The organism is Mesorhizobium sp. WSM4815, assembly GCF_055811575.1.
The window spans coordinates 57043-113798 of record NZ_JBVVQS010000097.1 but is presented as its reverse complement, the minus strand read 5'-3'; the positions used below and the strand labels follow the sequence as shown (position 1 = coordinate 113798).

The window sequence follows — 56756 nt, the reverse complement described above, 5'->3', positions numbered from 1 at the left end:
TGGCGAAGTCGAAGCGGGCGGCCCCCTTGTTGACATCGCCGATGTCGAACCACGCAATCATGTCGGCGATCGACATGACCTCGTCGTCGCCGTGGCTCCAGCCGAGCCGCGCCAGGTAGTTGAGCAGTGCCTCGGGCAGATAGCCCATGGCGCGATAGGCTTCGACCCCGAGGGCGCCGTGCCGCTTCGACAGCTTGGCGCCGTCGGCGCCATGGATCAGCGGGATATGCGCCATTGACGGCACCTCCCAGCCCAAGGCTCGATAGATCACCATCTGGCGGGCGGCATTGGTCAGATGGTCGTCGCCGCGGATGATGTGGGTGATGCCCATGTCGTGGTCGTCGACGACGACGGCATGCATATAGGTCGGGTTGCCGTCCGAGCGCAGGATGATGAAATCGTCGAGGTCCTTGTTGGGGAAGCGGACTTCGCCCTGCACGCGGTCATGCACCACCGTCTCGCCTTCGGCCGGCGCCTTGATGCGGATCGCGCCCCTGGCGCCAACCGGTGCCTCTGACGGGTCGCGGTCGCGCCAGCGGCCGTCATAGCGGGGAGGCAAGCCCTTGGCCCGCGCACTCTCGCGCATCGCCTCCAGCTCGGCCGGCGTCGCATAGCAGTAATAGGCTTTGCCGAGGTGCACCAGCTCCTCGGCAACTGCGCGGTGGCGCGGCGCACGCTCGAACTGGGATACCGGTTCGCCGTCCCAGTTGAGGCCGAGCCAGGAGAGCCCATCGAGGATGGCAGCGGTTGCCGCATCGGTCGAACGCTCGCGATCGGTGTCCTCGATGCGCAGCAGCATCTTGCCGCCAGTGTGTTTCGCATACAGCCAGTTGAACAGCGCCGTGCGCGCCCCGCCAATATGCAGGAATCCGGTGGGCGAAGGGGCAAAACGGGTGACGACCTTGTCGGACATGGAACTCTCGGGGCAAGCGCAGAAAACGGATGTGGCTGCGCGGACTTTCGCGCGTTGCGCGTTCATGTAGCATAGGAGGTCAAGGGCGCAAGGGGCGAACCCTATGGCTGGACCAGGCCGCGGCGTGGACGAGAGCGAGGGCGCGAACGCAAGCGTCAGCGAACGATCGCTGTTCGCCGACGTTCCTCACGCTGAGCCGCTACCCGTTTGGGTGCCGGCGTTGCCGCCGGGCATCCAGCCTCTTTCGCCGGACCGCTCGGTGCCGATACCGGCTCCAGCACCCGGCCCTGTCATTCGTTTTCGCCGACTGCTCAGCCATCTTTCACCATCCGGTGTCCGCAACAGCGTGGCCTCCGCAGCCGGCCTGGAACTCGACCGCGGCGTCGCCTTCCTGCTGGTGCCGGTTTTTCTGGCATGCGGGGTGATCGTCTATTTTTCGCTTGCCGTCGAACCGGACTTTGCCCAGCCCATCGCCGTCGTGGTCCTCACGGCATTGTGTGCGGCCGTCACGCGCTCACGCCGCAAAACGCATCTGTGCTTCATGGCAGCGTTGCTGTGCGCGCTTGGTGTGCTCGCCGCCAAGGTTGAAACCTGGCGCGCCGGAACGAAGATGCTCGGTTCGGAAATCCAGACCCGGCTGACCGGCCGTGTCGTCAGGCTCGACCAGATGGCGAACGGCCGGATTAGGCTGACCATCGACGTGATGTCGACCGCCCGGCCGACACTGCGTTATGCACCCGAACGTGTCAGGGTGTCGGCACGCAAGATTCCCGCTGAGATGACCGCAGGCTCGGTGGCAACCGGCTATGTGAGGCTTTTGCCTCCGACTGGCCCGGTCAGACCGGACAGCTTTGACTTTTCCTTCGACAGCTATTTCGCCGGTATCGGTGCCAGTGGCTTTTTCCTCGGCAGTCCAAAGATCGTCGTCTCCGAAGATGCACCGTTAACCGCACGCCTTTCTTCGTCGATCGAGAAGGCGCGCGAAACCATCGCCGACCATATCAGGGACAGCATCGGTGGTGCCGAGGGGGAGATTGCCGCTGCGCTGATCGTCGGCGTGCGTGCCGGCATCCCCGAAGAGATAAACGAATCGATGCGGCGCACCGGCATCTACCACATCATCTCCATTTCCGGCCTGCACATGGCGCTTGTCGCCGGCACCGTCATGGGATTGCTGCGCGGCGCCTTTGCGCTGTTTCCCGACTTTTCGTCGCGCCGGCCGGTCAAGAAATATGCGGCTGCTGCCGCACTCGTCTCCATCGCTGCCTATCTGATCTTTTCCGGTATCGTGGTCGCGGCTGAACGCAGCTTCATCATGCTGGCGGTAATGCTTGTCGCCGTGCTGTTCGACCGGGCGGCACTCACCATGCGCAACCTGGCGATTTCGGCCATCGCCGTCATCGTCGTGTCGCCGCATGAGGTGGTCGGCGCAAGCTTCCAGATGTCCTTCGCCGCGACTGCGGCTCTCGTGGGCGCCTATGCCGGTTGGTCCGACTACCGTGCCGACAAGGCCAAGGCGCCGCGACAGCGACGGTCACCGGTCGCTTTCGTCACGCGCAAACTCGTCGCTGGGGCAGGCACCATCGCAATGACCTCCATCATTGCCGGCAGCGCCACCGCGCTCTTCGCCATCTGGCACTTTCAGCGCGTCTCGCCGCTCAGCCTGTTCGCCAATCTGGCCGTCATGCCGATCGTCACGATCGTCATGTTCCTGGCCGTCCTGAGCGCCTTGGCAATGCCTTTCGGCCTCGACGGCCCTTTCCTCTACATGATGGGCAAGGGCCTGACGGCGATGATCGCAATTTCGGGATGGATTTCGGAGCGTTCGCCGGTCGATGCAGTCGGCCTGATCTCGTTGCAATCGGTCCTGCTGGTGACGGTCGCCCTGGTCATCGCCACGATGGCGACGACATGGCTGCGGCTTGCGGCACTTCCCTTTGCGCTCGCCGGCCTGCTGACGATTTCCGAGACGCGCACCCCCGACGTGCTGATTTCGGAGGATGCGCATCTGGTGGCGCTGCCGATCGGCGGCGGCGAACTTGCCGTCAACCGGGTGCGTTCGAACGAATTCACCACCGACAACTGGAAACATGCGCTGGTTTCAACGACGATCGTCGAGCCGGAGACATTCGAAAAAGGAGATGTGCAGTTCGACATCGCCGACCCGGCCGACCTGCCGCCGGGAGCGCCTTTCACCTGCACTGCCGGCCTGTGCCTGGCCCGGCATCCGTCCGGCGCGCTCATCGCGCTCGCCGACAACCGCAAAACCGCGCGGCCGGCCTGTGCCTTTGCGGATTTGATCGTCATCGACGATGCCACAGCCTATTACAAACCCTGCCGCAATCCGCTGGTTCTCGTCGTCACCAAACGGCAGCTCGCCCGCATGGGCAGTGCCGCCGTCTTCTTCGATCCGCTATCGGCGACGACGCGCGCAGAAATCCGTTTTGCCGTCAGACAGCCATACAGGCCCTGGCATGAGCAGCGGCGATTTTCGCGCGAGGCGAGGGGCCTGCCGCCTTACCGAAAAGCCGAGAAACCCAAGAAGCCTGCCGCTCAGTAACGCCGGATCAGTCCGACGAGCTTACCCTGCACCTTGACCCGGTCCGGCCCGAAGATGCGCGTCTCGTAGGCCGGATTGGCGGCTTCCAGTGCGATCGAGGCACCTTTGCGGCGGAATCGTTTCAGCGTCGCTTCCTCCTCGTCGACCAGCGCGACAATGATCTCGCCAGGCTGGGCCGTATCGGCGTTGCGGATGATGACCGTGTCGCCGTCGAAGATGCCGGCCTCGATCATCGAATCACCCTTGACCTCCAGCGCGTAGTGCGTGCCGCCGGTGATCATGTCCGGTGGCACCGAGATCGAATGCGTCTGGTGCTGGATGGCGTCGATCGGCACACCGGCAGCGATGCGGCCCATCACCGGTATGGAGACGGTGGCAACGACGTCGTCGTCATTGCCGGCAGCACGCATGCGCGAAGGCGCCGGCTTGATCTGCCGTCCGAGGCCGCCCTGTCCAAGCCCGCCCTGGCCAAGGCTGCCTTGAATGACGCTCGGCGAGAATTTGCGCGCCGCATTGAGGCCCGGCGCGATCGAATCGGGCAGGCGCAGCACCTCGAGCGCGCGGGCGCGGTTGGGCAGGCGGCGAATGAAACCGCGTTCCTCCAGCGCCGTGATCAGCCGGTGGATCCCTGATTTGGAGGCGAGGTCGAGCGCTTCCTTCATCTCGTCGAACGAGGGCGGAATGCCGCTTTCCTTCAGCCGTTCGTGAATGAACATCAGCAGTTCATGTTGTTTGCGTGTCAGCATCGCGACCCCCAACAGAATCAGAAAAACAAACCCAGAACAAACACTATCTGTTCCAGTTGTGTTCCGCAACCATTTAAAGTTTAATGAATGTGTTGACGTTTTGTTCAGCGTAGCATCAGCACGCTGCAGGCGGCGCCCGCTGCGGCTGCGGGAGCGAATGGCTCGCGCACGACCAGTCCGTTGGCGTCGGCCAGCATTCTGAGCATCGAGGAATCCTGAATACTGAACGGCGTTGCCTCAAGCGTGCCAGCTTCTTCCTTCACCACCGCGCGTACATAGTCCTGCCTGAGATCGTTGGCCGGCATGGCGGCGCCGAGCCGCGCCTGACGCATGTCCTGGCGGAAGGCGCGGCCGCCGAGCCGCGCCAGCAGCGGCTTCAGAAAGAGCTGCGTGCAGACCAGACTGGCCACCGGATTGCCGGGCAGGCCGATGCAGCGGATGGCGCCCAGCCGCCCGAACATCAGTGGCTTGCCGGGCCGCATGGCGATTTTCCAGAAATCGAGCGCCATGCCTTCGCCGGTCAGCACGTCATGGACGAGGTCATGGTCCCCGACCGAGGCGCCGCCCAGCGTGACGATGACGTCCGCGCCTGCGTCGACGGCTTTTGTCACCAGCGCGGCGATCGCCTCCTTGCGGTCGGGGGCGATGCCGAGATCGAGTGCGCTGGCGCCGACCGAGCGGGCCGCGGCGGCGACGCCATAGGCATTGGAGGAGATGATCTGGTCGGGGCCAAGGTCGCTGCCCGGCGGCAGCAATTCGTCGCCGGTGGCGATGATGGCGACCAGCGGCCGTTTCACCACGCGGACCTGCTGGTGGTTGGCCGACGCCGCCAGCGACAATGCCGCCGGATCAAGCAGGCGGCCTTTCTCCAGCAGCATGTCGCCCTGCGAGAAATCGAGCCCGAGGCGGCGGATGTTGCGGCCTTCAACCGTCGGCGCGGTCACTTCGACCATGCCGCCGCCGAGGTCGCGGACATTCTCCTGGATGACGATGGTGTCGGCACCGGCGGGAAGCGGCGCGCCGGTGAAGATGCGCACGGCCTGCGCCGGGCCGACTGTTCCGGCAAAGCCGCGTCCGGCCGGCGCCATGCCGATCACCGAAAGTCTCGCGGGCACGGACGCGACATCGTCGGCCCGCACGGCATAGCCGTCCATGGCTGACGCGTTGAATGGCGGCTGGGTGCGGAGCGCCATGAGCGGCCCCGCCAGCACGCGGTCGGCGGCGTCCATCAGGGCGACGCTTTCAGCCTGCAAGGGCGCAGCATCCGCAAGCAGGTGCTCGAGCGCCTCGGCGACCGCAAGCAGCGCCATTATCGGCCTGCCCCCTGGGCGTCCGCCTTGTAGTCGCCGGATTTGCCGCCGGTCTTTTCCACCAGCCTGATGCCGGAGATCGCCATGCCACGGTCGACCGCCTTGGCCATATCATAGATGGTCAGGCAGGCGACCGAGACGGCGGTCAGCGCTTCCATCTCGACGCCGGTCTTGCCGGTGACGCGGGCCAGCGCCGTGACCTTCAGGCCGGGCAGCTTCGCGTCCGGTTCGATGTCTACCGATATCTTGGTCAACAGCAGCGGGTGGCAGAGCGGGATCAGCTCATGCGTCCTCTTGGCCGCCATGATGCCGGCGATGCGCGCCGTACCCAGCACGTCGCCTTTCTTGGCATCGCCGTCGAGAATCACTTTCAGTGTTTCAGGCCGCATCGAGACAAGACCTTCGGCGATTGCCGTGCGGGTCGTCTCCGCCTTGTCGCCGACATCGACCATATTGGCTTCGCCTTCCGCGCCAAGATGGGTGAGAGCGGCCGACATCGTCAGGTCACCCTGGAGCGACGTGCGTCCGTTTGGACGCACAAACTACGCTCTAACGCTTTGTATCTATGCATCATGCTCTCCGAACATCGATTCCGATTTTCGGGCAGATGCATTGGCGGGCGCCTTGCCCGTCAAAAGCAGGTGCGTCGCAGTGGCCACGTCCTGTTGCCGCATCAGGCTCTCGCCGACGAGGAAAGTGCCAATGTCGCTCCGTTCCAGCCTGCGGCAGTCTTGGTGCGAGAAAATACCGCTCTCGCTGACCAGCAGCCGGTCGGCCGGCACCATCGCCGCGAGCCGCTCCGATGTCTCGATGCTGGTTTCGAACGTCCGCAGATTGCGGTTGTTGATGCCGATCAGCCGCGACGACAGTTTCAGCGCGCGTTCCGTCTCGGCCTCGTCATGCACCTCGACCAGCGCGTCCATGCCGAGCTCGAAAGCCGTCGTTTCGAGTTCCCTGGCCACGGCGTCATCGACGCTCGCCATGATGATCAGGATGGCGTCCGCGCCCCACGCACGGGCCTCGAACACCTGATAAGGCTCGAACAGAAAATCCTTGCGCAAAGCCGGCAATGTCACGGCGCTGCGCGCATCGGTGAGGAATTCAGGCGCCCCCTGGAAAGACGGCGCATCGGTCAGCACGGACAGGCAGGCAGCCCCACCTTTGGCATAGGCCGTGGCCAGCGCCGGCGGATCGAAATCGGCGCGGATCAGGCCCTTGGACGGGCTCGCCTTCTTGATTTCGGCGATCAGCGCAAAACTGCCGGATTTGCGTTTGGCTTCAAGGGCCGAGAGAAAGCCGCGTGGTGCGTCGGCATCCTTTGCCCGCGCCTTGATTTCGGCAAGCGGCACCCGCGCCTTCGCCGCCGCGATCTCGTCGCGCTTGTAGGCTTCGATCTTGCGCAGGATATCAGACACGGCGCTATCCGTTCGAAATCTCGACCAGCCGGTCAAGCACCTTTAGCGCCCGGCCGCTGTCGATGGCTTGCGCCGCCGTCGCCATGCCATCGGCAAGCGTCGTCGCCTTTCCCGCCACCACCAGTCCGGCGCCGGCGTTCATCAGCACCGTATCGCGAAAGGCGCCGGCAGCGCCGCCCAGCATGTCGCGCAGCGCCTGGGCGTTGTAGGCGGCATCGCCGCCGCGCAATTCGTTCTTGGTATGCCGCTTCAGCCCGACCGCTTCGGGGGTCAGCGTAAAGCTGCGGATCTCGCCGCCGACCAGTTCGGCGACCTGGGTTTCGCCTGTGGTGGTGATCTCGTCATAGCCGTCGCCATGGGCGACCCAGGCGTGGTCGGCGCCCAATGCCTTCAACGTCTCGGCCACCGGCATGATCCATTCCGGCAAGAAGACGCCAACCATTTGCCTGACGACACCAGCCGGATTGGAGAGCGGGCCAAGCAGGTTGAAGATTGTGCGGGTGCCGAGCTCGACGCGGATCGGGCCGACATGCTTCATCGCCGGATGATGCGCCGGCGCGAACATGAAGCCGACGCCTGCGTCGTGGATGCAGCGGCCGATCGCTTCCGGCGGGATGTCGAGCTTGACGCCAAGCGCGGTCAGCACGTCGGCGGCGCCGGTCTGCGAGGACAGTCCGCGATTGCCGTGCTTGGCCACCGGCACGCCGCAGGCGGCGATGACGAAGGCGGATGCGGTCGAGATGTTGACGCTGTGCGAATTGTCGCCGCCGGTGCCGACGATGTCGATGGCGCCAGCCGGCGCGTCGACGCGCAGCATCTTGGCGCGCATGGTGGCGACGGCGCCGGAAATCTCGCTCACCGTCTCGCCGCGCACGCGCAGCGCCATCAGGAAGCCGCCGATCTGGCCGGGCGTAGCGTCGCCCGACATGATGATGTCGAAGGCATCGCGCGCTTCCTCGAAGGAAAGCGAGCTGCCGGCGGCGACCTTGGCGATATGGGTCTTGAGCGCGCTCATCTGGTCAGGGCTTGGGCAATTGCGGTCTGGTCGATGCGAACGTCATATTGCGTCTGCAGCTGCGCCACCAACTGGTCGAGCAGGTCGTCGGACATGCCGGCGGTGAACGATTTCTGCGCGTCGTCCGGCACCGAGCTGGCGTCGGCTCCGGCAGGCTCGAAGACTTCGGCGATCCTGAACAGGATCTGTCCGTCGCCGGTGGGCGAGGCGATCAATCCGGTCCCGCCTTCGCCTTCGCCGAACATCGCAGCCGCCCCTTCCTTGCCGAAATCGGCGTCGTCCGCGCCGCGCTTGACGCCGCGCTTGGTCTGCTTCTCAAGCTTGAGCTCGCTCGCGATCACGTCGAGCGCGGTGCCGGCCTCGAGTCGCTTTTCGAACTCCTGCGCTTTTGCGGTGAGCCGCTTGGTCGTTTCCGCCGCCGTCCAGTCGGCCACCACTTTTTGGCGGACTTCGTCCAGCGTGCGGTCGCGGGCCGGCGTGATCGACGCCACCTCGTAGAACACGAAGCCATTGTTGGCGGTGGTGAGGTCGGGATTCTCGGTGCCGGGCTCGGCATCGAACACCGCCTTGATGAGATCCGGCGATTCCGGCAGATCCTTGACGATGGCGCCGTCCGGCCTCAGGCCGGTGCGATCGATCGCGTCGACGGTGACGACCTTCAGCTTCAGCTTTTCGGCCGCTTCCTTGAGCGTGCTGCCCGAAGCGCGGCTATCTTCGTAGCTGTCATGGACGTCGAGCAGAATGCGGCTTGCCTCGCCGAGCGCGAGGTCCTTGCGGATGTCGGCGGCCACTTCGGCCAGCGGCTTCACCACTTCGGGCTTGATCTCGGTGACGCGCAGCAGAACCGGACCGAAGGCGCCCTGAACGACCGGGCTGACTTCGTTGACCTTGAGCGCAAAGGCCGCATCCGCCACCGCCTTGTCGGCGATCTTGTCCTTGGACAGCGTGCCGAGCAGCGTGTCGGCCTGCGTCTTGCCCTCGGCGGCGACGAGTTTGTCGAAGGTCGCGCCGGTCTCGAGTGAATCGAGCGCGGCCTTCGCGGCATCGGGCGTTTTGAACACGAGCTGTTCGATGGTGCGCGTTTCCGGCGTGGTGTAGCGCCCCTTGTTCTTGTTGTAGTCGTCGCTGACCTGCTGGTCGGTCACGGCACTCACATCCATGATGTCTTCCGGCTCGAGCCTGACATAGGAGAATTTGCGGTATTCGGGCGCCGCATAGGTCTTCTTGTTTTCCTCGAAATAGGCCGAAAGCGTAGTGTCGGATGGCGCTTCGATCGGCTCGACCAGCGATTTCGGCATGGTCAAATAGTCGATGGTGCGGTCTTCGCCACGATAAAGCGCCACCGCCCTCAAGAACGTATTCGGGGCCTTGAGGCCGTCCGAAACCGCCTCGACGATCTGCTGGCGCACAGCCAGCTGGGCGCGATTCCTGAGATAGTCTTCCGGCCGCATGCCGACCTGTTGCAGTATGTATTCGAAAGTCCTTCTGTCGAAGTTGCCGCCGGGACCCTTGAAGGCCGGGTCTTCATGCGTGAGTTGGGCCAGCCGGTCCTTGGACAGCCCAAGCCCGAGCTTGCGGGCCTGCTCATCGAGGACCGCGCCCGACACGAGTTGCGCCAGCACCTGGTTGTCGAGGCCGAGCGCCGTCGCCTGCTCGCGGCTGATGCGCTGGCCGAATTGCTGCGACATCACGCTGATCTGCCGGTCATAGGCCAGCCGATACTCGTTGATCGACACTTTGGTGCCGCCGGCCGTGACAACGGCGTCGTGGCCTGCAAAACCACCGACCATCTGTCCGGAAATGCCCCAGACGGCGAAGCTCAACACCAACAATATCAGCAGCGCTTTCGCGATCCAGGTCCCCGCGGCGCTTCTCAAGATACCAAGCATGGTCACTTCCGATTTTTCGCGCATTTTCGCATGCGCCGAGTCTGAAACAAGCGCAATAGCGTCCTTCCGGCCCACTGTCGATTGCTTTGTGGGCTGAGTTTGGTAGTGAGGACGCAGCCGAATATTGCCCGGAGAAGCAAATCCCATGACGCCTGGAATCCGCCCGCTGGTCGCTGGCAACTGGAAAATGAACGGCACCAACGCCTCACTCAACGAACTCAGGATGATCGGCAACGGCTTCATGAGCGGGCTCGATGCCGAGACCGAAGCGCTGGTCTGCGTTCCGGCGACGCTGCTTGCGCATGCCGCGGAGATCTTGTCGCGGACGCCGGTCCGGGCCGGGGGCGAGGATTGCCACAGCAAGGAGAGCGGCGCCCATACCGGCTGTATTTCGGCCGAGATGCTGAAAGATGCGGGCGCCAGTCACGTCATCGTCGGCCATTCCGAACGCCGCGCCGATCACAATGAGGACGACGCCATTGTCCAGGCAAAGGCGTCCGCCGCGTGGCGCGCCGGGCTGGTTGCCATCATCTGCATCGGCGAGACGAGAGCCGAGCGCGAGGCGGGCGCCACGCTCGACGTGCTGTCGCGCCAGGTCGCCGGCTCGGTGCCGCCGAATGCAACGGCATCGAATACCGTCATCGCCTACGAGCCGGTATGGGCGATCGGCACGGGGCTGACTCCGACTGCCGCCGACGTTGCTGAGGCGCATGCGCATATTCGCGAAAAACTTTCGGAAAAGCTTGGCAGCGCAGCGGCAAAGATGCGCATCCTCTATGGCGGCTCGGTCAAGCCGTCGAACGCGGTCGAACTGCTGGGCGTAAAAAATGTCGACGGCGCGCTGGTCGGCGGCGCCAGCCTGAAGGCGGCGGACTTTCTCGGCATTGCCGAAGCCTATCGAAACATCTCCTAAAGCGCGTCGCGTTTGGCCGGCCTAATGCGACGCGCTTTAGGTTGTTGTTTTTACGCATGTCGTTATCGCAAAACCGCTGCACACCCTCGGGTCAGGCCCAGGGTCAGGCCCAAGGGCATGCTTTTGCGCGACATGCTTTAGCATCGCAAGGCTGTCGGGCACTTCCGATACTGTGCCGCAGCGGAAAATGTTGCAACGGCCGCATTGCTTCCCATATTCCGGCCACGGGCTTGGAATTGCCGTCAAAGCATTGTATTGAGCCGCCTCCAAATCACCGGTCGTATCTGCGGCCGCGCAAGGCTTTGCCAGGATAAATTATGGAAACCGTACTGATCGTCGTTCACCTCATGGTCGTGCTCGCTCTTGTCGGCGTGGTGCTGCTGCAGCGCTCCGAAGGCGGCGGCCTCGGCATCGGCGGCGGATCGGGCTTCATGACCGCGCGCGGCGCCGCCAACGCGCTGACGCGGGCGACGGCGATCCTGGCGGCGGCGTTCTTCGCCACCTCGCTGACCTTGTCGATCGTCGCCCGTTACGGCGAGAAGCCGATCGACATTCTCGATCGCGTGCCTGTGACGAACGGCGGGGGCGGCGTGCTCAACCAGTTGCCTGGCACCACGACGCCGACACCGCCGTCCGGCAATACGGCGCCAACGCCGCCTTCCGGCAATGATGCCGCAGCCCCGGCCCCCGCTGCACCGCCAGCGGCGGGAGCGACCACGCCGCCGGCCACAAACGGCGCTACCCAGCCAGTAACGCCGCAGGTTCCAAACCAGTAATCAGCAGACGTCCGGCGCCGCGATCTGTTGTTGTTTGAACACAGTCGCGGCAAATGCCGCACGATCACGAGGATTCGACCGGGCGCGGCACGCCAGGGCGCTTGAGGCGTCTCCGATTAATCGATTATAGATTGCGCGCGGCACATTCGGGGTCCTTGGGGGACGCCGGGCGACGCCGTGGCAACAAGCATTGAACGATCGGATCTTCGCCATGCAGCTTCGCAGCTTCATTTTAGCCGGCCTTTGGGCCGTGCTCAGCCTTGGTGCGCCCGCTTACGCGGCCATGCCGGCGGGCAATTCGGCCCCTAAATCCGCAGTCACAACTGACGTCGTCTACGTCGCCGCCAAAAGCGACACGGCGCAACTCAAGCTCCTCAAGAAGAAAAAAGACCCGAGCGCGGCAGATCTTGCCCAGATCAGGAAGATCGAAGCCAAGATCGCGGCTGACAAGCAGTCTGCTCGAGTAAAGGCGATCGAGGCAAGGAAGCTGGCGATGCGCGAGGCGGCCAAAGCCAGGTCGGACGCGGAACGGCAGGCGTTTCTTGCCAGGAAGGGCCTCGTCAAGAAGGATAAGTCCGCTGGCAAGGCCAGGCTGGCCGATGCCAGGCCGGTCAAGATCATCGACCCGATTCAACCCATCGCCGCAATCCAGTCGGCCGAGGCAATTCCCGCCGAGGCCATGAACGTCGCGCTGACCGGCAACAACGGCGAATTGCGCAGCGAGCCGGTCGGACAGAAGCCCCAGCGCGTCGGGCTGTTCGCCGGCCTGTTCGGCGGCACGTCCTCGTCGATGTCGCTGCTCCCCGAGACCCGCGCCCTCGATGCCGCGCTCGCCAGCAAGGAAGCCAGGAAGCAGTTCAAGGTGAAGCCGGAGTTCGTGCCGCAAGAGGTCGAGTTCACCGGCTATAGCCCCGGCACCATCGTCATCGATACGAGTGCGCGCCGCCTCTATCTCGTCGAATCCTCCTGGACCGCCCGCCGTTATGCGATTGCGGTCGGTCGTGACGGCCTGCAGTTCAAGGGCACGGTCGCCGTCGGCGACAAGCAGGAATGGCCCCGCTGGATCCCGACGCTCGACATGCAGAAGCGTGAGCCGAAGAATTACGGCCGGTACAAGGACGGCATGCCCGGCGGCGGCGATAACCCGCTCGGCGCGCGCGCCATCTATCTCTACGACGGCAAGAAGGACACCCATCTGCGCATTCACGGCACCATTGCGCCGCAGTCGATCGGGACGAGCTCCTCCAACGGCTGTTTCCGCATGATCAACGAGCACGTCATGGACCTTTATCGCAGAGTGAAAGTGGGCACCAGGGTCGTCATCATCTGACGCCTTGACGGGTCAAACAAAAGGGCCGGACTCGCCGGCCCTTTTGTTTTGGTTCGAGCATCACCAGGGCGCCTTCTTGGGAAAAAGCCTTCGCGGCGGTTTTTTCTCTGGCGGAATCAATTCGGCCGCGTTAAGCGATGACTCCCATGGCGCGATATGTATTCATCACAGGCGGCGTGGTTTCCTCACTCGGAAAAGGCATCGCTGCAGCGGCCCTTGGGGCTCTCTTGCAGGCGCGAGGCTATCGCGCGCGCATCAAGAAGCTTGATCCCTATCTCAATGTCGATCCCGGCACGATGTCGCCATACCAGCATGGCGAAGTCTTCGTGACGGATGACGGCGCCGAGACCGATCTCGATCTTGGCCATTATGAGCGCTTCACCGGCCGCTCGGCCAACCAGCAGGACAACATCACCACGGGTCGCATCTACAAGAACATCATCGAGCGGGAGCGACGCGGCGATTATCTTGGCGCCACCGTGCAGGTCATTCCGCATGTCACCGACGAGATCAAGAATTTCATTCTCAACGGCAATGACGACTATGACTTCGTCCTGTGCGAGATCGGCGGCACCGTCGGCGACATCGAGGCGATGCCGTTTCTGGAGGCGATCCGCCAACTTGGCAACGACCTGCCGCGCAACAACGCCGTCTACGTGCACCTGACGCTGATGCCCTATATTCCAACGGCGGGCGAATTGAAGACCAAGCCGACCCAGCATTCGGTCAAGGAATTGCGCGGCATCGGCATCGCGCCCGACATCCTGCTGGTCCGCGCCGACCGCCCCATCCCCAGGGAAGAGCGCCGCAAACTGTCGCTGTTCTGCAATGTGCGCGAGAGCGCCGTCATCCAGGCGCTCGACGTGCCGCACATCTACGACGTGCCGATGGCCTATCACAATGAAGGACTGGATTCGGAAGTGCTCGCCGCTTTCGGCATCGATCCGGCGCCGAAGCCGCGGATGGAGCCCTGGCAAGCGGTGTCCAAACGCATCCACAACCCGGAAGGCGAGGTGACCATCGCCGTCGTCGGCAAATATACCGGCCTCAAGGACGCCTACAAATCGCTGATCGAGGCGCTGTCGCATGGCGGTCTCGCCAACCGCGTCAAGGTCAAGCTCGACTGGATCGAGAGCGAGATATTCGAGAAGGAAGACCCGGCGCCGTGGCTGGAAAAGGTCCACGGCATTCTGGTCCCCGGCGGTTTTGGCGAGCGCGGCGCTGAAGGCAAGATCCTTGCGGCGAAGTTCGCCCGCGAGCGAAAAGTGCCGTATTTCGGCATCTGCTTCGGCATGCAGATGGCCTGCATCGAGGCAGCGCGTTCGCTGGCCGGCGTCAATCATGCCTCGTCGACCGAATTCGGTCCTACCGAGGAACCGGTCGTCGGCCTGATGACGGAATGGCTGAAAGGCAACATGCTGGAGAAGCGCAGGGAAACCGGCGACCTCGGCGGCACCATGCGGCTCGGTGCCTATCAGGCGGACCTCGCCAGGGGCTCGAAGATCGCCGAGATCTATGGCGACACGCAGATTTCCGAGCGCCACCGCCACCGCTACGAGGTCAATGTCGACTATAAGGAGCGGCTCGAGGATTGCGGCCTGGTTTTTGCCGGCATGTCGCCGGACGGCGTGCTGCCGGAAACGGTCGAATATCCCGACCATCCCTGGTTCATCGGCGTGCAATATCATCCCGAGTTGAAAAGCCGGCCGCTTGACCCGCACCCGCTGTTTGCCAGCTTCATCGAGGCGGCGGTGGAGCAGAGTCGCTTGGTCTAAATCGACAGGCTATCGTGAGATATCCGGGCTAGCATGCAAACCTACGTCGCTTTGCTTTACAGCATCGTCCTGGGCGAGGGGCGGCGTGTCGTCATGTCCGATCTCAGGGCCATGACAGAAGGCCTGGGCCTGAACAACCCGCGCACGCTGGTGGCGACCGGCAATCTGGTTTTCGAGACGAAAGAAACAGAGATTGCCGCGCTGGAGCGCCGATTGGAGACGGCGTTCCAAAAGACCTTCGGCCGCCATGTCGACATCATCGTACGCCGCGCAGATGACTGGTTGAAGCTTGCGGCCGGCAATCCGTTTCCCGCCGAATCGGCTGCCGCCGCGGATCGGGTAGCGGTGCGCGTGATGCGCAAGCCCGTTCCCGCTGAGGCCGTCGCGGCGCTGGAGGCCTATATCGGCAAGGATGAGCGGATGCAGGCCGTCGGCGGTGACATCTGGATCTTCTTTTCGCGCGAGACGCCAAGCTCGCGTCTTTTGGCGGCGATAAGCCATAAACGGCTCGGCATCGGCACCTCGCGCAACTGGAACACCGTGCGCAAGCTAGCCGAGATGGTCGGCGGATAGGGCTTCCCCTTCTCCCAGGGAGAGTATAGCGACGGGGAGAAAGACGCCTTGGCCAAAGATTTCGCCAATCTGCAGCGCTGCAGAAAGGGGCGCCGATGTTGCGGCCAGCCCCCTTCTCCCCGTCACTATACGGGGAGAAGGTGCCGGCAGGCGGATGAGGGGCGGCGCTGACATCGACACCCCAGGACAACTCCACCTCCGGGAAATCGCCTCAGGTGGCGCTGCCCCTCATTGCCCTGCCGGGCATTTCTCCCCGTATAGAGACGGGGAGAAAGACGCCTTCGCAAAAGATTTCGCCAATGATCGCGTTTCGGAATGGCCTGTTCTCCGGGAAGTGTCCACTTGTAATAGACGATGGATTTGCTAAATGTAGTTGCGTGCAACCACAAGGGAGGCAACAGCAGTGAAACACATCAACATTCGCGAAGCCAAGGCCACTTTGACGGCTCTCGTCGATGCCGCCGAGGCCGGCGAACCGATCACGATCACGAGGCACGGCAAGCCAGTGGCCGCTATCGTTCCGATCGAAGAAGCGAGGAAGATTTACCCCGAGAAGCCCAGCCTTGCGGAATACCTGCTGTCGTTCCCCGGTTGGCCCGAGGGCTTCGAACCGGAGCGCGACCGCACCCAGCAAAGCCGCGAGGTTAACCTTTGACCGCATACCTTTTCGACACCTCGGTGCTGTCGGCGACCGCGCCGGGAAAGCCTCCGCTGCCCCCGAATGCGGCAGCTTGGCTATTGCAGCAGACGGGCAACTTGTTTGTGCCTGCCTTTGCCCTCCACGAACTTCGGAGAGGCATCGCCAAGCTCGACCGCTCGGGAGCAACAGCGAAGGCTCTGACGCTAATGGCGTGGCTGCAGGGCATCACGACGGACTACAGCGCGGAAATCTTGCCGATCGATGCGGCGGTGGCGTTGGAGGCAGGCCTCATGGAAGACGCCGCCACAGCCGCAGGGAGTCATCCAGGGCTGGCTGACATTCTCATCGCCGCGACCGCTAAAGCGAACTCCTTGACGCTCCTGACTGGGAACCTGAGACACTTCCAGCCCTTAGGAGTTCCTTGCCTCGATCCACTGACGCTTTGACTGAGAAGAGATCCCAAAGGGGTCTGCTGCGGCTAGCCAAATCCGGCTGCGTAATCCGCATACCTCAAATGCGGGATGAGCGCGTCCAGGCTCCGTCTCGGGATAATTGAAGTCCCAGTGCGGCGGCGGGCAACGGTTCGTCACATGTTTGTCACGTTTGGTGATTCGATTTCGGTCGAGTGATGTGAAAGACTTCGTTTTTGGCCCGAGTTTTTTCATCATCGGGTTCTGTTTGCCGGAAACACATGGTCAGCAGCAAGTTCAAAAGGTTCGATCAGGCACATAACGATCGACCGGGAGGAAACAATGGATCGCCTGCAATTCTTTACGCCTGTGCGTATTTCGCGCGGGCAGGAAAGTCCTGCCGAAGAGATTGATAGCGTAGCCGAAGCGATGGAGTTCTTGCGTAGATGGCCAGTCGGCCGGCGTGGGCCAGTCTACCAATGCGCGGTGAATTGCTGCTCCGCGGCTCTGGCGGGCGGGATGTCGGCAGAGGAAGCAAGGAAGGCTTTTACCGGCTTCGCCCGCATCACGCGCTTGCTCGACGACGACATGGCTCTGCCGATAGGCGGCGGCAATGTTGATAGCGTGCATGCGCTGAGGCGATGAACGTTCCTGTTTGACCCCTGCCAGTAACTTGACCCTGCCAAGAACTCGGCAAAGTCACGGCACCTCGAAAGGTCACTGCACCTCGACCCGGGTAGCGAAGACGTAGCCGGCGCCCCGCTCGGTGACAATGAGTTTCGGCTCGCTCGGGTTGACCTCGAGCTTGCGGCGCAGTCGCAATATCTGCACATCGATACTGCGGTCAAACACCTCTTCGTCGTGACTCCTGCTGGCGGCGAGAAGCTGCTCGCGGCTCATCTTTCACTGACCCCCTGATTTGGACTGCACCGGTATACGAGGCGCGGTGAATTTGCTGCTCCGCGGCCTTGCGGACTCTGCGGCTCACGGGCCTGATTCGAGGAAAGCCCGGGCAAACCCGGGTTGCGCTGCTTCTATCGTTCCATCGGGCAGCTTCAAAAGCCGGTCGATCGCGATGCCGTAGAGCCGCAGCCGATCGTCGAGCAGCCGCGCCGCTTCGTCGATATTGCCCTGCTCGGCCTTCAGCAGGGCGCGGTGCATTACATCCCGAAAGATCAGCCGCAGCTGCAAGAACATCTCGGCGAAGGCTTCCGGGTCGGGCACGTCGAAGATGCCTTCGTCGCTGCCTTTCCTGAGCAGATCGGTGATTATCGGCATGGCCAATTCCCTGGCCGCCTGGTCGACCCGATGGAAGAGGGCAAGGTTTTCGGGCCGGAACAGGACGAAAAACGTCTTGCGCATGTGCGGGGCAAGCTCGACGTTCAGCCGCCGCGAGCCGGCAAACAGGGCATTGAGCTGGCCAAGCCCATCGAGTGAGGGATCGTTGAGCACCGGCTGCAACTCGGTGAAGCTGTCGCGGGCGAGACGTGTGGCGAGCGCCTCCAGCAGGGCCTCTTTCGATGCAAAATAGTGGTAGAACGCGCCCTTCGACAGGCCGGCCTCGCGGATGATGTCGTTCACCGTCGTGTTGTCGTAGCCGCGCTCGAAGAAAAGCCGCTGGGCGCAGTCGAGGAGCTCGGCGGATCGTATCTCCGGCGGCTTTATCACTCGGGGCAAATCGAACCTCACAAAGTGCAGGTGAAGCAAGAGGAGCACGAACCGGAGCTTTATGCAACTTTTATAGACCGACGGTCGGTCTAGTGCTATTATCTGTCACCGCAGGACATTCGGATTCGACCATGAAGAGTCTGTTGCGACGGATACGCTGGACGGCCAGCATCGTTGTTGTCGCGGCCGCGGCTGCTTTCGGCGCCTGGTATCTGTGGCAACCGGCCAAGGTTTCGCTGGTGACGCCACAACGCGGCGACGTGGCGGAAATCGTTTACGCGAGTGGCTCCGTCGAGCCGCGAACCTGGGCCAAGGTAACTCCGGTGGTTCGCGAAAGGATCGTCGAGCAATGCAATTGCGAGGGGTCGAGGGTTGCACAAGGCGACGTGCTCGCCAGGCTCGACGACAGCGAGGCCCGGGCCGTGCTTGGCGAACTCGAAGCGCGTCAAGCGCTTGCCCAGGAAGAGCTCCGGCGGCTGACGGTGCTTGCCGAAAGGCGTGCGGCGAGCCAGCAGGCTCTCGATCGTGCGCAGAGCGAGCTCGGCCAGATCGAAGCGCTGGTCGCCGGACAGAAGGCGCGACTTGATTCCTACGTGTTACGCGCGCCGAGCGCCGGCGTCGTGCTCAGGCAGGACGGCGAGGTGGGTGAGGTCGCCGAACTCGGCGCGGTGTTGTTCTGGGTCGGCGAGCCGAAGCCGCTCCTCGTCGTCGCCGAGGTCAACGAGGAGGACATACCCCGGGTCGAGGTCGGCCAGCGCGCGCTGCTTAAATCCGACGCGTTCCCCAGGCAGAACCTGGAAGCCGTGGTCGACAGCATCACACCCAAGGGCGATCCGGTGACGAAGACCTATCGCGTCCGTTTCCGCCTGCCGGACGATACGCCGCTTCGTATCGGGATGTCGACCGACGTGAACATCGTCATCCGCGTTTCGAAAAATGCGCTGTTGATCCCGCCCGTTGCTGTGGACGGGAATAAGGTGTTCGTCGTCGAAGCCGACAAGGCCCGACGACATGAAATCCGAACCGACATTCGCGGCACCAATGGCATCGAGGTTCTGTCGGGGCTCGATGAGAGGGCTCGCGTCGTCTCGCCCTATCCCGCCGACCTCACCGACGGCGGGCGCGTGAGCATCATCGGCGCCCAGGAGCGATGAAGCACGATGCCGCTCATCTTCGACATCGCCCTCACGCACATTGCCGGCCGCGGTCGCCAGACGCTGGTTGCCGTGATCGGCGTTGCGGTCGGTGTCGGATTCTCCATCGCCATGGCGGCGCTGATGCAGGGTGGGCAGGACGATTTCGTCAGGCAGCTCGTCGACACGATGCCGCATGTCGACATCACCGACGAGCAGCGCACAGCCCGCCGTCAACCGGCCGAGGATGCTTTTGCGACAGTGGCGATTTCCGGGCTCAGGCCGCGTGACGATCGACGCGGCATCATCAATCCGACCGCCGCGACCTCCTGGCTGGAGAGCTGGATTCCCGGTCGGTTCGCGGCAAGCCTCAAAACGCAGGGTGTGATCCGTTTTTCCAGCCGCGAAGTCGGCGCGGCGATCATTGGCATCGAACCGGAGCGCGAGTCCGGCGTGTCGCCGATTGTCGGAAACTTCGTCGAAGGCAGCTTTTCGGCGCTTGCCGCGGGCGGCAACAACGTGCTCATCGGCGACACGATGGCGAGCCGGCTCGGCGCCGGGTTCGGCGACACGATAACGGCGGTTTCTGCCGAGGGACTGTCGCGCAACTTCAAGATCGCCGGCCTGTTCCACACCGGCACCACCGCGCGCGACGAAGGCGAGGCCTATGTGCTTCTGAAAAACGCGCAGATCCTCTCGGCGCGTCCGAACGCCATCAACGAGATCCGCATCAAGCTCGACGATCCTGACCGCGCTCCGGCGGTGGCGCAGCGTGCCGAGGCCGAACTGGGCTACAAGGCGGTGGCGTGGCAGGAGGCGAATGAATCGATCCTCGAAGCGCTCGTCGTACGCAACGTCATCATGTACACCGTTGTCGGCGCGATCATGCTGGTCGCTGGCTTCGGCATCTACAACATCATCTCCACCATCACGCACGAAAAGGCGCGCGACATCGCCATCATGAAGTCGCTTGGCTTCCCGGGGTCCGACATGCGCCGGCTCTTTCTGCTGGAAGGCGTCGCGATCGGCGCTGCCGGCTCCGTGCTCGGCGGGCTGCTCGGCGTCTCCATGACCTATGCGCTGTCGCTGGTGCGTTTCGAGATCGCCGCGACCGGCCAGGAGATGACCCGGCTGCCGATCGCCTGGAGCTTGATGCACTACGTCATCGCGTCGGCCTTCGCGCTGGGCTCGGCGGCAGTGGCCGGCTACCTGCCGGCGCGTCGTGCGGCGCGCCTGAACCCCGTCGAGATCATCAGAGGCGCGTCATGAGCGCACTCATCGAGACCGAGAAACTCACCCGCGTGTTGCCCGAGACGGTTCCCGTCACGCTGGTCAAGGACATCACGCTGGCGATCAACGAAAGGGAATTCGTCGCCGTCACCGGTCCCTCCGGCTCCGGAAAATCGTCATTGCTCTATCTGCTCGGGCTGCTCGACCGGCCGACCGCCGGGACGTTGACAATAGGCGGCCGCGACGCCGAGCCGATGAATGAAAGGGAGCGCGCGCGGACCAGGCTTTCGATGCTGGGCTTCGTGTTCCAGTTCCACTTTCTGCTGCCGGAGTTCACGGCGCGCGAAAATGTCGAAATCCCAATGCGCAAGCTTGGCCGGCTGGCGCGTCCTCAGATGCGCAAACGGGCCGGTGAGCTGCTCTCATCCCTGGGACTCGGCGAACATCTCGACAAGCGGCCTGACCAACTCTCGGGCGGCCAGCGTCAGCGCGTCGCGGTAGCACGCTCGCTCGCCAACGACCCGCCGCTTATCCTTGCCGATGAGCCGACGGGGAGCCTCGACAGCAAGAGTTCCGAGCAGGTCTTCGCAATCCTAGAGAACCTGGTGCGCGAGGGCGGCAAGACCGTCGTGGCAGTTACGCATGATCTCGACATGGCGGCGCGCATGGATCGCCGCATTCACATCGTGGACGGGAAGATCGGCTGAACCGAAACCAATCGGCGTTCATGGGATCAGGCATGGCGCGAGCCTGTCCAATGATCACCGGGATCGCGATCAGGACACTCGCGCCGCGCCGAAATTGGCCGCGAGCCAGGCTATCGCCTCGGTCACGTCGTCGAGACCATAGCTTGCAACCGTCGGCCCGCGCGGTTTTACGCGGATAGAGATGCCGTTGGCTTCGTTTATTGCCTCGAAACCGTTTTCGTCCGAAGTGTCGTCTCCAAGGAATACGGGTCGCCGACCGGCAAAGGGCTGGATTTCCATGAAACGCCGGATGGCAGCTCCTTTGACGGCTTCCAGCGGCATGAGTTCAACGCCAGCGTTTCCCGCAATCACGCGGTAGCCGGGCGGAAGTTGCGTCAATGCCTGTTCGATAAGCTGCGTTGCCCGGGCAAGCAGTTGCGGCGCAGCGCGGGTATGGATGGCCAGGACCGGTCCCTTGCGCTCGACGTAGACCTTGCCTCCACCCAGTTCGGCCTCAATCTCGTCGGCAAGAGCCGCGATATCCGCCGGAGCGTCGGCAAGCTCGACTTGACCGTCCGCCGTCAACCGATGTTCGAGTCCGTACAGCCCTGCAACGCGCAGCTTCAGGGGATGAAACAATCTGTCCACGGCAGAGACCGAACGCCCGGTGATGAAGGCGAGGGCGCCGCCCAGCCTCCGCTCGATTTGTCCGAGAAGCTCACGCAGTTCATCACCGACGAAGACGGCATCCGGATGAGCGGCATGTTCCAGCAAGGTGCCGTCGATATCGAGAAAAAGCGCCCATTGCCCTTCCGGCAGGTCGGGGGCCAGCGGCAGTCGAAGGTCCGTCACGACGCCGCCTTTCGTGCCCGCTCGAAGAGGGAAACGACGTTGTTGCTGTTGGATGGCCGCTCGCCGTTGCCATTCACCCCGCGTTTGCGAAGGCGGGCAGCGTCCAGCAGCATGCTGCCGGCCCAGCGATAGACATTATTGTCGCGGACCATCTCGCGCATCGGCCGCATGCGCTCGCGCTGCTCGTCCGGCGTCATCGTCAGCGCCTGCAGCAGCGCCTCGCTCATCATGGTTGCATCATAGGGGTTGACGATCAGGGCCTCCAGCAGTTCGCGCGAAGCGCCGGCAAAGGTGCTGAGCAACAGCACGCCCTGTTCGTCGTCGCGTGCTGCGACGAATTCCTTGGCCACCAGGTTCATGCCGTCATGCAGGCTGGTGACCATGCATATGTCGGCGGCGCGATAGATCTGGTAGACCTGCTCCTGCGAATGATGTTCGGCGAGCATCAGGACGGGACTGTAGTTCTCCCCGCCATAGCGCTGGTTGAGCTCTTCGGCAGAGCGAAGGCATTCGTCATGAAGCTGCTGGTAGGCTGGCAATGAGCCCCGGCTGGGCGCCGCGACCTGCAGGAAAACCACTCTGCCTACCCATTCGGGATGTCGCGTGAACAATTCGTCCAAGGCGTGAAAGCGATCGAGAATGCCTTTGGTGTAGTCGAGGCGCTCGACGCCGACGCACAGTTTGACGTTCGCCGGCAGCCCGAATCTTTGGCGCACACGGGCACGGCATTCCTCGACAGCCGGCAATCTTGCCAGCAGTTCGGCCGGCCATTCTATGGAGATGGGGTAAGCGTGGACCAGCGTCGTTTGCCCGCCATAGGAGATCGCCGCGTCCGCCCGTTCTATCCGGCTTTCCAGGAAGCGATCGACGCTCTCGGTGAAATTATTGGCATGAAACTGCGTATGGAAGCCGATGATGGAGCTGCCCAGCAAGCCTTCCAGGATCCGTTCACGCCATGGACAGATACTGTACACTTCCGAGTTGGGCCATGGGATATGCCAGAAAGTGATGATGATCGCCTCGGGCAGGCGCTCACGAATCATGCGCGGCAAGAGCGCGAAGTGGTAGTCCTGGACCAGCACGATCGGCCGCTCGTTGCGCGCTTCGGCAACCACCGTGTCGGCGAACTTCCGGTTGACGGCTTCATAGGCCTGCCAGTCCGACGCCCGAAAAATCGGGCGGGTGAAGGCGATATGACAAAGCGGCCACAGGCCTTCATTGGCGAAGCCTAGATAATAGGCCTGGTATTCTTCCTCGCTCAGCCAGACCCTGCGCAGCGTGTAGGACGGATTGCCGGGCGGCACTTCAACCCGGTCGTTCTCATCGACGGTAAGACGGTCCGCTGTTCCGCCGCCATACGCAATCCAGGTGCCGGCACAGGCGCGGGTGATCGGCTCAAGTGCCGAAACCAGCCCGCTGGCCGGCACCAGGAGCTCGACGCCATCATCCCTGGTGTTGTGGATGTAGGGCTCGCGGTTGGATACGACGATCACCTGCGTCTCCGGCAGATCGTCGGCCAGGATCTTGCGCAACGTGTCGGGCGACCATGTGATCAGCGCGGCATCGGCCGAGTGGCCATTCTTTTCAAACTCCCGCAGCAGCGTGCGAGCCGCTTCCGAAGCCAGGTCATCGCCTGGGGAGGATGCAGCCGCTGGTATGTGGCGCCGGTGGGATATCGAGAACACCAGGGCAACAGCGGAAAGGCCAAGGCTTGCAATGATTAGAACCCAGAGTACCTCTACGCCAAAGTCTGACATGGGAACAACGATCTTCTCCGGCCGGTCGGTGGCCCTTTTGATTGTTTTTCGAAACTCGCAGCCGCCAATCAGCTGCCGTGCGTCGGAACGCTCGGACGGGCCATCGGTTCCGCTAATTGCAGCCCGGCGGCTGGTTCCATGCGAAAAGCCAAACTAGGTCCGCACGACGAGCGGCACCAATCCCTCGTGCCGGTCGGCGAGAAAGGCGACCACCCTGTCGCCGACACGCTGGAATGTCAGATCCACCTTCCTGGTGCCAACGCCAAGATGCCTCAGCGTCAGCGTGTCGATGCCGATCGGCAGCCTGGGACGGGTGACGTGGATTTCGCCGTCCCAGCCATCGATCTCGAGGCCGAGGCAGGCCTGCATCAGCATGAAGGCAGACCCAGCCGACCATGCCTGCGGCAGGCAGGCGACCGGATAGGCGATCGGCGCCTCGCCCGGCGCGCGGGTAAAGCCGCAGAACAGTTCGGGCAACCGCATGTTGAAGTGGACCGCCGATTCGAAGGTGCTGCTCATCAGCCGGATCACGTGTTCACGCTCGCCAAAGCGTGCCAGACCGGCGCCGCAAATGGCGGTGTCATGCGGCCAGATCGAGCCGTTGTGGTATGACATCGGGTTGAAGAACACAGCATCGTCGGCGAGCGTCCTCAGCCCCCAGCCCGAATGGAAGGACGCCGAAAGCAGCTGGTCGGCGACCATCTGCGCCCGTGCCGGCGCGGGGAGGCCGACATAGAGAAGGTGCCCGACATTAGACGTCCGCACCTTGCAGGGCTCGCCGGCGCCGTCGATCGCCAAGGCATAGAAGCCGAGATCGTCCAGCCAGAAATGGCGCTCCACAGCGGCGCGCATGGCTTCGGCGCTGCTCTCCCAATGATCGGCCCTGTCGATCTCACCGCGGCGGCGAGCGAGCGCCGCCAACCCCCGGAACGCGGCAAAGGCATAGCCTTGCACCTCCACCAGGGCGATCGGTCCCCTGGGGGTTCGGCCGTCGGCATGGAAGACGGAATCGTGGCTGTCCTTCCATCCCTGGTTGGCGAGGCCGGTCTCGGCGGCACGCTGATAGGTGACGAAGCCGGTCGGCCGGCTCGCCTCCTCGATCCATTCAGCTGCAGCGCAGAGCGACGGCCACTGGCTGTCGACGAACGCCATGTCACCGGTACGGTCCGCATAGGCGCAGGCGAGGTGGATGTAGAGTGGCGTCGTGTCGACACCGCCATAGTAGCGGCCGAAGGGGAGTTCCCGCAGCGCCGCCATTTCGCCTTTGCGGGTCTCGTGCATGATCTTGCCCGGCTGCGAATCGCTGAATGGCGATGTCTCCGTCGCCTGGTGCTGGGCAAGGAACGCCAGCACGCCTCGCGCCAAGCCTGGGTTGAGCCACAGCATCTGCAAGGCGGAGATCACGCCGTCGCGGCCGAAAGCCGTCGAAAACCAAGGGATGCCCGCATAGGGGTAGGGTCCGGTCGAAAGCTCGGTGGTCAGCAGCGCCACATCGGCGCGGGCACGCTCGACCCAATCGTTGAAGACGCGCCCGGAACTGTGCACCGTAGCACCGTGGCGGCGCTTGGCCCGCATGCCGAAGCGAGCCCGGGCCGCGGCGGCGCGGAAACGATCGCGGTTCGGCGTTTCCGCCGTTTCGGGACCGACTTCGACATACAGCATCTTGCGGCTGCGCCTCGTCACGGCAATCAGGAAATCCGCACGGTCGCCCGTCAGCTGGTCTGGCGCCTGCGAGAACGATATCGCCGATATCCGCGCCAGCCCGTCCAACCCGTCGTAGCGCAGCAGCACGCAGGTCGCATCCGTCTCGGCGGCATGGGCCATGCCGCGCTTCAGTCTTGTCGAGCCGCGCACTTCGAACATGTCGCGGAAATCTGCGGCAAAATGCAGCGAAACGCGGATGGTGGACTGTTCCTGGCTGTAGTTGGAAAGGGTGATGCGTTCAAACAGCCGGTCCTGCCAAAGCAGCCTGACGCGTTCGATATGGATCGCGCCCTGCGGAATGTCCCTGCCGCGGACGCTCTGCATCGGCAGATTGGTCAGGTTGGAGGTGAAGAGCACATTGTCCTGGCTGAGCGACGCACCGAGCAGCGATGTCTGCCGCTCGCCGACGGTCAGCCGGAATTCGGAAAGCACCCGCGTGTCGTCACGGAAGAAACCGTCGCCGGCGCCGCGGATATCGCCGTAGGCGTCGGCCACGGCAAAACAATCGCCTTGCTTGAGGGCGAATAGCCGATGCGGCTCTCGAGGTGCGGTGGCGTCCAGGGACGCAAGTGCTACCGCGGGATCAAGCTGGCGCTCGTCGAGTTGGGCCATTCTCTACATATCCCTCTCGTTTCGCCCCCTAAGGTAATGCCGCTCACGACGCTCTTGCTTCGGCCGAGGCGCCGATCAGGCGCGCATAGGCGGAAATATAGTCGCGGGTCATTCTTTTGGCAGAAAACCGCGTTTCGAAGACAGCTCGCACCCTCCGCCTGTCGAGCCGCAGCAAGTCGGGCACCGAAGCAACCGCGCCTTGCATGGAATCCACGATAAAACCGGTCACGCCTTGATCGACGATTTCCGGCAAGGCGCCGCAGTTCCAGCCAATCACCGGCGTGCCGCAGGCCATCGCTTCTATGACGGCAAGACCGAACGGCTCCGGCCAGTCGATCGGGAATACGAGGCCGGCCGCCTTGCCGAGGAATTCCGCCTTATTGTCTTCCTCGATCTCGCCGACATAGTCGACACGATCACCATCGACCAGCGGCTCGACCATTTTGCGGAAATAAGCCCGGTCGTCGTCGCCGATCTTTGCTGCAAGCTTCAGTTTCAGCCCCGAGCGCAGCGCGATTTCGATGGCACGATCCGGACGCTTGTCGCGCGACATCCGGCCAAGGAAGGCGAGGTAGCGCTCCCCTGGGCTCGGCTCGAAAACCGGCTTGTAGAGTTCGGTCGGCAGTCCGTGGTGGATCGTCGCCAGCCAGTTGGCGTCAGCCAGCCCCGTCCTTTGGCTGCCGGACACGGAGATCATCGGAAAGCGCGGAAAACGCTCATAGGCCGGTGCCAGATCGACATAGTCGAGCCTGCCATGCGGCGTCGTCACCGTCCGCTCATGGATGTGCTCGAAGAAGGAAAAATGCAGGAAATGGCTGAGGTGGAAGTGAATGATATCAAATTCTTGAGCGCGTTTCCTCACCTCGGAAAGCATCGAAAGGTGCGCGGCCGTCTCGGATTTCAGCGGGCTTGGGTCAAGACGCAGCGCACGCTCGCGACACGGCACTAATTTTGCCGAGGTCCTTGTATCGCCACTGGCGAACAAAGTTACGTCATGGCCTAGCTCCACCAACCCTTCAGTCAGATACGAGACAATGCGCTCCGTGCCCCCATAGAGCCGAGGCGGCACGGATTCGTGGAGCGGCGCCACATGGGCTATTTTCATAGGCTGGCATTTCCCTGAAAGATCGTCGCTGATGTCGAAATGCACCACTCCCCCGAACGTTCCCGCGACGGCCAAGAAGTCGGAGGCAAGAACTCGGGCAATGAGTGGCGATTCAGCCAGCCGGCCCGCTGCCATTTCTCGCGTTTTTCGGGAACCAATTGGCTGGCCGTGAATTTAATAAGGTTCGATCGAACGCATCGCGATCGACGGGAGGAAACGATGAATCGCCTAGAATTCTTTACGCCGGTGCGAATTGCGCGCGGGCACGGAGAGCCTGTGGAAGAAATCGACAATGTCAGCGAAGCGATGACGTTTTTGCGCCACTGGCCGAAGGGTAGGCGCGGCCCGGTGTATCAATGCGCGCTGAACTGCTGCGCTGCGGCACTGGCAGGTCAGATGTCTGCCGAGGAAGCAAGAAAGGCTTTTAAGGGCTTTGCCCGGATCACCCGGCTCCTGGACGATGACATAGCGCTGCCGATACGCGGCGAAAAGATGGACAGCGCATACACGCCTCGGCGATAGACGCCAGCGCTCCCAGGTGCCAGTTTGCCGACCAGCCCAGTTGGCGAGCAGCATCACCGCGACAGCGGCGATCTGCGTCGGTGCGCAGGATGCCCGGGCGCCTGGATCCAGGCCGACCCCAAAATCATGGCAAGACCGAAATGCGCCCCAGAAGAGCCACCAGTTCCGCCTGACGTCTCGTTTCGGTCTTGGCGAACAGCGAGGCAAGCTGTGAGCGGATCGTGGTGCGGCTGAGCCGCCAACTGCGGGCGATCTCCAAAGGCGCATCGCCCTGAGCCAAACGCAGAGCCAGATGCGTTTCCGCGCTCGTCAAGCCAAACATCCTTTGCAGTGTCTGAGGATTTGGCCCCGACCTGTTCACACGGCCAAGCAATGCCACGATGCTGGTTCCGTCGGGGGCGATAAGACCGTTCTCTTTCAGTACCACCGGCCTGTCACCTGTGCTGCGGATCACCACCCAGGAAAGGGAGCCCGGCAGGAAAGGCGCCGGAACATTTGCGACCAGCCGCCTTAGGGCTGCCGAAAGCGCACTGGCTGTATCAGCCGCTTCGCCTTTGTGCTCCAGAGTGGGGCGCTCCGGTGTGGGGCGCTCCAGCGTGGTTAGAGCGGCCGCGTTCCATTCGATTACTTTTCTGTCGCGGTCTAGTACGAGATAACCACAGCCAAGGCGATCAAGCATGCCGGTGACGGATTCCAGGCTGCGTCTCCTTGGTTCGTCGCCCCCTGTCTCCGGCCGATCTGATGCACGAGCTGAAGGATAAGCATAAGAGGGGCGCGTGACCTGCGCGTCAGGGTTATACTTGGTTCCTGTCGTGATGTACCGGTCGCCCACAACGGCATCACTGTATCTATCGATCATAGCCATTTTCCAACCTCCCCAAAGGTCCATCAGCCCGTAGTAACTTGCCCGGGATTTACGAACAGTCTTCTTGCGCAGGGCTCGCAAAAAATGCGCTCCCTACTGTCTTGAAACTCGTTATATTCTGATGAGTTCTGTTCGCCCCTGTTTGATAAAATGCGCGCTGTGATAGTGGTATGGCAATCCCGCAGTCGGACTAGGTTGTACGTTTTTTGCTCTAGTCTCGATGGCCTAGTCATAAGGTAGTAGTCTATGTCGATGAACTGGCAGTCGCGCAGGTCGGATTTGAACCCAACGGGCAGACTGCTAACTCACATTGCCTCCGCATCGGTGCTGGCAGCTACGCTGATATTTGAAACAAAAGCGTCAGCATACATCGGAGAAGGGTCGAGTTTCCTGGAATTTATTCCAGCTATTATTATCATTTCCTACCTTGAAGACCGTGGTCCTGCGCTTGCGGCAACGGTCCTGATGGTGGCTGCCGGCTTGTGGACACGAAGCACCCTGCATGGTCAGATCTCCGGCGAAGATTGGGCGCGCGCCATTCTGCTTCTGATTTCCGGTGGCGTGATTGCCATGACATTCCATCGGCTGCGGCAGGACGTGCGTGAGCTGCTGGAGGTAGCCGAAGCCAGGCTCGCTGCCGTCGAAGCAACCGAAAGCCGCTATCGTTGGGCTTTCGAGCGCGCCGCCATGGGGTTCGCAAACATTAACGACAAAGGTGAGCTGCTGCAATCCAACAGACGCCTCAGCGAGATGACAGGCTACGAGGAGGAGGAGCTTGCCCAATTGCAGCTGGAGACACTCGTCCATCCGGACGACCGTGATGCCTTGGCGCAATTGCTGGCTGGCCTGGGCAAAGACTCTGCTTCGTTCGCTTCGGAGGTGCGTCTGTCAAGAAAGAACGGTTCGGCATTCTGGGCGCGGCTAACGCTGTCTTTGTCCGTGCCCGACGGGGTTCTCTCAGAGACTATTTTCGTTGTGGTCGACGATATCTCGGGACGACGAGCCGTGCACGAAGCGCTTCGGGCTCAGAAGGAGTGGCTGGATCTGGCTTTGTCTGCTGGACGCCTGGCCACGTGGCGGATCGACCTTAAAGACGGCATCGTCACCGGTTCGGGCGCATTCTGGGACATTCTCGGACTGCCCCCCGCCGGCAGCCGCCGGTTGGGGGAACTGTCGGCCGTCGTTCATCCGGCGGACTGGCCAAAGCTGGCTGTATCGAGAAAGCTCGCATCGGTCACCAACTACGACGTCGAGATTCGCGTCCGACGACCGGACGGACATATCCGCTGGGTTGCTCTGCGCGGAAGGGAAGAGAAATACGATGATCGTCTCCAGCGGCTCGGCGTGGCCGCCGACCTGACCGAGCGACGGCAAACCACGCTGCTGCGTGCCGCGGCAAAGAAGCGGGAGCGCATCATGCTCGAGCAACGCCACAGGTTCATCAACCTGTTCCCGGTGATCACGGCACTGGTGAACATGGTCAATGTTCCCGAGAACAATGTCGCCAGGTACAAGGAGACGCTCATCGACAGGATTCGTTCGCTCGAGGCAACGCATCTGCTCCTTTCGGGCAACAGCAGCGGGTCGGGGATGCTTCACGATCTCGTTGCCCAGGAGTTGCAACCGTATATGGGGACACGCGAAATATCTGTCAGCGGTCCCTCGGTTACGATGTCGGGAGGTGCCGCCGAGAGCTTTGCGATGATTGTTCACGAGCTTGCGACCAATTCCTTGAAACATGGAGCCCTTGGCGATTCAAAGGGCCGGGTCGAGGTAAATTGGACGTTCGCGTCGGAAGATGCGGGCGGTGACATCGTGTTCGATTGGATGGAATCAGGGCGGCGGCGGCCTGCAAAAGTTGTCCGCCATGGTTTCGGTTCAATGATAATCGGAGTGGATGGGGCGCCGCTTGTCGGTCACTCTCCCAAGTTGGAAATGACGGATCACGGGCTGCGCTATTCGCTGCGGCTGTCGCGCAAGGAAATCGGCCCTTGAACGCCAGCGGGCCAAGCCCCTTGCGTATCAAAAGAACGTGGTGCTCTAGTTAATTGATATCCCTCGTTAACCACGTCTTCAGCATAACGGCAGCCTCCGTCCGATTCCGCACCCCAAGCTCACGCAAAACCGCAGCGGCATGGATTTTCGTCGTCGCTTCGGCGATCTCCAGATCGCGCGCGATTTCCTTGTTCGAATACCCTTCCGCCATCAGCTTGAGGACCTCCTTTTGCCTCGAGGTCAGCCTGCCAAGATTGCCGGTGTTGGTGCGTCGCTGCGGGACAGGCTCGGCGGGAGCAGGTACGTGAGTTGTTTGCGCAGCACCGGGGCGCGACAGAAGTGCAGGGACGTAGATGCGGCCCGAGAGGATTTCGTTGACGGCCATGACGACCTCCTCGTCTTTTTGCGACTTTACGATATAGCCGTGGAGACCGATCGACAGAGCCGTGAGTATCTCCGAGCGTGAATCGTTTCCGGAAACGATGGCAAATCGCGTATCCGGATAAGCCGATAGAATGCCGCTGAGCACTTCCTGATTGAACAATCCCGGCATGTTCAGGTCCAGGATCGCAAGATCAACGGACGCCTGCTCGGCCAGCAGACTGAGCGCGGCGTCGAAACACGACGCCTCAAATATCTCCACACCTGGAATGCCTGCGCTCAGAGCCAAGCGCAGGCCACGACGATACAGGCCGTGATCGTCGGCGATGACGATTCGATACATTGAACTACCCCAACGAAACCTGAATGGATTGAGCGGTCACCGGCCTTTGGAGTCGCGGCCAATCACTCGTCAATTCACCAGCAACGCCAGCGGTGCCCCAACACCGCAAGCCCAGCTTGCTAATATAATCCTAAAAGGCGGGTAAGGCTCCTCTTTTTTTGAACCCTGTCGACGGGAGCCGCTGAGCACGTCGAATCTTCCGTTCCTATCCTCCAGGACCATGTGCCAACGCCTTTGAGACGATGCCGATAACTCGCGATCGCAAATGCCCATGGCGAGGCGTGTTTTTCGATTGTCGATCGGCAACTTAGTGATTTAACTTCCACTCAATTGTCGGGCACTGCGACCGGCAAGACAGGGAGGGAGCTGTCGTGAGCGAAGAGATCAGTGTCGCCGAAGCCTACCGCAAAGGCCGCACCATCTTCATGGGGCTGGAGTTGCTCATCGCGCCCGGTGCGCTCGTTCCCCGGCCGGAGACGGAGTTGCTCGGCATGACAGCACTTGATGTTCTGCGGCAAATGAACCTGTCGGCGCCGCGGGTTGTCGACATGTGCTGCGGGGCCGGCAATCTGGCCTGCGCCATCGCGCATTACGCCCCTGCCGCGCAAGTCTGGGCGAGCGATCTCACCGATGGATGCGTCGAGGTCGCGCGCCGCAACGTCGCCCATCACGACATGGCAGATCGCGTGTCGGTGCTGAGGGGTGACTTGTTCAGTGCTTTCTCGGGTTTGCAGCTTGATGACACGATCGACGTGATCACCTGCAACCCGCCTTACATTTCGGAAAAGCGGCTCGAGGGCGACCGCGCGCATCTGACCGAGCTCGAGCCGCGTGAAGCGTTTGCAGCCGGCCCCTACGGCCTGAGCATCCATATGCGGGTGATCAAGGACGCGCCGCGCTACTTGCGGCGCGGAGGCATCCTGCTCTTCGAGGTCGGTCTCGGCCAGGACCGGCAGGTCATGCGTTTGCTGGAGCGCTCCAGGTCCTTCGAGGGGATCCGGGCGGTCACGAACCAAGCCGGCGAGGGAAGGGTGGTTGTGGGACACACCAGGCCGTGAGCGTCAGCCATGCCGCAACTGCTGGCTTGGCTCAATTCGCGGTGTTCACGCCACCTTTCTTGCTTTTTGCTGGAGCGCGCCAGAACCGCTTACTCGCGTCGCTGATTGGCTTTTTGGGCTTTTCTTGATCTATTCGGTGCTATTGCAAGCCCGCTGTTGTCCGGGTTTGCGTCGGAGACAAAGCTGTATGCAAAGATGTGTCCCCGGTTCTCGTCGGTCACTCGGATCCAATCCTTTTCCCACCTTCGCAGCGTAACATGTCGATCTGTCGACATGGCGGCGGCTTTGAACGGGCTCGGCGCGTTGATGACACGCACCGTAATCACGTCATCGCCCTCCATTTGTTCGACGAGGTACGTCTGCATAAAGGCCTCCCCAGCGCCCGTTGCAACCTTAACGTCAGCCAAAAAGTTCGGTTGCAGCGTAGCAAAGAGATTTTCGACAAATGTGACGGACCGAAGAGGCGTGTGGGCCGAGGGTTAGCCGTGGATCGACCAAGCGGCGCGCAGGTCGTTGGCTTGGGCGATCCTGACGCCGCAACCAGTCAGAGCGCCTTTGGTCGCTGTTACGAGCGCGGCATTGTCCTTGGCAGTCGTGCCGTCGGCCAGGGTAAAATTGTTCTCGAAGCCGACGCGGGCATGACCGCCCAGCAGCGCACCGGCCGTAACGCAAGCGGTTTCTTGCCGACCGAAGGCACAGACCATCCAGTGCGCGAAGCGCGGGCGGTCCTGCGCAAGGAAGGGCAGCAGATCGGCCGGTCGCGAAACCTGTCCCGGCGTGTAGCGGCCGAGCACATAGAGCACCGGGATGTCGTTGAAAGGCACCAGCCCGCGCTGCTGCATGGCGGCCAGGGCCGACGCCTCTTCGGGCGCGTAAAGGATGATCTGAGGGGCGATCCGCTCGCTCTTTAACCACGCCAGGAACTGCGCGAAAGCGGTCTCATGGGCGGCGTCCGGCACCAGTTCACGCAGCGCCAGCGAAACCGCCTCAGGGCGGACAGCGCGCACCACCGCCATCTGCTCGGCCGGCTGGTAGCGGCCGATCGCTTCGCTGGTGATCTGGATGATCAGCCGCTCGCCCACCGCATCACGTATCGCTTTCGTCGTCTCGCGATAGGCGTGCGCGTCGAGCAAATGGCCGCCGTCGCGGTCGCGGACATGGGTATGGATCATGGCGGCGCCCGCCTCGAGGCAGGCGGCGGCAGTCCGGGCCAATTCCCAGGGGCCGATCGGCAGGGCAGGGTGGTCTTGCTTGCCACGCCGTCCACCATTCGGCGCAACGGCGATTGCCGTCGGTGCGATAAGTCCGGGGCCGGTCGCGTTCCTGTCGATAGTCATAGGCTCAGTCCAATTGTTTCAGTATTGCGCAGTGTGTAACATATGTTGCATGGTAGGTTCGCTGCAAATCGCGCCATCGTCAATCGGGGAAGGCATGACACACATCCTGCACCGCCAGATCCACGCGAGCCTGCCCGTCGCGGCTGGCGGCAAGGGCATCGAACTGTTCGACCGCGATGGCCGCGCCTATATCGACGCGTCAGGTGGTGCGGCGGTTTCCTGCCTCGGCCACGGCCATCCCGAGGTGACAGCCGCGCTCCATGCGCAGGCCGACAAGCTCGCCTATGCCCACACCAGCTTCTTCACCAACGAGCCGGCCGAGACATTGGCCGACAAGCTCGTCGCCGGCGCGCCACAAGGTATCAGCCACGCCTACTTCGTGTCCGGCGGCTCCGAAGCGGTGGAGGCGGCGCTCAAGATGGCCCGGCAGTTTTTCGTCGAGACCAGCAGGCCAGAGCGGCGAAACGTCATCGCCCGCCGACAGAGCTATCACGGCAACACGCTCGGCGCTCTCGCTGCCGGGGGCAATGAGTGGCGCCGCGCCCAATTCCGCCCTTTGCTGATCGACACGCATCACATCGACCCATGCTATGCCTACCGCTACCAGAAAGCCGGTGAGAGCGAGGCGGCCTACGGACTGCGCGCCGCCCAGGCGCTCGAGGATAAAATTCTCGAACTCGGTCCGGACACTGTCATGGCCTTCGTCGCGGAACCTGTGGTCGGCGCGACAGCAGGAGCAGTGCCCGCGGTTCCCGGCTACTTCAGGCGTGTCCGTGAAATCTGCGACCGCTACGGTGTGCTCCTCATCCTCGATGAGGTGATGTGCGGCATGGGCCGCACCGGCACGCTGCACGCCTGCGAGCAGGACGGCGTTGCGCCCGACCTGATGACGATCGCCAAAGGCCTCGGCGGCGGCTACCAGCCCATCGGTGCGGTGCTGCTTTCGCGCCACATCTTCGACGCGTTCGCCGAAGGCTCCGGCTTCTTCCAGCACGGCCACACCTATATGTGTCACCCGATGGCCTGCGCGGCGGCGCTCGCCGTCCAGGAGGTGATCGCTCGCGACGATCTGCTTGCCAATGTCCGGGCGATGGGAGCGCATTTTTCGCGGCGACTGGGCGAACGGTTCGGCAACCATGCCCATATCGGCGACATTCGCGGCCGTGGCCTTTTCATGGGTGTAGAGTTGGTCGAGGATCGCTCGACCAAGGCGCCCTTCGAACCGAAGCGGAAGCTTAATGCGAAGATCAAGCGCGAGGCGATGGCGCGCGGCCTGCTGGTCTATCCCGCAGGGGGCACGATCGACGGCGTGCGCGGCGATCATGTGTTGCTGGCGCCGCCCTTCATCATAGACGCCGCGGCAATCGACGCGGTTGTTGAACGGCTCGGCGACGCGATAGACGCTGCAGTGGCATAGCGCCAGCGCTCTTCATTCCGGCAGATAGGCCCCGAACGCCTGTAACTCCAATTCCGTCTCCCTGACACGAGCCGCGGCTGCCGGCCCGCTGCGCGCCAGCATCGTTGCGGCCAGCGCTTCCACGATAGCCATGGCTGCGGCTACCGACGGGAAGAAGGACGGGCTGTCGGTAGAGAATCGCAAGACAACCTGTGCATGCCGCGCGATCGGAGCAGCCATGCTGTCGACGATCGCGACAATCGGAACGCTGTGTCGTTGCGCAGCCTCCACCACGGGCCCGAGTTCACGCGAATAGGGCGAAAAGCCGATCGCGACGACCGCTTCCTTCTTTCCAAGCACTGCGAGTTCCGCCTCGATCGCACCGCCGTCGCCGCCGAGCAGCGTGATCTCGCGCCGAAACATCCGGCAGAGATAGACAAGCGCGTGGGCGGGCGCGCGGCAGCTTCGGAACCCGGCGACACGTATGCGCTGAGCCTTCTCCAGTATCGCGCAGGCCCTTGCGATTTCTTCGCTGCCGTTGACGGCTTCGGCCGTCGCCAGATTGGCCACAGTCGTCCTCAGCGATTCGGCGAAGATCGTCTCCGACCTGCGCCTGACTAGCGCATCGGCCCTTGCCGCGAAAGGTGCCTTGCCGGAGCGCAGCCGGTCTTCGAACGGCTTGCGCAGCGCCGCCCAGTCGCCAAAACCCAGTCGCCGCGCCAGTCGCACGAAGGTCGTCGGTGTCACCTCTGATCGCGAGGCCAGCACCCGCATGGACACCAGCGCCACCTCGTCGGGGTGATCGACCAGGAAACGCGCCGCCTTGCGCAGTTCCGAGCTCAATTTTGGGAGTTCGGTCAGTATGCGCGCCAAAAGCGCGTCGAAACCCATCTCCCGACTGTCCATTGTAACAAGCATTTCCCTTGATTGATAAAGCGCAACAATCGTAGCATGCATCGACGTGCCTTGACACCAAAACACCGGACGGCCGCGACGGCACGCAAAATACCAAGGGAGAACCAGATGAAACATGCCCGGACTGCACGCCTCGGAGCGCAGATCGCCGCCTTGTCGGCGGCGCTGCTGTTTTCGGCCAGCGCAATGGCGCAGCAGAATTTCGTTACCATCGGGACCGGTGGCGTCACCGGCGTCTACTATGCCGCCGGCGGCGCTATCTGCCGGTTGCTCAACAAGGATCGCAAGACACACGGCATCCGCTGCTCGGTCGAATCGACCGGCGGATCGGCATTCAACGTGAACACGATCAAGGAAGGCGAACTCGACTTCGGCATGGCCCAGTCGGACGTCCAGTACAACGCCTACAAGGGGCTGGAATCATTCAAGGACGGTGGCCCCCATACCGACCTGCGCGCGGTCTTCTCGATCCATCCGGAGCCGTTCACGGTGCTGGCGCATCCCAATGCCGGCGTGACGAAATTCGAGGATTTTAAGGGCAAGCGTTTCAACGTCGGCAATCCCGGTTCCGGGACGCGCGCTTCCATGGAGCGTCTGCTCGGCGCGATGGGCTGGACGTTGGCCGACTTTTCGCTCGCATCGGAGCTGAAGGCTGACGAGCACGGGCCGGCGCTCTGCGACGGCAAGATCGACGGGTTCTTCTACGGCGTCGGCCATCCTTCAGCCAACATCCAGGATCCGACGACCACCTGCGCCGCCAAGCTGGTGCCGTTGACTGGAGAAGTCGTGGACAAGCTTGTCGCCGAGAATCCTTACTATGCCAAGGCGATCATCCCAGGCGGTCTTTACGCAAACAATCCCGACGATACCGGGACTTTCGGCGTGCTCGCCACACTGGTCACCTCGGCCAAGGTTCCCGATGAGAGCGTCTACCAACTGACCAGGGCGGTGTTCGAGAACTTCGACGAGTTCAAGTCGCTGCATCCGGCCTTCGCCAATCTCGATCCCGCCAAGATGGTGGCGGAAGGAAATTCCGCGCCGCTGCATCCGGGCGCTGAAAAATACTTCAAGGAGAAGGGTTGGTTGAAGTAGGCTTCGTGACCTGATGACGGGCCGGCGGGTCCAGCTGATCCGCCGGTGCCATCCGCAACAGGAGACGACGTCATGAGCGAAGTGAAGGCACAACCGGCCGGCGTCGATCTCGAAGAGCTCGAACAACTTGTCGCGGAGGCCGACACGGGTGGCCGGCATCCGGCTGGCATGGTCGGGCGAATCCTGCTGTGGGTTGCAGTCGCGTGGTCGCTTTTCCAGCTCTGGTACGCTTCGCCTTTGCCGTTCGTGTTCGGCTTCGGCATCCTCAACGACACGGAAGCGCGCGCCATCCATCTCGGCTTTGCGCTGTTCTTGACCTTCCTCGCCTATCCGGCGCTGAGATCCTCGCCCCGCGATTACGTGCCGCTGCTCGACTGGGTGCTGGCCGTGGCCGGCGGATTTGCCGGCGCCTACCTCTTTCTCTTTTACGTCGTGCTTTCCGGACGGCCGGGCCAGCCGACCACGCTCGATCTGGTGACCGGCACCGTTGGCATCCTGTTGCTGCTCGAGGCGACGCGCCGTGCGCTCGGCCTGCCGATGGTGGTCGTGGCGTGTGTCTTCATCTTCTACACTTTTGCCGGCCAGTACATGCCGGACGTGATTCAGCATCGCGGCGCATCGCTCACCAAGTTTCTCAACCATCAATGGCTGACAACCGAAGGCGTCTTCGGCATTGCCCTTGGCGTGTCGACGAGCTTCGTCTTTCTGTTCGTCCTGTTCGGCACGCTTCTGGAAAAGGCAGGCGCCGGCAACTGGATGATGCAGATCTCCATTGCGCTGCTCGGCCATCTGCGCGGCGGCCCGGCGAAAGTCGCGGTGGTCTCGTCGGCCCTCAACGGCGTTGTATCCGGCTCGTCCGTCTCCAACGTGGTTTCAGGCGGCATCTTCACCATCCCGCTGATGAAGCGCACCGGCCTTTCCGGCGTCAAAGCGGGCGCCATCGAGGCTTCAGCTTCGATCAACGGCCAGATCATGCCGCCGGTGATGGGCGCGGCCGCCTTCCTGATGGTCGAATATGTCGGCATTCCCTATGCGGAGATCGTCAAGCACGCGCTGCTGCCGGCGGTCTTCTCCTATATCGCGCTGCTCTACATGGTTCATCTCGAAGCGATTAAGACGGGCCTGAAGACGATCCCGCAGCGTCCGACGCCGGCAAGAGAACGGATGCTGCGGATGGGACTGGGACTATCGGGCAGCGTTCTCGCCGTCTGTATCGTCTATTACGGCATCGTTGCTATCCAGGCTGTCTTCGGTGGGGCCGCGCCGCCGCTGCTCGCGCTCGCCGGCGTCGCTCTCTACGTCGCCTCGGTCTGGTATTCCTCGCGCTATCCGGACCTCGCACTCGACGATCCGAACGCCCCAATCCTGGAACTGCCGCGCGCCTGGGACGTCACGCGGACCGGGCTCGATTTCCTCATCCCGATCGCGGTGCTTCTGTGGTGCCTGATGGTCGAGCAGATGTCGCCCGGCCTCTCGGCGTTCTGGGCGACCGTTTCAATCCTCGCTATTGTCGCCACCCGCAAGCCGCTGATGGCGCTGTTCCGCAAAGGAAATCTCGCCGCCTCAGTGCGGGCTGCCTGGGACGACCTGATCGACGGGCTGGCGCTCGGCGCCCGCAACATGATCGGCATCGGTATCGCCACCGCCACCGCCGGCATCGTCGTCGGCACGATCACGCTGACCGGTCTCGGCCTGATGATGACGGAACTCGTCGAGTTCATCTCCGGCGGCAATGTCATCCTGATGCTGATCCTCATCGCCGCGATCAGCCTTGTGCTCGGCATGGGCATTCCGACCACCGCAAACTACATTTTGGTCGCCACGCTGATGGCCCCGGTCGTGGTCGATCTCGGCGCCCAGGCCGGATTGCCGATCCCGCTGATCGCGGTCCACCTGTTCGTCTTCTACTTCGGCATCATGGCCGACATCACCCCGCCCGTCGGGCTGGCCGCGTTCGCGGCGGCGGCGATTTCCAAGGAGGATCCGATCGCCACCGGTTTCCAGGGCGCCCTCTATTCGCTGCGCACGGCGATCCTGCCGTTCGTCTTCATCTTCAATCCGGCGATCCTGCTGATCGGAGTCGACACCTGGCCCCAGACGATCTGGGTGGCAACCGTGTCGCTGATCGCAATATTGCTGTTTTCAGCGGCGACGATGAACTGGTTCGTGACGAAAAGCCGCCTGTGGGAAAGTGCGGCGCTGCTGCTCATCTGCTTCACGCTGTTCCGGCCGGACTGGTGGCTCAACCAGGTGTCGCGGCCTTACGAGGAGTTGCCGGCGAGCGAGTTCCTGTCGGCGGTGGCGCAGACGCCGGCCGATGGCCGCATCAATTTCGTCGTCGAGGGTGTCGACCTCATGGGCGAGGATGTCCGCAAGACGGTCAACGTGCCGCTCGGCGAGCCGGGCGAGCCGCTGGAGCGGCTGCGCGGCATCGGCCTTACCATCACGCAAGCGGGCGACGCGCTGATGATCAGCAATGTCGATTTCGGATCCTACGCCAAGCGCATCGGGCTGGATGTCGGGTATGACGTGGTGGCGGTGCTCAGAAAGGCCGACCAGCCCTCGAGCCTCATTCCGATCGGCCTGGCGCTCGCTGCGACGGCCGGCGTCGCCGGGCTGCAGTTTGCGCGGGCGCGCAAGCAGGCCGACAGGAAGGAAACCGGGCCGGCAGGCTGAGACTGGAACGGTTGATAACAGATGGTGGGGGTCGATTCCGGTAGGGGTGAAATGACACCCCAAGCGCCATGGCAACGTTCACACGACGGGGATATGGCCGGTTTCCGCCGTACAACGGTGATTGGACGGGCACCTAGTAGACGGCATCGACTTATTGCTGTCGTCCGGGAAGACCCGACGGCCGATTGCGGACACCTCGGGCTTAGCATAGTTATGCTCTTCTTTGAGGAGATTACATGTTTCGCATTATTATTAGCACGATCGCTCTGTCTTGTTTATCGGTGACGGTTGCTTACGGGCAGTCGCCACCGTTTTGTAGAAACAGCTTTGCGCCTGGGGAAGAGATTGAGACGCGTTTTATGGGCATTGGTTACGCGTTAACAATGTATGCGCTTGCCGAAAAATACTGTGGTGCCGGACCTGCCCCGATGAGGCCGAAGTTTCTCGGCTATTTGAAGAGGCAAGGCTGCGGCCCTGAGACAGAGATTTATCAGGATGTCGAAATGTCGATCGGTAGGTTGGAGGGGGCCAACTTGTCGCTATTGGCGCAGAGCGGAGACCCAAGCCTGTCTCTAACTGAGCAGCAGGCGAAAGCTTGGGCCATGAGCACATCGAAGGAGCTTGGCGGGTGCGAGCGCTTGATTGAGCTACACAATACCGAACCTGAGTCGTGGCAATAGATCGAGATGTCGATGCCAAAGGGACATTGCGGAGTAGCCACTTTCGGCCAAGTCGACAGTCGGTGTCGGCACAGTTGCCATAGCGCTCTGCCGCTGATGGTAGTTGATACCGAGCGATGGAAATATTCCGCCCATGTGTGAGAAGCACACCGCTTACTCTGTGGCCGAAGGAGCAGAGCGCTTAGAGGGCCATTTCGCCCTACCGGAACCGACCCCTGATGGGGAGGCGCCGGGAAAACGCCTCAGTCGGCGGTCAGCACCACCTTGACGCTCTGCGAGCGGTCGGCGGCCAGGGCAAACGCATCGTAGGCCGAGGAGAGGGGGCGTTCGGCGGTCACCAGCTTTAGGACATCTATATCCCCGCTGACGATGAGGTCGACCGCCTCGTTGAATTCTGCGCCGAAACGAAACGTGCCGTTCAGATTGATTTCCTTGGCCATCACCGCATTGGCGGCCACCGGGATCTGACCACCCGGCAGATTGCCGACCTGAACGACCGTGCCGCCGCGCCGGACGCTGGCGATCGCAGCTGCGAGACCCGCGGCGGTGCCTGAAATCTCGAACGCGACATCGATCATCTTGTCGGCCGCGAGCGCCTTGAGCTCGTCGTCGCCGCCGGACAGGTTGATCGTCCTGTTTGCTCCAAGTTTGCTGGCGAAGGCGAGCGGCGCCTTGGCGATGTCGGAAACGGTGAGCTCGCCACAACCCTTGAGCTTGGCGGCGAGCATGGTCAGGAGCCCGATGGGGCCGGCACCGATCAGGATGACGTTGCGGCCGGCGATGTCGCCGGCCCGCGCCACGGCATGCAGGCTGACGGCGAGCGGCTCGGCGAGTGCCGCCGCCTGGTAGGCGACATCAGGCCGGACTTTGATGCATTGCGCCGGCGTGGCGTCGAACACGCTGGCAAAACCGCCTTGCATGTGCGGCGTTTTCGACGCCGAGCCCATGAAATAGATGTTCTCGCAGAGGTTGGCGCGGCCCTCTGCGCATCGGGGGCATTGTCCGCACCAGCGCGACGGGTTGATCGCCACGCGATCACCGACGGCAAGTCCTGGCGCGTCCGCGTTGATTTCGACGATCTCGCCGGCGACCTCGTGGCCGAGCACGAGCGGCGATGTGACGACAAAATCGCCGGTCCGCGCGTGGCGGAAATAGTGCAGGTCGGAACCGCAGATGCCGCCGGCGCCAAAGCGCACGCGCACCATTCCGGGCGCGAGCGGGCCGAGCGGATGCTCGACGACGCGCAGATCCTCGGGGCCGAACAGCGTCGCTGCGATTGGACTGTCGATCAACGGATCAGCCCCATTTGCGTCGGCAGCCACAGCGTGATGGCGGGGACGAAGGTGATCAGGATCAGCGCGACGATCAGCGGCACGAGCCAGGGCAGAATTGCCATGGTCGTACGCTCGACCGACAGTTTTGCGACCCGCGAGAGGACGAACAACACCATGCCGAGCGGCGGATGGAGCAGACCGATCATCAGATTGAGCGTCATGATCAGACCGAAATGCACCGGATCGATGCCGTAGAGAACCACGATCGGCAGGAGGATCGGCACAAGGATCGTGATGGCGGCGATGGTGTCGAGAAAACAACCGACGACCAGCATCAGGATGTTGACCAGGATCAGGAACACCCATTTGTTTTCGGTCAGCGATGTGATGAAGACCGAGAACAGCTGCGCCGCCTGGCTGACCGTGAGCAACCAGGCGAAGATCGATGCCGCGGTGACGATGAAGAGGACCGACGCGGTCGTCTCGATCGTGTCGAAACTGGCCTTGGCGAGGGCTGCGAGTGTCATCGTGCGATAGCGCACGAGCCCGAGAAACAACGACCAGATGACGGCGGCCATGGCCGCTTCGGTCGGGGTGAACCAGCCCATGGTCATGCCGCCGATCAGGATGATCGGCGTCATCAACGCCATGACGGCGGAAAAGTCGAAATACCAGTCGCAGGCGATCAGGATGACGAGCACGATGCCAACAGCAATGTTGAGCGACAGTCCCGTCTGGACAAGGACATAAACCGCCAGCGGAAAGCAGCACACGACGGCAACCTCGATCGAGGCGGCGGCGAGCCGGTTCAGTTTGAACGGCGTGTCCGAACCCCAGCCCCGGCGGTGGGCGAAGATCGCGACCGTCACCATCATCAGCGCTGTCATGACGACGCCGGGCAGGATGCCGGCCATGAACAGCGCCCCGATCGAGACGTTGGCCATCATGCCGTAGATGACGAAGGGCAGCGACGGCGGGAAGATCGGGCCGAGCGTCGAGGAGGCGGCGGTGACGCCGACCGCCGCCTCGACGGGATAGCCGTGGTCCTTCATCGCCTTGATCTCGATGGTGCCGATGCCGGCGGCATCGGCAAGGGCAGCCCCCGACATGCCGGCGAAGACCACCGATCCGATGATGTTCACCTGCGCGAGGCCGCCCTTCATCCAGCCGACAAGCGCCAGCGCGAAGGAATAGATCCGCCCGGTGACACCGGCGATGTTCATCAAATTGCCGGCGAAGATGAAGAACGGCACGGCAAGCAGCGGAAAGCTCTCGACGCCGGCGATCATGCGCTGCGCAGCGATGATGTCGGGCGCCACGCCATAGAAGACGAGATAGAGCAGCGACGACACCGCCATCGACACAGCGACGGGCACGCCGATCAGCATCAGGACGAGAAAGGCTCCGATCAGAAGCAGCATGGCCTATTCCCCCAATCCGTCGAACGCGGCGGGGCGCTCCAGCGCCGAGTAGCCGCGGCGAATGTTGCCGATGAAGACCTGGATGGCGCGCAGCATCATCAGCACGAAACTGGCGAAGACGGCGTAGAAGACGACATTGCGCGGCAGGTTGATGGTGACCATCCGCTCGCGGTGGACGATCCCGACATAGCGCCAAAGCAGCCAAGACATGTAGGCGAAGAAGCAAATGGTAATCACATTGACCGCGAGCGCCAGGTAGCGCCCCGCCCCAGCGGGGAGATAGTGATAGAGCACGTCGACATGGATGTGGCGCGTGGTGCGCGTGCACATGACCGAGCCCAGGAAGACCACAACGACGAGGCAGTTGATGGCGATCTCCTCGGTCCAGGCAAAACTGTTGTTCATGACGTAGCGCGTGAAGAACTGCAGGAACACGCAGAACGACATGCCCCAGAACACGGCGAGCGTGACCCAGTCCTCCGCCGCGTATCGCGACAGATCGATGGGCGGCGCTTCTTCCTCGAAGGCATGCGCCAGTTCTTCTGGGGTAACCTGGGTGTGGACCTCTTGGGTCATCGGCAAGCTCCGGGCACTGTTGGACAGCGGGCTCGACAGACCCGACGCGCTTGTCGCGCCGGGCCCGGATCGATGCGGGTTACTTGACGGCGCGGATCGCCTCCCAATCCTCCTTGCGGTAGCCGAACTCGTCGAACGTCACCTTCTCCATCACGTTCTTTTCGAAATCGGCGCGATCGACTTCGGTGACGGTGAGACCGCGCTCCTTGAAGGTTTCAACCAGGGCCTTCTCGCGATCGACGATGATCTTTGTCGCTCGCGCGGCGGCTTCCTGCATCACCTCGGTGAAGATCGCCTTGTCCTCGTCCGACAATTGCGACCAGCGCGATTGCGACACGATCGTGTTGAGATGATCGACGATGTGCCCGGTCAGGATAATGTGCTTTTGCACTTCGTAGAACTTCTTGGCGTCGATCGTCGTCAGTGGGTTTTCCTGCGCTTCCACCGTGCCCTGCTGCAAGGCGAGATAGACCTCGGCGAAGGCGATCGGCGCGGTGTTGGCGCCGCAGGCGCGCGGCATGGCGAGATAGGCCGGCACATCGGGCACGCGGATCTTCAGGCCCTGCATGTCGGCGCATTTCTCGATGGGCCGGTTGGAGGTCGTGTGACGCGTGCCGTAGTAGGTGGTCGCGGTTATGTGATGGCCGGAGGCCTCTTCGAAGCCGGCGGTCAACTCCTTGTATTTGTCGCTCTTGGTGTAAGCGAGCAGGTGATCCGCGTCGCGGAAAGTGAACGGGAAGTAGGTCACGCCGATCGGCGGGTATTCGCGGGCGGCGAAGCTCGATCCGGAGATGATGATGTCGACCGTGCCGAGGGTCAGCCCCTGGTTGATGTCGGCTTCCTTGCCGAGTTGCGAAGCCGGGAAGACGTCGATCGTATAGCGGCCGTCGGTGCGCTTTTTGATCTCTTCCGCCGCCCATACCGACTCGGTGTGGAAGGGTTCGGACGTTTCGTAGACATGGGCCCATTTCAGCGCGGTTTGCGCAGAGGCCGAAGCCATGGGCAGAGCGAATGCAGCGATCGTGCCGAGCAGAACGGCGTATTTCCTCAACATCATATTCCTCCCTGTGAATGGATTGACGGTGCCGACAGGACCCTCCCGGTCGGCGGACTCCTATCCCGCGACCTCCCTGGCCGCGGATTTCTCACCGAAATTGCGTGAGAATCTCAGTTGCGACTGACGCAGATGTTCCTGCATCGCGGCCTTGGCCCGTTCAGGGTCGCGCGCCGCGATCGCGTCGCGCACCGCGCGATGCTCCTCCGCGGCGGCCCGCCAGGACTCCCTGTTCTCGAAATAGCTCGACAGGCGTTCGAAATATGGGTTCATGCGCTGGTCGAAGAGCTCGCCGATGCAGCGCACCAGAACGGCGTTTCCGAGAATGCCCGCCACCATCGTATGGAATTCGCGGTCGAGCGCGATCGTCATCCTGGTCGGGCGAGGTATGTCCTCCATGCGGCGCAGCACGTCGTCCATATGTTCGATGTCGATCGGCCGAGCATGGAGGGCGGCTTCGGCGGCGATCGCCCCTTCGATGAACTCGCGTGCCCGCAACAGCTCGAACGGGCCCTCATCCATTTCTGCCGTCAAAATTTCGGCACGCGGCGGTTCGGTGACGTAGATGCCCGAGCCGACGCGAATGCGTATGCGCCCCTCGACCTCGAGCGCGATCAGCGCTTCACGCACGGTCGGGCGGGAGATGCCAAGCTGATCGGCCAGTTCGCGCTCGGTCGGCAGCCGATCGCCGACTGCGAACTCGCCCGCGTCGATCAACTGCCTGAGCTGATCGGCGATCTGTCGGTAAAGTCGACGCGGTTCAACGGCCTGGATCGGCATTGTTACCCAGTTCTACTTCAACGGAATCATCTGGCTGATCCCGGATCGGTAAATTGGTCTGACCTATTGATCGAAACCTGCCGCGAAAAAGGCTGGGAGTCAAGCAGCAGAGAACGCCCATGGAACCCATTCTCCGTGACTTCTTGGAAACGACTGATCGGCCATGGCTGGACGGCAACTCTTGAACTTCCAGCAGCTGGAAGGATTATCGCGTGGTTTTCCGCCGGCGGACAGCCGAATTATTTCACCATCAACGGCCGCGCCTATCCTTCGACGGACACGATCAGGATGAAAGTCGGCGAAACTCTGAAAGTGCGCTTCATCGGCACCAATGTGCCACTTGTGGCAGCGGATCATGCTGCGGCGACTTCCGGCACCGTAGCATATCTCACCTGCGCAATGAGTAATAGACTGAGAGGGGGCGCCAGGGCAGCTAGGGGAGCCGTGTCATCGAGCCAGTGGATAGGTCTGCGGCGACTTCCGATATGCCTCTTCACAACGCGGCGAACAAAACCATGGCCCTTCTGGGGCGGCCCGTCGATAGGATGCATACGGAGCATGCATCTTGCACACTGGATCGATCCAGGCCGGGTCAGGCGAGGGGGCAAGTTCGATCTCGTAAAGAGGGATTTCATCAGCTACCGACCGCAGCGCCACCTCTCCGAGATCCCGCACCAAGATGCCTTTGGCGGCAGCGGCGTCGGCAATGGGTTGAGTCGCAAGCAATTGACCGGGGGACGCAAGCGCAGCAATACGTGCCGCTATGTTGACGGTCGATCCAAACAGATCACCTGCCCTGCGGATGACCGGTCCATGGTTCAGCGCCGACCGGGTGAGCGGGAGGCGCGGTTCTTCCCGGCATGCCTGCAACAGCGTTCCAAGCGCCTGGATCGCTAACTCCGGCTCCGGAAACGAGAGCATCGCTTCATCCCCGATCCACTTGATCGGAGGCTCGTAGCCAGCAAGCGCCTCGCGGACCATGCTCTCGAAAATCTCGAGCACATCGATTGCCGCTGCATCTCCATAAACGTCCGCGATGGCGCTAAAGCCCGCAAGATCGATGAATGCCACCGTAGCCGAAGCGCCGACGGAACTCTGCGTCTGGCTCATATCCCTGTCCATGCGAAGTTATTTAGCGCCTGTAACACGGGTTCGCGAATCTCGGACGCGATCGTCAGAGCTCCAGGGCGTCGGTACGCCACACCGCAGACCTCCCTTCGAGTGAAATTGGAGAAGGCGTTAGCCGCCTGTTTCCTCGGGAACACTTTGGTCTCGCAAAGTGTTTTGCCGCGTGGCAAAGGCGAAAGGGAGCGTGAACATGCGCGCAGTCATCATTGGTGCAGGCATCGCCGGACTTGCAGTTGCCAAGGGCCTGCGACTCCTCGGATGGGAGACCGAGATTTACGAGCAGGCGAGCGAACTGAAACCTCTGGGTGCGGGTCTCAGTCTCAGCGCCAATGCGCTTCGTGCCCTTCGTACGCTCGGGCTCTACGAAGCGGTTGTGGCCGAGGCGCAGCCAATACACAGGCTCGATCTTCTCGACGACAAGGGACAAGTTCTCCAATCCACGGATTTTCAGCGCTTCAGTCAGAAATATGGTCACCTCAGCATGGCCGTGCTGCATCGTGGCGATCTCCACAAGGCCCTTCTTTCGGAACTACCACGTTCTATCATCCGCACCGAAATGGAATGCGTGGATGCTCGGCAGGTTGGCGACAACATCGCCCTGCGCTTTGCGAATGGGGAGATCGTGGAAAGCGAGCTGGTGCTCGCTTGCGATGGCATTCACTCCGCGGTTCGTAGAGCGTTGTTTCCCCAATCGCGCGAGCATTTCGCCCGCTACGCTTGCTGGCGCGCGATCGCGCCGGGTTTCCTGCAAGGAATGGACCCGGCGCGTCTTACCGAAAGCTGGGGGGCCGGAAAACGCATCGGTCTGGCCGCGATCCCCGGCGAAAGGGTCTACTGGTTTGCCTGCTGTGGCGCCGATCGCCTGGACGACCCCGAGTTGGCTCAGGCAGATCTTGCCGGAGTGCAGGCAATGTTTTCCGGATTTCACGAGCCAATCCCGGAGGTCCTCGATCGGACCCCGGCAGATTCACTGATCTGGACGGATATTCACGATCTCGATCCAATGCCCTCGTTCACGTGCGGACGAGCGGTTTTGCTTGGCGACGCCGCGCATGCGGTGACGCCCGATCTGGGACAAGGCGCCGGACTTGCCATGGAAGACGCGGCCGTTCTTGCTGCGTTGTTCGGGCGACTTCCGGCCGACCGGGCCATCCGCGAGTATGACAAACGCCGTCTCGACAGGGCACATAGGGTCGCGGCTGAATCACGCCTCTATGCCAAAGTGGCGCAGTGGCAGAACCCGCTTGTCGTCCCGCTACGCAACTTGCTGGTAAAGAGCATACCGGAGCGTTTCATGGACCGGCAGCTCGAGGCGGTTCTCGATATAGATTTCGAGCCTGTCAGGAACGCCGCCTAGCGCCGGCGATTAAACGCACACCAATCGTCCAATTTTTCTTGTCGGCGGCATAGTGGCCAAGGCCCTGGCGGCAGGTGAAGGGGCGCCCATCTCATCCTGCGGCAGCCCACAGGGGGACACGCTGGCCATATCGCGGCGGAAGTAAGCGATCATTTTGCAGAAAGCCACTTGACCTTCCAGTAACTGGAAACCGTAGGTGGAAGGGGAGTTGCCCATTTAGGAGTGCCCCATGATCGACCGTCACGATGATGCCACCCACACCGACGCATCGCATGGCTCGTGCTGTTCCTCGCACGCGCCGGCCGCTGCCTCAATCGTCGTCACTCGCGATCCAGTGTGCGGCATGACAGTCGATCCAGCGGCGGGAAAGCCGTCAGCGACCTTGGGCGGCCACAGCTATCATTTCTGTTCGGAAGGCTGCCGGACCAAGTTCCAGAAGGAGCCAGAAGCCTTTCTGAATGCGACCGATCCGGTTTGCGGGATGAAAGTCGAGCGCGCCACGGCGAAGCATTTCGTGCGGCATGAGGGCAAGGGTTTTTACTTCTGCTCCGCCGGGTGCAAAGCCAAGTTCGAGGCCGATCCTCAGAAATATCTGAGCGGCCAGCCAGCGCCGGAGCCGATGCCGAAGGGCACGCAATATACTTGCCCGATGCATCCCGAGATTGTCCGCGACAAGGCCGGCTCCTGCCCAATCTGCGGCATGGCGCTGGAGCCGATGGGCGTGCCGACCGGCGACGAAGGTCCCAATCCGGAACTCGTCGACTTCACCCGCCGCTTTCGGGTAAGTGCCGTCCTGTCGATCCCGCTGCTTCTGATCACCATGGGACCGATGCTGGGCCTGCCGTTCCGCGACTGGCTCGGCGAACATCCGGCAGCCTGGATTGAGTTGGCGCTGGCGACCCCGGTGGTGCTCTGGGCGGCGATCCCCTTCTTCCATCGCGGCTGGGAGTCGATCGTCAACCGCAGTCCGAACATGTGGACGCTGATCTCGATCGGCGTCGGCACCGCCTATGTCTACAGCGTCGTGGCGACGTTGTTCCCGGATATCTTCCCGCACCAGTTTCGCGGCCACGGTGGCACGGTTCCGGTCTATTTCGAGGCAGCCGCAGTAATCGTCGCGCTGGTCTTTCTCGGCCAGGTGCTGGAACTGAAGGCAAGGGAGCGCACTGGCTCCGCCATCCGCGCACTGCTCGACCTGGCGCCGAAGACGGCACGGCGGATCGGGGCGGACGGTTCTGAGACGGATGTGCCGCTCGAGGAAGTGCAGGCCGGCGAGCGGCTCCGCGTGCGGCCCGGCGACAGTGTGCCGGTCGACGGCACGGTGCTCGAAGGCCGCTCCTCGGTCGACGAATCGATGCTGAGCGGCGAACCTGTCCCCGTCGAGAAGACGCAAGGCGACTTTGTGACCGGCGGCACGCTCAACAAGAACGGAACGCTGGTCATGCGCGCCGAAAAGGTCGGCGCCGATACGATGCTGTCGCGCATCGTCGAAATGGTTGCCAACGCGCAGCGCAGCAGAGCGCCCATCCAGGGACTTGCCGACCGCGTCTCCTATTACTTCGTGCCTACTGTCGTTCTGGTCGCCATCGTCGCCTTCATCGTCTGGGCCATCTATGGGCCTCAGCCGAGCATGGTCTTCGCCATCGTTTCGGCCGTCTCGGTGCTGATCATCGCCTGTCCCTGCGCGCTTGGGTTGGCGACGCCAATGTCGATTATGACCGCCACGGGACGCGGCGCGCAGGCTGGCGTGCTGATCAAGGAGGCCGAAGCGCTGGAGCGCTTCTCCAAGGTCGACACGCTGATCGTCGACAAGACCGGCACGCTGACCGAGGGCAAGCCCAAGTTGACCGACGTCGTCGGGTTCGATGGCTTTGACGAGGCCGAACTTCTCGGCCTTGCCGCCAGCCTCGAGAAGGGTTCGGAGCACCCGCTTGCCGAGGCGATCGTCGATGGCGCGCGGGAGCGCGGCGCGACCGTCGAAGACGCAGCGGATTTCGAGGCCGTCACGGGCAAGGGCGTCACGGGAACGGTCAAGGGCCGCGCCGTTTCGCTCGGCAATCAGGCGCTGATGGACGATCTGGGCATCGGCCTGGAGGTGGCGAAGGAGCGTGCCGACGCGCTGCGTTCCGACGGCAAGACGGTGATGTTCGTCGCGGCCGACGGCAGGCTTGCCGGTTTCGTCGCCGTGGCCGATCCGATCAAGGCGACGACGGTGGAAGCGATCCGCGCCCTGCATGACAGCGGACTCAGGATCATCATGGCGACGGGCGACAACGAGCGCACAGCGAAAGCGGTGGCGGCGAAGCTCGGCATCGACGAGGTGCGCGCCGACATGCTGCCGGAGAGCAAGAAGGCGCTGATCGACGAACTGCATGCGAAGGGCGCGGGCGTCGCGATGGCCGGCGACGGCGTCAACGACGCACCGGCGCTGGCGGCGGCCGATGTCGGCATCGCCATGGGAACCGGCGCCGACGTGGCGGTCGAGAGCGCCGGCATCACGCTGGTCAAGGGCGACCTCAACGGCATCGTCCGGGCGCGGCGGCTGTCGCAGGCGACGATCCGTAACATCAAGCAGAACCTGTTCTTCGCCTTCGTCTACAACGCACTCGGCGTGCCGGTAGCGGCGGGCATCCTCTACCCGATCTTCGGCACGCTGCTGTCACCGATGATCGCGGCAGCGGCAATGAGCCTTTCGTCAGTTTCCGTGATCGGAAACGCGCTGCGACTTCGTTCCTTGAAGCTTTGAGGTCAGACCATGAACATAGGAACTGCTGCAGAACAGTCCGGCCTGCCGCCAAAGACCATCCGATACTACGAAGACATCGGTCTTCTCAGGCCTGATCGCGCCGACAACGGGTACAGGGACTATTCGATGGCCGACGTGCATCGCCTGCGCTTCCTGCAGCGATCACGCAGCCTAGGCTTCTCGGTCGAGGAATGCCGCCAGCTCCTTTCGCTCTACGGCGACAAGGAGCGCGAAAGCGCGGATGTGAAGGCCATAGCGGAAGCCAAGCTCGCCGAAATCAACCGGAAACTTGCGGAACTCGCCGGGCTGCGGGACATGCTTCGGCATCTGGCCGACCATTGCAACGGCGATGACCGACCTGATTGCCCGATCATCGACGGGCTTGCTGGACACGGCACGGTTCAGTGAGGCGCGTCCCCATCATTGCAGCAGTCCTTGTCATCGCCGGGATCGCCGCCGGGACGGCGCTCCCGAAGACAGCCGTCGCCCCAGTCGTCGCCGAGCGCCAAGCGTCGATGAAGGCGATGGCGAGCGCCGCCAAGACCATCTCCGAAATTTTTGCCGGCAAGGTGGCCTACGATGCCGCAGCCTTCAAGGCGGCAACCGAAACCATTCGCCGCCGGTCCGGAAGTGCCATGGTAGACGCATTTCCAGCGGACTCGCTTGGTGAACCCTCGGCCGCTAAGGCGGATATCGGTCAGTCCCAAGAAGAATTCGCCGCGCTCGCTCGCCATCTCGAAAGCCTGGCTGCGGCGCTGTCAGATGCGGCTGACGATGCGCCCGAAGGCATTACGGAAGCCATGAGGATGAAACCCGGAATGGCAATGGGCAGCAGCCTGCTCGGAAAACGGGCTGGCGGCGCGGCCGATTCCGATCCTTCGAAGATCCCAGCCGAACACGTATTCCATCTGATGCTGCAGAACTGCACGAACTGCCACGCCAAGTTCAGGGAGAAACGGCAGTAGGCAAGGCATCGACTTCACCCGATGCCGGACTAGGTGACATTGACGACAATCGACAGGAATCCTGCAATGTTCGTACAGCCCGTCGACTACTTCCTCGCAGTCTGGTTCGTTCTGGCGGGCCTGAGCACGGCCTATGTTGCGTGGGACCAGTTCCGCAACAACCCCGAACCCGTGGTGATGAAATGGGGTTTCATCCTGGTCACGCTTTATATGGGGCCGCTGGGGCTGCTGATCTACGTGCTGGCCGACAAGGAGCCTCGGCCAGGCGAACATGAGGCGTTCACCAAACCGCTCTGGAAGCAAGGCGTCGGCTCGACGATCCACTGCGTCGCCGGAGACACCACCGGCATCATCCTTGCTGCGGCAATCACCGCCGCTCTCGGGCTGCCGATGTGGATCGATCTTGTTGTCGAGTACGTTGCCGGTTTCGCATTCGGCCTGTTCATCTTCCAGTCGCTGTTCATGAAATCGATGATGGGCGGCACCTACTGGGAGAATGTCCGCAAGAGCTTCATGCCGGAATTCATCAGCATGAATTTCATGATGGCGGGCATGGCGCCGATCATGAGCTTCCTGATGATGGGCAGCGACATGCGGGCCATGGAACCGACCGAGCTCCTGTTCTGGGGCGTGATGTCGTTCGGCGTGATCGTTGGATTCGTCACCGCATATCCCGCCAACATATGGATGGTGGCCCGTGGACTGAAGCACGGGCTGATGACCGAACGCGAACCGGAGCTCGACAAGGCAAGGGAAGGCAGGCGCGAGCACGCACATAGCGGCGCGAAAGCCGGGATGGTGGGGCAACACGCTTACGCCCGCCTCGATGAACATGCCAAGCCCAGACATGCCAACCCAGGCGGCAATCCCGGGCCTGGCCATCATGGATCCGGCCATGGCTCCTCCCACGGCGATGGGGGAGGAGGGTCGCGTGGTTCGCATGGCGGTCACGACGGTATGGAACCCGATGCAACTGTGCCGCAACTCGCGGCCTTCGGCGGCGTGTCCGTACTCGCGCTGGCGCTCGGCATGATCGCTCCGGCCAACTGGGTGAACCTCGCCCTCAGCGCGCGAGACGTAGGCGGCGCCATCATGCCGCCCGGCATGATCATGGACCGCGACACGCCGGCTGCAGCGATGCTGGACATGGCCGCCGTGCATCCTCGCCTGATCACGGCCAGCCATGGCTTGGAGGTTCGCGGCGACCGGGAACTGGAAGCCAGGATGGAGAACGGGGTAAAGGTGTTCGACCTGGAAACCTCGGTCATCCGCTGGGCGATCTTGCCGGACGTGAAAGTCGACGCCTATGCGATCAACGGCCAGGTTCCCGGCCCACGGCTGCATATCCGGCAAGGCGATCGGGTGCGCATCAACGTCACGAATCGCCTGCCGGAGAGTACGACCATCCATTGGCACGGGTTGATCCTGCCGAACGAAATGGACGGCCCGGCCGAGATCACGCAGGAGCCGATCCCGCCCGGCGGCAGCTACCGATACGAATTTACGGCAGGCCAATCGGGAACCTACTTCTATCACTCGCATGACCATGTCGATCGCCAGCAGGCGCTCGGACTCTACGGTGCACTCATCATCGATCCCGCCAATCCCCAGGACGAGATTGCGGCAGACCACGACTATGTTATCCAGCTTCAGGAATGGCTGATGCGGGAGGGCCTGACTTTTCCGTCGATGCCGATGGACGGCGGGCAGCCGAATTATTTCACCATCAACGGCCGCTCCTATCCTTCGACGGACACGATCAGGATGAAGGTCGGCGAAACTCTGAAAGTGCGCTTCATCGGCACCAATAATGGGTTTATCCACCCGATGCACATCCACGGCGGTCCATTCGAAGTTGTCGCCCGCGACGGCGAGACTATCCCGGAGTCGGCACGATTCCTTGCCGACACAGTCAACGTCGGACCAGGGCAACGCTACGATGTCGTCTGGCAGGCACGTCGGCCCGGAAAATGGCTGATCCATTGCCATATCGGGCATCATACGACCAACAACAATGTCGAAGAGAAGGGCGGTGGCGGACTGATGGTCGTAATCGATGTGCAACCCTGAAGCCCGCTCCGCAAGGCGAAACGTAGATGGATATCCTTGCCATCTACGGCGGCCTGTTTGCTATTGCCTTCGCTGCGGCGACCATCCTCCCGGCGCAGTCGGAGGCCGCCCTTGCAGGGCTCCTCGCCATGGATGCCTTCTCGCCCGCAATGCTGGTTCTTGTCGCCGGCCTGGGCAACGTCCTGGGTTCTGTGGTGAACTGGGGTCTTGGTCGAGGGATCGAACGCTTCCGGGACAGGCCCTGGTTTCCGCTGCGCCCAGCGACGCTCAACCGCGCCACGAACTGGTATCGCCGTTATGGTAGATGGTCGCTCTTGTTAAGCTGGATGCCGATCGTCGGCGACCCGCTGACAGTGGTCGCTGGGGCTTTGCGCGAGCCGCTATGGAGCTTTGTCGCAATCGTCGGCGTCGCGAAGGTTTCGCGTTATCTGGTTGTCGCCGGAGCGGTGCTGGGCCTGATGTGAAATCGAAATGCAGACGCGTCGCAGCAGGCAGTAGCGTTCACTTTTGGTTGCGTTGCAACAAGCCTTACGCACGCGAACTTGACAAATCAGACGAACAATTGTCCCAAGGGCACGATGACGAATGTTGGTCGAATCTCGATCTTGGGAAACTTACCGCTCCGAGCAATGCTGGCGGTCGTATTCCTGGTCATGTCGGCTCTTCAGCCTGGTCTGTTTGCCACAGCCAACGCCACGGGTTTTCACGCGGGGGCGGATCTTCACGCCGGGGTGGATTTCCAGGCCGAGACACCCGCACACGACATGGGCCATTATGGCGCCACGGCGGACGACGCGGACACGTCGGAGCATCATCACGGCGACAAGCAATCCTCCGACAAGAGCTGTGAAGTCCATTGTGCACCGGCACATGCGGTGCCGGTCGAATGCCCTGACCTGGAGCCTGTTGTCTCCCGCTGCTTTGCGTCGGTCGTTGCCGTGACTTTGCCGCTTGGCGAATACGCAGCGCTGATAAGGCCCCCCAAACACACCTGAACTGACGCGCCCTCTTCGGGCGTTCGCGCGCAGCGTCGGGAATCCGTTCCCGCGCGGCCAAACGCATACGTCATGCTTCAGGTATACAATGAAAATCGCAAGCTCCGCGATGCTCGCATCGCTGTTAGTTGCCGGATGTGCGGCGACCACACCCCCGGACATCCTTCCCACCTTCAATCCGGCCGATCCGGCAATGGGCGTCCGTGATGCGCACTACCACCCGGTCGTCGTTTATAGCCACCGGGAGCCAGTGGATCCGCAGAATTGGCGGCGCCTTAATGAAGAACGCTCCCCTGCGAACCCGGGAGCCGGATCATGAAGCGCCGGCTCCTGACCATGGTTGCGCTGGTAACCATCCCGCTGATCGCTGCCGGATGCACGACCAGCGGGGCGCTCAATGGCATCTCAGCCCCCATGGCCGGCTTCACGACAGTCGCGGCGCGTGCCGAATCCGTGACCGGCAAGCAAACCGTCTGGGTGCAGTCCAGCGAGGAAGCGCGGACGGTCTCGGAGCGCGTGAAGCGACTCGTCCAGAAGAAGACGATCGGCCCGGACACCGCGGTGCAGGTCGCCTTGCTCAACAACAAGGGCCTGCAGGCCGCCTACGCCGAGATCGGCTTGTCGGCGGCCGACATGTGGCAGGAATCGATGCTCGTCAATCCGACGATCTCGGTCGGCATGATCGGCGTCGATCCTGTGCGGACGATTGAAGGAGCGGTGGTCAGCAACATCCTTGCGCTCGCGACCCATAAGCGGCGCGTCGCAGTCGCGGATGCGCGTTTCCGTCAGGCTCAGCTCCGCGCCGCCGAAGAAACGTTACGTCTGGCCGCGGACACGCGGCGGGCCTGGATCAATGCTGTCTCGGCCTGGGAGAGCGTTTCCTATCTGAACAAGGCGCAAGCCGCCGCCGACGCTGCCTCCGAACTCGCTCAAAAACTTGGAGAGACGGGCGCCTTCACAAAGACCGGCCAAGCCCGCGAACACGTCTTTTATGCCGAGATCACCGGTCAGGCGGCGGAGGCGCGGCTCGCCGCCCGCACCGCCAAGGAAGAGCTCACCCGGCTGATGGGTCTATGGGGACCGGACGTCGATTACTCGGTCCCCAACATGCTTCCAGCCTTGCCGAAAGGCGCCAAGGCCAAACGCGCGATCGAGGCGGAGGCGCTAAGAAATCGCGTCGACCTCGAGATCGCGAAACTTGAGCTGGAAGCGCTGGCGAAATCCTACGGTCTGACCGAGGCGACGCGCTACGTCAGCGATCTGGAACTGCTTTCCGGCGTGGAGGTGGAACGCGAGGAGGCCGAGGAGGGCGGAACCGAGACGAGTGTCTCACCCACTCTCGAGCTCGAGTTCGTCATTCCGATTTTCGACACCGGCAAGGCACGCATGCGCAAGGCCGAACTTGCCTACATGCAAGCTGCAAATCGGATGGCGGAAAAGGCGGTCAACATCCGGTCGGAGGCCAGATCCGCCTATGACGCCTACCGTTCGACTTACGACATTGCCCGGCACTATCGCAACAATGCCGTGCCGCTGCGAACAAAGATCGAGGCGGAGTCGCTCCTCACCTACAACGGCATGATCACCAACACGTTCGAGCTGCTGGCGGACACACGCGCGAAAATCAGCTCGATCATGCTTTCCCTCAACGCCAAGCGCAATTTCTGGCTGGCCGACGTCAATCTCGGGACCGCCATCCACGGTGGCGGCGCAGGCTCGCCCGGCGGCGGCGACGCACCGGCAGCAGCCGAAGCGGGCGCCGAAGGCCACTGAACCTCAAGGAGAAGAAAATGCTTTCAAGACGTCAGTTGCTTGGCGCGGGAGCCCTGCTCGCCGGCGCCACTGCATGGACCAAAACGTCCGCGATGGGGCTGCCCGACGCTGCAATCATGGAGTCCCCTGACATGCAGCCTCCGATCTTCCCAACGAGCGGACCGGACTACCAGCCGGTCGTGACGCTCAACGGCTGGACCCTTCCGCATCGCATGAACAACGGCGTGAAGGAGTTCCATCTGGTGGCCGAGCCGGTCGAGCGCGAGATGTCGCCCGGCATGACTGCCTATCTCTGGGGCTACAACGGTCAATCTCCCGGCCCGACCATAGAGGCGGTCGAGGGCG

General features: G+C 62.6%; 51 protein-coding genes and 1 pseudogene (2 of these 52 only partly in view). 28 read left to right on the top strand and 24 right to left on the bottom strand.

The window, feature by feature from the left end; genetic code table 11:
* Nucleotides 1-913, bottom strand: partial view of a glutamate--tRNA ligase gene (gene gltX, locus AC0L2B_RS20200; protein ID WP_473746588.1) — the 5' portion only. It extends 512 nt beyond the left edge of the window; only the first 913 of its 1425 coding nucleotides appear in the window; it begins with the start codon at nt 911-913; its stop codon lies beyond the left edge, outside the window.
* Nucleotides 914-1016: 103 nt separating this feature from the next.
* Here gltX and AC0L2B_RS20195 point away from each other — a divergent pair, with 103 nt between their 5' ends.
* Nucleotides 1017-3473 (top strand): ComEC/Rec2 family competence protein, encoded by a 2457-nt coding sequence (locus tag AC0L2B_RS20195; RefSeq protein WP_473746587.1) that lies wholly within the window; start codon nt 1017-1019, stop codon nt 3471-3473.
* Here the strand turns inward: AC0L2B_RS20195 and lexA are convergent.
* From lexA to AC0L2B_RS20165, 6 genes are all read right to left on the bottom strand, one after another.
* Nucleotides 3467-4219, bottom strand: coding sequence for a transcriptional repressor LexA (lexA, locus tag AC0L2B_RS20190; RefSeq protein WP_027151887.1), 753 nt, complete (start codon nt 4217-4219; stop codon nt 3467-3469). The two genes, AC0L2B_RS20195 and lexA, sit on opposite strands and share 7 nt — an antisense overlap.
* Before the next feature lie 104 nt (nt 4220-4323).
* Nucleotides 4324-5529, bottom strand: a complete 1206-nt coding sequence (locus AC0L2B_RS20185; RefSeq protein WP_473746586.1) for a molybdopterin molybdotransferase MoeA — start codon at nt 5527-5529, stop codon at nt 4324-4326.
* Complete coding sequence (gene moaC, locus AC0L2B_RS20180) at nt 5529-6026, bottom strand: cyclic pyranopterin monophosphate synthase MoaC (RefSeq protein ID WP_473746585.1); 498 nt, start codon at nt 6024-6026, stop codon at nt 5529-5531. The genes AC0L2B_RS20185 and moaC overlap by 1 nt, the downstream gene beginning before the upstream one ends.
* A gap of 66 nt (nt 6027-6092) precedes the next feature.
* Nucleotides 6093-6944: an indole-3-glycerol phosphate synthase TrpC gene (trpC, locus tag AC0L2B_RS20175; RefSeq protein WP_473746584.1), complete on the bottom strand. Its 852-nt coding sequence runs from the start codon at nt 6942-6944 to the stop codon at nt 6093-6095.
* Between the two features lie 4 nt (nt 6945-6948).
* The gene (gene trpD, locus AC0L2B_RS20170; protein ID WP_473746583.1) at nt 6949-7959 is read right to left on the bottom strand and encodes an anthranilate phosphoribosyltransferase; all 1011 of its coding nucleotides are present in this window, start codon (nt 7957-7959) and stop codon (nt 6949-6951) included.
* Nucleotides 7956-9848: a SurA N-terminal domain-containing protein gene (locus tag AC0L2B_RS20165; RefSeq protein WP_473746582.1), complete on the bottom strand. Its 1893-nt coding sequence runs from the start codon at nt 9846-9848 to the stop codon at nt 7956-7958. The genes trpD and AC0L2B_RS20165 overlap by 4 nt, the downstream gene beginning before the upstream one ends.
* Nucleotides 9849-9993: 145 nt before the next feature.
* Between AC0L2B_RS20165 and tpiA the strand changes: the two genes are divergently transcribed.
* The 8 genes from tpiA (at nt 9994) to AC0L2B_RS20125 (ending at nt 16910) form a co-directional block, all read left to right on the top strand.
* On the top strand, nt 9994-10761 hold the full coding sequence (gene tpiA, locus AC0L2B_RS20160; RefSeq protein ID WP_473746581.1) for a triose-phosphate isomerase: 768 nt from the start codon (nt 9994-9996) through the stop codon (nt 10759-10761).
* 317 nt (nt 10762-11078) lie between these two features.
* Nucleotides 11079-11537, top strand: a complete 459-nt coding sequence (secG, locus tag AC0L2B_RS20155; RefSeq protein ID WP_023801242.1) for a preprotein translocase subunit SecG — start codon at nt 11079-11081, stop codon at nt 11535-11537.
* Nucleotides 11538-11748: 211 nt separating this feature from the next.
* Nucleotides 11749-12867, top strand: a complete 1119-nt coding sequence (locus tag AC0L2B_RS20150; protein WP_473746580.1) for a L,D-transpeptidase — start codon at nt 11749-11751, stop codon at nt 12865-12867.
* 137 nt (nt 12868-13004) lie between these two features.
* Nucleotides 13005-14642: a CTP synthase gene (locus tag AC0L2B_RS20145; RefSeq protein WP_084833810.1), complete on the top strand. Its 1638-nt coding sequence runs from the start codon at nt 13005-13007 to the stop codon at nt 14640-14642.
* A 33-nt stretch (nt 14643-14675) separates the two neighbouring features.
* Nucleotides 14676-15215 carry a DUF1697 domain-containing protein gene (locus AC0L2B_RS20140; RefSeq protein ID WP_287173740.1) on the top strand — a complete coding sequence of 180 codons (540 nt, stop codon included), beginning with the start codon at nt 14676-14678 and terminating at the stop codon, nt 15213-15215.
* 403 nt (nt 15216-15618) lie between these two features.
* A complete protein-coding gene (locus tag AC0L2B_RS20135) occupies nt 15619-15870 on the top strand; it encodes a type II toxin-antitoxin system Phd/YefM family antitoxin (protein WP_023798583.1) in 252 nt (83 codons plus the stop codon).
* On the top strand, nt 15867-16301 hold the full coding sequence (locus AC0L2B_RS20130; RefSeq protein ID WP_128168168.1) for a type II toxin-antitoxin system VapC family toxin: 435 nt from the start codon (nt 15867-15869) through the stop codon (nt 16299-16301). Before AC0L2B_RS20135 ends, AC0L2B_RS20130 begins: the two co-directional genes overlap by 4 nt.
* A gap of 306 nt (nt 16302-16607) precedes the next feature.
* Nucleotides 16608-16910, top strand: coding sequence for a DUF982 domain-containing protein (locus AC0L2B_RS20125; protein ID WP_023798581.1), 303 nt, complete (start codon nt 16608-16610; stop codon nt 16908-16910).
* A 72-nt stretch (nt 16911-16982) separates the two neighbouring features.
* Here AC0L2B_RS20125 and AC0L2B_RS20120 read toward each other — a convergent pair.
* Both AC0L2B_RS20120 and AC0L2B_RS20115 read right to left on the bottom strand, forming a co-directional pair.
* Nucleotides 16983-17165: pseudogene (locus AC0L2B_RS20120) on the bottom strand (winged helix-turn-helix domain-containing protein); the annotation flags it as partial.
* Between the two features lie 84 nt (nt 17166-17249).
* Nucleotides 17250-17933, bottom strand: a complete 684-nt coding sequence (locus AC0L2B_RS20115; protein WP_473746695.1) for a TetR/AcrR family transcriptional regulator — start codon at nt 17931-17933, stop codon at nt 17250-17252.
* A gap of 131 nt (nt 17934-18064) precedes the next feature.
* Here AC0L2B_RS20115 and AC0L2B_RS20110 point away from each other — a divergent pair, with 131 nt between their 5' ends.
* Genes AC0L2B_RS20110 through AC0L2B_RS20100 form a run of 3 tightly spaced genes read left to right on the top strand, consistent with a single transcriptional unit; the run spans nt 18065 to nt 21003 of the window.
* Nucleotides 18065-19087, top strand: a complete 1023-nt coding sequence (locus AC0L2B_RS20110; protein ID WP_473746579.1) for an efflux RND transporter periplasmic adaptor subunit — start codon at nt 18065-18067, stop codon at nt 19085-19087.
* A 6-nt stretch (nt 19088-19093) separates the two neighbouring features.
* Entirely contained in the window at nt 19094-20335 is a 1242-nt protein-coding gene (locus AC0L2B_RS20105) for an ABC transporter permease (RefSeq protein ID WP_473746578.1), read from the top strand.
* Entirely contained in the window at nt 20332-21003 is a 672-nt protein-coding gene (locus AC0L2B_RS20100; protein WP_473746577.1) for an ABC transporter ATP-binding protein, read from the top strand. Before AC0L2B_RS20105 ends, AC0L2B_RS20100 begins: the two co-directional genes overlap by 4 nt.
* A 69-nt stretch (nt 21004-21072) precedes the next feature.
* Here AC0L2B_RS20100 and otsB read toward each other — a convergent pair whose 3' ends face one another.
* The 4 genes from otsB to AC0L2B_RS20080 form a co-directional block, all read right to left on the bottom strand.
* On the bottom strand, nt 21073-21834 hold the full coding sequence (gene otsB, locus AC0L2B_RS20095) for a trehalose-phosphatase (RefSeq protein ID WP_473746576.1): 762 nt from the start codon (nt 21832-21834) through the stop codon (nt 21073-21075).
* Nucleotides 21831-23591: an alpha,alpha-trehalose-phosphate synthase (UDP-forming) gene (locus AC0L2B_RS20090; RefSeq protein ID WP_473746575.1), complete on the bottom strand. Its 1761-nt coding sequence runs from the start codon at nt 23589-23591 to the stop codon at nt 21831-21833. Before AC0L2B_RS20090 ends, otsB begins: the two co-directional genes overlap by 4 nt.
* A gap of 153 nt (nt 23592-23744) precedes the next feature.
* The gene (locus AC0L2B_RS20085) at nt 23745-25907 is read right to left on the bottom strand and encodes an amylo-alpha-1,6-glucosidase (protein WP_473746574.1); all 2163 of its coding nucleotides are present in this window, start codon (nt 25905-25907) and stop codon (nt 23745-23747) included.
* 43 nt (nt 25908-25950) lie between these two features.
* Nucleotides 25951-27012: a glycosyltransferase family 4 protein gene (locus AC0L2B_RS20080; RefSeq protein ID WP_473746573.1), complete on the bottom strand. Its 1062-nt coding sequence runs from the start codon at nt 27010-27012 to the stop codon at nt 25951-25953.
* Nucleotides 27013-27231: 219 nt separating this feature from the next.
* Here AC0L2B_RS20080 and AC0L2B_RS20075 point away from each other — a divergent pair, with 219 nt between their 5' ends.
* Nucleotides 27232-27534: a DUF982 domain-containing protein gene (locus AC0L2B_RS20075; RefSeq protein ID WP_473608171.1), complete on the top strand. Its 303-nt coding sequence runs from the start codon at nt 27232-27234 to the stop codon at nt 27532-27534.
* 124 nt (nt 27535-27658) lie between these two features.
* Here AC0L2B_RS20075 and AC0L2B_RS20070 read toward each other — a convergent pair whose 3' ends face one another.
* Nucleotides 27659-28399 carry a helix-turn-helix transcriptional regulator gene (locus tag AC0L2B_RS20070; RefSeq protein ID WP_473508436.1) on the bottom strand — a complete coding sequence of 247 codons (741 nt, stop codon included), beginning with the start codon at nt 28397-28399 and terminating at the stop codon, nt 27659-27661.
* A 246-nt stretch (nt 28400-28645) separates the two neighbouring features.
* On the opposite strand from AC0L2B_RS20070, the gene AC0L2B_RS20065 reads away from it, so the two are divergent.
* Nucleotides 28646-30394, top strand: coding sequence for a PAS domain S-box protein (locus AC0L2B_RS20065; protein ID WP_473746572.1), 1749 nt, complete (start codon nt 28646-28648; stop codon nt 30392-30394).
* Nucleotides 30395-30443: 49 nt separating this feature from the next.
* Here the strand turns inward: AC0L2B_RS20065 and AC0L2B_RS20060 are convergent, their stop codons facing one another.
* Nucleotides 30444-31118 (bottom strand): LuxR C-terminal-related transcriptional regulator, encoded by a 675-nt coding sequence (locus tag AC0L2B_RS20060; protein ID WP_128168176.1) that lies wholly within the window; start codon nt 31116-31118, stop codon nt 30444-30446.
* Nucleotides 31119-31489: 371 nt separating this feature from the next.
* On the opposite strand from AC0L2B_RS20060, the gene AC0L2B_RS20055 reads away from it, so the two are divergent.
* The gene (locus tag AC0L2B_RS20055) at nt 31490-32176 is read left to right on the top strand and encodes a N5-glutamine methyltransferase family protein (protein ID WP_473746571.1); all 687 of its coding nucleotides are present in this window, start codon (nt 31490-31492) and stop codon (nt 32174-32176) included.
* Nucleotides 32177-32265: 89 nt separating this feature from the next.
* On the opposite strand, the gene AC0L2B_RS20050 is transcribed toward AC0L2B_RS20055, so the two are convergent.
* Nucleotides 32266-32541, bottom strand: coding sequence for a hypothetical protein (locus tag AC0L2B_RS20050; RefSeq protein ID WP_473746570.1), 276 nt, complete (start codon nt 32539-32541; stop codon nt 32266-32268).
* Nucleotides 32542-32655: 114 nt separating this feature from the next.
* Nucleotides 32656-33513 carry a beta-keto acid cleavage family enzyme gene (locus AC0L2B_RS20045; protein WP_473746569.1) on the bottom strand — a complete coding sequence of 286 codons (858 nt, stop codon included), beginning with the start codon at nt 33511-33513 and terminating at the stop codon, nt 32656-32658.
* Between the two features lie 94 nt (nt 33514-33607).
* On the opposite strand from AC0L2B_RS20045, the gene AC0L2B_RS20040 reads away from it, so the two are divergent.
* Nucleotides 33608-34930, top strand: a complete 1323-nt coding sequence (locus AC0L2B_RS20040; protein WP_473746568.1) for an aspartate aminotransferase family protein — start codon at nt 33608-33610, stop codon at nt 34928-34930.
* Nucleotides 34931-34942: 12 nt separating this feature from the next.
* Here the strand turns inward: AC0L2B_RS20040 and AC0L2B_RS20035 are convergent, their stop codons facing one another.
* Nucleotides 34943-35815, bottom strand: coding sequence for a MurR/RpiR family transcriptional regulator (locus AC0L2B_RS20035; RefSeq protein WP_473746567.1), 873 nt, complete (start codon nt 35813-35815; stop codon nt 34943-34945).
* Between the two features lie 117 nt (nt 35816-35932).
* On the opposite strand from AC0L2B_RS20035, the gene AC0L2B_RS20030 reads away from it, so the two are divergent.
* From AC0L2B_RS20030 to AC0L2B_RS20020, 3 genes are all read left to right on the top strand, one after another.
* Nucleotides 35933-36916 carry a TAXI family TRAP transporter solute-binding subunit gene (locus tag AC0L2B_RS20030; protein WP_023798563.1) on the top strand — a complete coding sequence of 328 codons (984 nt, stop codon included), beginning with the start codon at nt 35933-35935 and terminating at the stop codon, nt 36914-36916.
* A gap of 168 nt (nt 36917-37084) precedes the next feature.
* Nucleotides 37085-39592, top strand: coding sequence for a TRAP transporter permease (locus tag AC0L2B_RS20025; protein WP_473746694.1), 2508 nt, complete (start codon nt 37085-37087; stop codon nt 39590-39592).
* A 236-nt stretch (nt 39593-39828) separates the two neighbouring features.
* The gene (locus AC0L2B_RS20020; protein WP_473746566.1) at nt 39829-40272 is read left to right on the top strand and encodes a hypothetical protein; all 444 of its coding nucleotides are present in this window, start codon (nt 39829-39831) and stop codon (nt 40270-40272) included.
* Nucleotides 40273-40514: 242 nt separating this feature from the next.
* Here AC0L2B_RS20020 and AC0L2B_RS20015 read toward each other — a convergent pair whose 3' ends face one another.
* From AC0L2B_RS20015 to AC0L2B_RS19990, 6 genes are all read right to left on the bottom strand, one after another.
* The gene (locus AC0L2B_RS20015) at nt 40515-41564 is read right to left on the bottom strand and encodes an L-idonate 5-dehydrogenase (protein ID WP_473746565.1); all 1050 of its coding nucleotides are present in this window, start codon (nt 41562-41564) and stop codon (nt 40515-40517) included.
* On the bottom strand, nt 41561-42967 hold the full coding sequence (locus AC0L2B_RS20010) for a TRAP transporter large permease (protein WP_473490153.1): 1407 nt from the start codon (nt 42965-42967) through the stop codon (nt 41561-41563). Before AC0L2B_RS20010 ends, AC0L2B_RS20015 begins: the two co-directional genes overlap by 4 nt.
* A gap of 3 nt (nt 42968-42970) precedes the next feature.
* The gene (locus AC0L2B_RS20005) at nt 42971-43543 is read right to left on the bottom strand and encodes a TRAP transporter small permease (protein ID WP_473746564.1); all 573 of its coding nucleotides are present in this window, start codon (nt 43541-43543) and stop codon (nt 42971-42973) included.
* Nucleotides 43544-43622: 79 nt separating this feature from the next.
* On the bottom strand, nt 43623-44597 hold the full coding sequence (locus tag AC0L2B_RS20000; protein WP_473746563.1) for a sialic acid TRAP transporter substrate-binding protein SiaP: 975 nt from the start codon (nt 44595-44597) through the stop codon (nt 43623-43625).
* 60 nt (nt 44598-44657) lie between these two features.
* Nucleotides 44658-45377 carry a FadR/GntR family transcriptional regulator gene (locus tag AC0L2B_RS19995; RefSeq protein ID WP_091593871.1) on the bottom strand — a complete coding sequence of 240 codons (720 nt, stop codon included), beginning with the start codon at nt 45375-45377 and terminating at the stop codon, nt 44658-44660.
* A gap of 447 nt (nt 45378-45824) precedes the next feature.
* Nucleotides 45825-46487: a hypothetical protein gene (locus AC0L2B_RS19990; protein ID WP_236373921.1), complete on the bottom strand. Its 663-nt coding sequence runs from the start codon at nt 46485-46487 to the stop codon at nt 45825-45827.
* Nucleotides 46488-46695: 208 nt separating this feature from the next.
* Here AC0L2B_RS19990 and AC0L2B_RS19985 point away from each other — a divergent pair, with 208 nt between their 5' ends.
* The 9 genes from AC0L2B_RS19985 to AC0L2B_RS19945 all read left to right on the top strand — a co-directional run.
* On the top strand, nt 46696-47862 hold the full coding sequence (locus AC0L2B_RS19985; protein ID WP_473746562.1) for an FAD-dependent monooxygenase: 1167 nt from the start codon (nt 46696-46698) through the stop codon (nt 47860-47862).
* Nucleotides 47863-48091: 229 nt separating this feature from the next.
* Complete coding sequence (locus tag AC0L2B_RS19980; protein WP_473746561.1) at nt 48092-50608, top strand: heavy metal translocating P-type ATPase; 2517 nt, start codon at nt 48092-48094, stop codon at nt 50606-50608.
* 9 nt (nt 50609-50617) lie between these two features.
* Nucleotides 50618-51016, top strand: coding sequence for a Cu(I)-responsive transcriptional regulator (cueR, locus tag AC0L2B_RS19975; protein ID WP_091593879.1), 399 nt, complete (start codon nt 50618-50620; stop codon nt 51014-51016).
* Nucleotides 51013-51573 carry a cytochrome c gene (locus AC0L2B_RS19970; RefSeq protein WP_027151848.1) on the top strand — a complete coding sequence of 187 codons (561 nt, stop codon included), beginning with the start codon at nt 51013-51015 and terminating at the stop codon, nt 51571-51573. The genes cueR and AC0L2B_RS19970 overlap by 4 nt, the downstream gene beginning before the upstream one ends.
* A 66-nt stretch (nt 51574-51639) precedes the next feature.
* Nucleotides 51640-53643: a multicopper oxidase domain-containing protein gene (locus AC0L2B_RS19965; protein ID WP_473746560.1), complete on the top strand. Its 2004-nt coding sequence runs from the start codon at nt 51640-51642 to the stop codon at nt 53641-53643.
* Nucleotides 53644-53669: 26 nt separating this feature from the next.
* The gene (locus tag AC0L2B_RS19960) at nt 53670-54107 is read left to right on the top strand and encodes a YqaA family protein (RefSeq protein WP_473746559.1); all 438 of its coding nucleotides are present in this window, start codon (nt 53670-53672) and stop codon (nt 54105-54107) included.
* A 165-nt stretch (nt 54108-54272) separates the two neighbouring features.
* Nucleotides 54273-54638, top strand: coding sequence for a hypothetical protein (locus AC0L2B_RS19955; protein WP_473746558.1), 366 nt, complete (start codon nt 54273-54275; stop codon nt 54636-54638).
* A gap of 315 nt (nt 54639-54953) precedes the next feature.
* Entirely contained in the window at nt 54954-56411 is a 1458-nt protein-coding gene (locus tag AC0L2B_RS19950) for a TolC family protein (protein WP_473746557.1), read from the top strand.
* 17 nt (nt 56412-56428) lie between these two features.
* A protein-coding gene (locus AC0L2B_RS19945) for a multicopper oxidase family protein (RefSeq protein WP_473746556.1) crosses the window boundary here: on the top strand, nt 56429-56756 show its 5' end (the start). It continues 1031 nt past the right edge of the window; 328 of the gene's 1359 nt are visible here — the first part of the coding sequence; its start codon is at nt 56429-56431; the stop codon falls past the right edge of the window.

Excerpts from the sequence above, each read along its gene's own strand:
- AC0L2B_RS20195 (WP_473746587.1), top strand. The coding sequence starts at position 1,017 with ATGGCTGGACCAGGCCGCGGCGTGGACGAGAGCGAGGGCGCGAACGCA.
- lexA (WP_027151887.1), bottom strand. The coding sequence starts at position 4,219 with ATGCTGACACGCAAACAACATGAACTGCTGATGTTCATTCACGAACGG.
- AC0L2B_RS20185 (WP_473746586.1), bottom strand. The coding sequence starts at position 5,529 with ATGGCGCTGCTTGCGGTCGCCGAGGCGCTCGAGCACCTGCTTGCGGAT.
- moaC (WP_473746585.1), bottom strand. The coding sequence starts at position 6,026 with ATGTCGGCCGCTCTCACCCATCTTGGCGCGGAAGGCGAAGCCAATATG.
- trpD (WP_473746583.1), bottom strand. The coding sequence starts at position 7,959 with ATGAGCGCGCTCAAGACCCATATCGCCAAGGTCGCCGCCGGCAGCTCG.
- AC0L2B_RS20165 (WP_473746582.1), bottom strand. The coding sequence starts at position 9,848 with ATGCTTGGTATCTTGAGAAGCGCCGCGGGGACCTGGATCGCGAAAGCG.
- tpiA (WP_473746581.1), top strand. The coding sequence starts at position 9,994 with ATGACGCCTGGAATCCGCCCGCTGGTCGCTGGCAACTGGAAAATGAAC.
- secG (WP_023801242.1), top strand. The coding sequence starts at position 11,079 with ATGGAAACCGTACTGATCGTCGTTCACCTCATGGTCGTGCTCGCTCTT.
- AC0L2B_RS20150 (WP_473746580.1), top strand. The coding sequence starts at position 11,749 with ATGCAGCTTCGCAGCTTCATTTTAGCCGGCCTTTGGGCCGTGCTCAGC.
- AC0L2B_RS20145 (WP_084833810.1), top strand. The coding sequence starts at position 13,005 with ATGACTCCCATGGCGCGATATGTATTCATCACAGGCGGCGTGGTTTCC.
- AC0L2B_RS20140 (WP_287173740.1), top strand. The coding sequence starts at position 14,676 with ATGCAAACCTACGTCGCTTTGCTTTACAGCATCGTCCTGGGCGAGGGG.
- AC0L2B_RS20125 (WP_023798581.1), top strand. The coding sequence starts at position 16,608 with ATGGATCGCCTGCAATTCTTTACGCCTGTGCGTATTTCGCGCGGGCAG.
- AC0L2B_RS20110 (WP_473746579.1), top strand. The coding sequence starts at position 18,065 with ATGAAGAGTCTGTTGCGACGGATACGCTGGACGGCCAGCATCGTTGTT.
- AC0L2B_RS20105 (WP_473746578.1), top strand. The coding sequence starts at position 19,094 with ATGCCGCTCATCTTCGACATCGCCCTCACGCACATTGCCGGCCGCGGT.
- AC0L2B_RS20100 (WP_473746577.1), top strand. The coding sequence starts at position 20,332 with ATGAGCGCACTCATCGAGACCGAGAAACTCACCCGCGTGTTGCCCGAG.
- AC0L2B_RS20090 (WP_473746575.1), bottom strand. The coding sequence starts at position 23,591 with ATGTCAGACTTTGGCGTAGAGGTACTCTGGGTTCTAATCATTGCAAGC.
- AC0L2B_RS20085 (WP_473746574.1), bottom strand. The coding sequence starts at position 25,907 with ATGGCCCAACTCGACGAGCGCCAGCTTGATCCCGCGGTAGCACTTGCG.
- AC0L2B_RS20080 (WP_473746573.1), bottom strand. The coding sequence starts at position 27,012 with ATGAAAATAGCCCATGTGGCGCCGCTCCACGAATCCGTGCCGCCTCGG.
- AC0L2B_RS20075 (WP_473608171.1), top strand. The coding sequence starts at position 27,232 with ATGAATCGCCTAGAATTCTTTACGCCGGTGCGAATTGCGCGCGGGCAC.
- AC0L2B_RS20070 (WP_473508436.1), bottom strand. The coding sequence starts at position 28,399 with ATGGCTATGATCGATAGATACAGTGATGCCGTTGTGGGCGACCGGTAC.
- AC0L2B_RS20065 (WP_473746572.1), top strand. The coding sequence starts at position 28,646 with ATGTCGATGAACTGGCAGTCGCGCAGGTCGGATTTGAACCCAACGGGC.
- AC0L2B_RS20060 (WP_128168176.1), bottom strand. The coding sequence starts at position 31,118 with ATGTATCGAATCGTCATCGCCGACGATCACGGCCTGTATCGTCGTGGC.
- AC0L2B_RS20050 (WP_473746570.1), bottom strand. The coding sequence starts at position 32,541 with ATGCAGACGTACCTCGTCGAACAAATGGAGGGCGATGACGTGATTACG.
- AC0L2B_RS20045 (WP_473746569.1), bottom strand. The coding sequence starts at position 33,513 with ATGACTATCGACAGGAACGCGACCGGCCCCGGACTTATCGCACCGACG.
- AC0L2B_RS20040 (WP_473746568.1), top strand. The coding sequence starts at position 33,608 with ATGACACACATCCTGCACCGCCAGATCCACGCGAGCCTGCCCGTCGCG.
- AC0L2B_RS20035 (WP_473746567.1), bottom strand. The coding sequence starts at position 35,815 with ATGGACAGTCGGGAGATGGGTTTCGACGCGCTTTTGGCGCGCATACTG.
- AC0L2B_RS20030 (WP_023798563.1), top strand. The coding sequence starts at position 35,933 with ATGAAACATGCCCGGACTGCACGCCTCGGAGCGCAGATCGCCGCCTTG.
- AC0L2B_RS20025 (WP_473746694.1), top strand. The coding sequence starts at position 37,085 with ATGGTCGGGCGAATCCTGCTGTGGGTTGCAGTCGCGTGGTCGCTTTTC.
- AC0L2B_RS20020 (WP_473746566.1), top strand. The coding sequence starts at position 39,829 with ATGTTTCGCATTATTATTAGCACGATCGCTCTGTCTTGTTTATCGGTG.
- AC0L2B_RS20010 (WP_473490153.1), bottom strand. The coding sequence starts at position 42,967 with ATGCTGCTTCTGATCGGAGCCTTTCTCGTCCTGATGCTGATCGGCGTG.
- AC0L2B_RS20005 (WP_473746564.1), bottom strand. The coding sequence starts at position 43,543 with ATGACCCAAGAGGTCCACACCCAGGTTACCCCAGAAGAACTGGCGCAT.
- AC0L2B_RS20000 (WP_473746563.1), bottom strand. The coding sequence starts at position 44,597 with ATGTTGAGGAAATACGCCGTTCTGCTCGGCACGATCGCTGCATTCGCT.
- AC0L2B_RS19995 (WP_091593871.1), bottom strand. The coding sequence starts at position 45,377 with ATGCCGATCCAGGCCGTTGAACCGCGTCGACTTTACCGACAGATCGCC.
- AC0L2B_RS19990 (WP_236373921.1), bottom strand. The coding sequence starts at position 46,487 with ATGAGCCAGACGCAGAGTTCCGTCGGCGCTTCGGCTACGGTGGCATTC.
- AC0L2B_RS19985 (WP_473746562.1), top strand. The coding sequence starts at position 46,696 with ATGCGCGCAGTCATCATTGGTGCAGGCATCGCCGGACTTGCAGTTGCC.
- AC0L2B_RS19980 (WP_473746561.1), top strand. The coding sequence starts at position 48,092 with ATGATCGACCGTCACGATGATGCCACCCACACCGACGCATCGCATGGC.
- cueR (WP_091593879.1), top strand. The coding sequence starts at position 50,618 with ATGAACATAGGAACTGCTGCAGAACAGTCCGGCCTGCCGCCAAAGACC.
- AC0L2B_RS19965 (WP_473746560.1), top strand. The coding sequence starts at position 51,640 with ATGTTCGTACAGCCCGTCGACTACTTCCTCGCAGTCTGGTTCGTTCTG.
- AC0L2B_RS19960 (WP_473746559.1), top strand. The coding sequence starts at position 53,670 with ATGGATATCCTTGCCATCTACGGCGGCCTGTTTGCTATTGCCTTCGCT.
- AC0L2B_RS19955 (WP_473746558.1), top strand. The coding sequence starts at position 54,273 with ATGCTGGCGGTCGTATTCCTGGTCATGTCGGCTCTTCAGCCTGGTCTG.
- AC0L2B_RS19950 (WP_473746557.1), top strand. The coding sequence starts at position 54,954 with ATGAAGCGCCGGCTCCTGACCATGGTTGCGCTGGTAACCATCCCGCTG.